This is a genomic window from Roseovarius sp. MBR-154, assembly GCF_053628595.1.
The window spans coordinates 223,874-279,543 of the sequence record NZ_JBRJGR010000004.1; the positions used below are offsets into that span (position 1 = coordinate 223,874).

At 65.3% G+C, this 55,670-nt stretch carries 54 protein-coding genes (1 of these 54 cut by a window edge); 35 read left to right on the forward strand and 19 right to left on the reverse strand.

Annotated elements, in window-relative coordinates; all coding sequences use genetic code 11:
- Nucleotides 1–54: 54 nt before the first annotated feature.
- A complete protein-coding gene (locus ACSSV4_RS07615; protein WP_454274440.1) occupies nt 55–1,170 on the forward strand; it encodes a Do family serine endopeptidase in 1,116 nt (371 codons plus the stop codon).
- Between the two features lie 248 nt (nt 1,171–1,418).
- On the opposite strand, the gene ACSSV4_RS07620 is transcribed toward ACSSV4_RS07615, so the two are convergent.
- Nucleotides 1,419–1,847: a hypothetical protein gene (locus ACSSV4_RS07620; protein WP_454274441.1), complete on the reverse strand. Its 429-nt coding sequence runs from the start codon at nt 1,845–1,847 to the stop codon at nt 1,419–1,421.
- Between the two features lie 282 nt (nt 1,848–2,129).
- Complete coding sequence (locus ACSSV4_RS07625) at nt 2,130–2,504, reverse strand: hypothetical protein (protein WP_454274442.1); 375 nt, start codon at nt 2,502–2,504, stop codon at nt 2,130–2,132.
- A gap of 309 nt (nt 2,505–2,813) precedes the next feature.
- Between ACSSV4_RS07625 and ACSSV4_RS07630 the strand changes: the two genes are divergently transcribed.
- The 4 genes from ACSSV4_RS07630 (at nt 2,814) to ACSSV4_RS07645 (ending at nt 8,615) form a co-directional block, all read left to right on the forward strand.
- On the forward strand, nt 2,814–3,923 hold the full coding sequence (locus tag ACSSV4_RS07630; RefSeq protein WP_454274443.1) for an efflux RND transporter periplasmic adaptor subunit: 1,110 nt from the start codon (nt 2,814–2,816) through the stop codon (nt 3,921–3,923).
- Nucleotides 3,920–6,997 (forward strand): efflux RND transporter permease subunit, encoded by a 3,078-nt coding sequence (locus ACSSV4_RS07635; protein WP_454274444.1) that lies wholly within the window; start codon nt 3,920–3,922, stop codon nt 6,995–6,997. The genes ACSSV4_RS07630 and ACSSV4_RS07635 overlap by 4 nt, the downstream gene beginning before the upstream one ends.
- Nucleotides 6,998–7,419: 422 nt before the next feature.
- The gene (gene aroQ, locus ACSSV4_RS07640; protein WP_454274445.1) at nt 7,420–7,863 is read left to right on the forward strand and encodes a type II 3-dehydroquinate dehydratase; all 444 of its coding nucleotides are present in this window, start codon (nt 7,420–7,422) and stop codon (nt 7,861–7,863) included.
- Nucleotides 7,860–8,615, forward strand: coding sequence for a LuxR family transcriptional regulator (locus ACSSV4_RS07645; protein ID WP_454274446.1), 756 nt, complete (start codon nt 7,860–7,862; stop codon nt 8,613–8,615). The genes aroQ and ACSSV4_RS07645 overlap by 4 nt, the downstream gene beginning before the upstream one ends.
- A gap of 382 nt (nt 8,616–8,997) precedes the next feature.
- On the opposite strand, the gene tsf is transcribed toward ACSSV4_RS07645, so the two are convergent.
- Together tsf and rpsB are read right to left on the reverse strand one after the other, a co-directional pair.
- The gene (gene tsf / locus ACSSV4_RS07650; protein ID WP_454274447.1) at nt 8,998–9,870 is read right to left on the reverse strand and encodes a translation elongation factor Ts; all 873 of its coding nucleotides are present in this window, start codon (nt 9,868–9,870) and stop codon (nt 8,998–9,000) included.
- A gap of 73 nt (nt 9,871–9,943) precedes the next feature.
- Nucleotides 9,944–10,720, reverse strand: a complete 777-nt coding sequence (rpsB, locus tag ACSSV4_RS07655) for a 30S ribosomal protein S2 (protein WP_454274448.1) — start codon at nt 10,718–10,720, stop codon at nt 9,944–9,946.
- A gap of 248 nt (nt 10,721–10,968) precedes the next feature.
- Between rpsB and ACSSV4_RS07660 the strand changes: the two genes are divergently transcribed.
- The gene (locus ACSSV4_RS07660; protein WP_454274449.1) at nt 10,969–11,661 is read left to right on the forward strand and encodes a DUF502 domain-containing protein; all 693 of its coding nucleotides are present in this window, start codon (nt 10,969–10,971) and stop codon (nt 11,659–11,661) included.
- A gap of 17 nt (nt 11,662–11,678) precedes the next feature.
- Here ACSSV4_RS07660 and ACSSV4_RS07665 read toward each other — a convergent pair whose 3' ends face one another.
- The 5 genes from ACSSV4_RS07665 to ACSSV4_RS07685 form a co-directional block, all read right to left on the reverse strand.
- Nucleotides 11,679–12,227, reverse strand: a complete 549-nt coding sequence (locus ACSSV4_RS07665) for an RSP_2648 family PIN domain-containing protein (RefSeq protein WP_454274450.1) — start codon at nt 12,225–12,227, stop codon at nt 11,679–11,681.
- A complete protein-coding gene (locus ACSSV4_RS07670; protein WP_454274451.1) occupies nt 12,224–13,420 on the reverse strand; it encodes an RSP_2647 family RNA methyltransferase in 1,197 nt (398 codons plus the stop codon). Before ACSSV4_RS07670 ends, ACSSV4_RS07665 begins: the two co-directional genes overlap by 4 nt.
- Nucleotides 13,421–13,458: 38 nt before the next feature.
- Nucleotides 13,459–14,094 (reverse strand): DUF6778 family protein, encoded by a 636-nt coding sequence (locus ACSSV4_RS07675; protein ID WP_454274452.1) that lies wholly within the window; start codon nt 14,092–14,094, stop codon nt 13,459–13,461.
- Nucleotides 14,095–14,224: 130 nt separating this feature from the next.
- Entirely contained in the window at nt 14,225–14,497 is a 273-nt protein-coding gene (locus ACSSV4_RS07680; protein ID WP_454274525.1) for a hypothetical protein, read from the reverse strand.
- A gap of 9 nt (nt 14,498–14,506) precedes the next feature.
- A complete protein-coding gene (locus ACSSV4_RS07685; protein ID WP_454274453.1) occupies nt 14,507–17,293 on the reverse strand; it encodes a [protein-PII] uridylyltransferase family protein in 2,787 nt (928 codons plus the stop codon).
- 79 nt (nt 17,294–17,372) lie between these two features.
- On the opposite strand from ACSSV4_RS07685, the gene ACSSV4_RS07690 reads away from it, so the two are divergent.
- The 3 genes from ACSSV4_RS07690 to ACSSV4_RS07700 all read left to right on the forward strand — a co-directional run bounded on the left by ACSSV4_RS07690 (nt 17,373) and on the right by ACSSV4_RS07700 (nt 19,264).
- The gene (locus ACSSV4_RS07690; protein WP_454274454.1) at nt 17,373–17,840 is read left to right on the forward strand and encodes a YbaK/EbsC family protein; all 468 of its coding nucleotides are present in this window, start codon (nt 17,373–17,375) and stop codon (nt 17,838–17,840) included.
- A gap of 66 nt (nt 17,841–17,906) precedes the next feature.
- Entirely contained in the window at nt 17,907–18,356 is a 450-nt protein-coding gene (locus tag ACSSV4_RS07695) for an RDD family protein (protein ID WP_454274455.1), read from the forward strand.
- Nucleotides 18,357–18,433: 77 nt separating this feature from the next.
- Nucleotides 18,434–19,264 carry an arginyltransferase gene (locus tag ACSSV4_RS07700; RefSeq protein ID WP_454274456.1) on the forward strand — a complete coding sequence of 277 codons (831 nt, stop codon included), beginning with the start codon at nt 18,434–18,436 and terminating at the stop codon, nt 19,262–19,264.
- Nucleotides 19,265–19,299: 35 nt separating this feature from the next.
- Here the strand turns inward: ACSSV4_RS07700 and ACSSV4_RS07705 are convergent, their stop codons facing one another.
- Nucleotides 19,300–20,112: a protein-disulfide reductase DsbD domain-containing protein gene (locus tag ACSSV4_RS07705; RefSeq protein WP_454274457.1), complete on the reverse strand. Its 813-nt coding sequence runs from the start codon at nt 20,110–20,112 to the stop codon at nt 19,300–19,302.
- 143 nt (nt 20,113–20,255) lie between these two features.
- Here ACSSV4_RS07705 and ACSSV4_RS07710 point away from each other — a divergent pair, with 143 nt between their 5' ends.
- The 9 genes from ACSSV4_RS07710 (at nt 20,256) to ACSSV4_RS07750 (ending at nt 29,480) form a co-directional block, all read left to right on the forward strand.
- Nucleotides 20,256–20,822 (forward strand): YqgE/AlgH family protein, encoded by a 567-nt coding sequence (locus ACSSV4_RS07710; RefSeq protein ID WP_454274458.1) that lies wholly within the window; start codon nt 20,256–20,258, stop codon nt 20,820–20,822.
- Nucleotides 20,823–20,871: 49 nt separating this feature from the next.
- The gene (locus ACSSV4_RS07715) at nt 20,872–22,632 is read left to right on the forward strand and encodes a sensor histidine kinase (protein WP_454274526.1); all 1,761 of its coding nucleotides are present in this window, start codon (nt 20,872–20,874) and stop codon (nt 22,630–22,632) included.
- Nucleotides 22,629–23,858 (forward strand): sigma-54-dependent transcriptional regulator, encoded by a 1,230-nt coding sequence (locus tag ACSSV4_RS07720; protein WP_454274459.1) that lies wholly within the window; start codon nt 22,629–22,631, stop codon nt 23,856–23,858. Before ACSSV4_RS07715 ends, ACSSV4_RS07720 begins: the two co-directional genes overlap by 4 nt.
- Nucleotides 23,859–24,113: 255 nt before the next feature.
- Complete coding sequence (locus ACSSV4_RS07725; RefSeq protein WP_454274460.1) at nt 24,114–25,115, forward strand: DctP family TRAP transporter solute-binding subunit; 1,002 nt, start codon at nt 24,114–24,116, stop codon at nt 25,113–25,115.
- Nucleotides 25,116–25,229: 114 nt separating this feature from the next.
- Nucleotides 25,230–25,910, forward strand: a complete 681-nt coding sequence (locus ACSSV4_RS07730; RefSeq protein ID WP_454274461.1) for a TRAP transporter small permease — start codon at nt 25,230–25,232, stop codon at nt 25,908–25,910.
- A complete protein-coding gene (locus ACSSV4_RS07735) occupies nt 25,910–27,286 on the forward strand; it encodes a TRAP transporter large permease (RefSeq protein WP_454274462.1) in 1,377 nt (458 codons plus the stop codon). Before ACSSV4_RS07730 ends, ACSSV4_RS07735 begins: the two co-directional genes overlap by 1 nt.
- Nucleotides 27,287–27,455: 169 nt before the next feature.
- On the forward strand, nt 27,456–27,959 hold the full coding sequence (locus ACSSV4_RS07740) for a flavin reductase family protein (protein WP_454274463.1): 504 nt from the start codon (nt 27,456–27,458) through the stop codon (nt 27,957–27,959).
- Between the two features lie 103 nt (nt 27,960–28,062).
- Entirely contained in the window at nt 28,063–28,935 is an 873-nt protein-coding gene (locus ACSSV4_RS07745) for a TIGR01459 family HAD-type hydrolase (RefSeq protein WP_454274464.1), read from the forward strand.
- Between the two features lie 101 nt (nt 28,936–29,036).
- Nucleotides 29,037–29,480, forward strand: a complete 444-nt coding sequence (locus ACSSV4_RS07750) for a MaoC family dehydratase (protein ID WP_454274465.1) — start codon at nt 29,037–29,039, stop codon at nt 29,478–29,480.
- 114 nt (nt 29,481–29,594) lie between these two features.
- On the opposite strand, the gene ACSSV4_RS07755 is transcribed toward ACSSV4_RS07750, so the two are convergent.
- The 3 genes from ACSSV4_RS07755 to ACSSV4_RS07765 all read right to left on the reverse strand — a co-directional run bounded on the left by ACSSV4_RS07755 (nt 29,595) and on the right by ACSSV4_RS07765 (nt 33,983).
- Nucleotides 29,595–30,830: an acyl-CoA dehydrogenase family protein gene (locus ACSSV4_RS07755; RefSeq protein WP_454274466.1), complete on the reverse strand. Its 1,236-nt coding sequence runs from the start codon at nt 30,828–30,830 to the stop codon at nt 29,595–29,597.
- A 416-nt stretch (nt 30,831–31,246) separates the two neighbouring features.
- A complete protein-coding gene (locus tag ACSSV4_RS07760; protein WP_454274467.1) occupies nt 31,247–33,073 on the reverse strand; it encodes a PHA/PHB synthase family protein in 1,827 nt (608 codons plus the stop codon).
- A gap of 136 nt (nt 33,074–33,209) precedes the next feature.
- On the reverse strand, nt 33,210–33,983 hold the full coding sequence (locus tag ACSSV4_RS07765) for a 3-hydroxybutyrate dehydrogenase (RefSeq protein ID WP_454274468.1): 774 nt from the start codon (nt 33,981–33,983) through the stop codon (nt 33,210–33,212).
- A 328-nt stretch (nt 33,984–34,311) separates the two neighbouring features.
- Between ACSSV4_RS07765 and ACSSV4_RS07770 the strand changes: the two genes are divergently transcribed.
- From ACSSV4_RS07770 to ACSSV4_RS07820, 11 genes are all read left to right on the forward strand, one after another.
- Nucleotides 34,312–36,096, forward strand: a complete 1,785-nt coding sequence (locus ACSSV4_RS07770) for an extracellular solute-binding protein (protein ID WP_454274469.1) — start codon at nt 34,312–34,314, stop codon at nt 36,094–36,096.
- 27 nt (nt 36,097–36,123) lie between these two features.
- Complete coding sequence (locus ACSSV4_RS07775) at nt 36,124–36,237, forward strand: entericidin EcnA/B family protein (protein WP_454274470.1); 114 nt, start codon at nt 36,124–36,126, stop codon at nt 36,235–36,237.
- A 146-nt stretch (nt 36,238–36,383) separates the two neighbouring features.
- Nucleotides 36,384–37,421 (forward strand): alanine racemase, encoded by a 1,038-nt coding sequence (gene alr, locus ACSSV4_RS07780; RefSeq protein ID WP_454274471.1) that lies wholly within the window; start codon nt 36,384–36,386, stop codon nt 37,419–37,421.
- Nucleotides 37,418–38,203: an MlaE family ABC transporter permease gene (locus ACSSV4_RS07785; protein ID WP_454274472.1), complete on the forward strand. Its 786-nt coding sequence runs from the start codon at nt 37,418–37,420 to the stop codon at nt 38,201–38,203. Before alr ends, ACSSV4_RS07785 begins: the two co-directional genes overlap by 4 nt.
- Nucleotides 38,200–38,946, forward strand: coding sequence for an ABC transporter ATP-binding protein (locus tag ACSSV4_RS07790; protein WP_454274473.1), 747 nt, complete (start codon nt 38,200–38,202; stop codon nt 38,944–38,946). The genes ACSSV4_RS07785 and ACSSV4_RS07790 overlap by 4 nt, the downstream gene beginning before the upstream one ends.
- An 82-nt stretch (nt 38,947–39,028) precedes the next feature.
- A complete protein-coding gene (locus ACSSV4_RS07795) occupies nt 39,029–39,469 on the forward strand; it encodes a paraquat-inducible protein A (protein WP_454274474.1) in 441 nt (146 codons plus the stop codon).
- Between the two features lie 144 nt (nt 39,470–39,613).
- Nucleotides 39,614–40,378: a DNA repair protein gene (locus tag ACSSV4_RS07800; protein WP_454274475.1), complete on the forward strand. Its 765-nt coding sequence runs from the start codon at nt 39,614–39,616 to the stop codon at nt 40,376–40,378.
- 55 nt (nt 40,379–40,433) lie between these two features.
- Nucleotides 40,434–41,798, forward strand: a complete 1,365-nt coding sequence (gene radA, locus ACSSV4_RS07805) for a DNA repair protein RadA (protein ID WP_454274476.1) — start codon at nt 40,434–40,436, stop codon at nt 41,796–41,798.
- A 27-nt stretch (nt 41,799–41,825) separates the two neighbouring features.
- Nucleotides 41,826–42,389, forward strand: a complete 564-nt coding sequence (locus tag ACSSV4_RS07810) for a CvpA family protein (protein WP_454274477.1) — start codon at nt 41,826–41,828, stop codon at nt 42,387–42,389.
- A gap of 134 nt (nt 42,390–42,523) precedes the next feature.
- Nucleotides 42,524–43,978, forward strand: coding sequence for an amidophosphoribosyltransferase (gene purF / locus ACSSV4_RS07815; RefSeq protein WP_454274478.1), 1,455 nt, complete (start codon nt 42,524–42,526; stop codon nt 43,976–43,978).
- Nucleotides 43,979–44,126: 148 nt separating this feature from the next.
- Nucleotides 44,127–44,390, forward strand: a complete 264-nt coding sequence (locus ACSSV4_RS07820) for a type II secretion system protein N (RefSeq protein ID WP_454274479.1) — start codon at nt 44,127–44,129, stop codon at nt 44,388–44,390.
- 71 nt (nt 44,391–44,461) lie between these two features.
- Here the strand turns inward: ACSSV4_RS07820 and ACSSV4_RS07825 are convergent, their stop codons facing one another.
- Nucleotides 44,462–45,049, reverse strand: coding sequence for a biotin transporter BioY (locus ACSSV4_RS07825; protein ID WP_454274480.1), 588 nt, complete (start codon nt 45,047–45,049; stop codon nt 44,462–44,464).
- Nucleotides 45,050–45,141: 92 nt separating this feature from the next.
- On the opposite strand from ACSSV4_RS07825, the gene ACSSV4_RS07830 reads away from it, so the two are divergent.
- The 4 genes from ACSSV4_RS07830 (at nt 45,142) to ACSSV4_RS07845 (ending at nt 48,535) form a co-directional block, all read left to right on the forward strand.
- Nucleotides 45,142–45,792, forward strand: coding sequence for an SDR family NAD(P)-dependent oxidoreductase (locus tag ACSSV4_RS07830; protein WP_454274481.1), 651 nt, complete (start codon nt 45,142–45,144; stop codon nt 45,790–45,792).
- A gap of 73 nt (nt 45,793–45,865) precedes the next feature.
- Nucleotides 45,866–46,648, forward strand: a complete 783-nt coding sequence (gene surE / locus ACSSV4_RS07835) for a 5'/3'-nucleotidase SurE (protein WP_454274482.1) — start codon at nt 45,866–45,868, stop codon at nt 46,646–46,648.
- On the forward strand, nt 46,645–47,301 hold the full coding sequence (locus ACSSV4_RS07840) for a protein-L-isoaspartate(D-aspartate) O-methyltransferase (protein WP_454274483.1): 657 nt from the start codon (nt 46,645–46,647) through the stop codon (nt 47,299–47,301). The genes surE and ACSSV4_RS07840 overlap by 4 nt, the downstream gene beginning before the upstream one ends.
- Nucleotides 47,302–47,332: 31 nt before the next feature.
- On the forward strand, nt 47,333–48,535 hold the full coding sequence (locus ACSSV4_RS07845; RefSeq protein ID WP_454274484.1) for a peptidoglycan DD-metalloendopeptidase family protein: 1,203 nt from the start codon (nt 47,333–47,335) through the stop codon (nt 48,533–48,535).
- Nucleotides 48,536–48,547: 12 nt separating this feature from the next.
- On the opposite strand, the gene ACSSV4_RS07850 is transcribed toward ACSSV4_RS07845, so the two are convergent.
- From ACSSV4_RS07850 to ACSSV4_RS07865, 4 genes are read right to left on the reverse strand one after another with little or no spacing between them, the layout of a single operon-like run.
- Nucleotides 48,548–49,639 carry a PQQ-dependent sugar dehydrogenase gene (locus ACSSV4_RS07850; RefSeq protein WP_454274485.1) on the reverse strand — a complete coding sequence of 364 codons (1,092 nt, stop codon included), beginning with the start codon at nt 49,637–49,639 and terminating at the stop codon, nt 48,548–48,550.
- 33 nt (nt 49,640–49,672) lie between these two features.
- Nucleotides 49,673–51,601 (reverse strand): 1-deoxy-D-xylulose-5-phosphate synthase, encoded by a 1,929-nt coding sequence (gene dxs, locus ACSSV4_RS07855; RefSeq protein WP_454274486.1) that lies wholly within the window; start codon nt 51,599–51,601, stop codon nt 49,673–49,675.
- A 24-nt stretch (nt 51,602–51,625) separates the two neighbouring features.
- Nucleotides 51,626–52,492, reverse strand: coding sequence for a polyprenyl synthetase family protein (locus tag ACSSV4_RS07860; RefSeq protein ID WP_454274487.1), 867 nt, complete (start codon nt 52,490–52,492; stop codon nt 51,626–51,628).
- Nucleotides 52,493–52,497: 5 nt separating this feature from the next.
- On the reverse strand, nt 52,498–52,740 hold the full coding sequence (locus tag ACSSV4_RS07865) for an exodeoxyribonuclease VII small subunit (protein WP_454274488.1): 243 nt from the start codon (nt 52,738–52,740) through the stop codon (nt 52,498–52,500).
- Between ACSSV4_RS07865 and ACSSV4_RS07870 the strand changes: the two genes are divergently transcribed.
- Together ACSSV4_RS07870 and ACSSV4_RS07875 are read left to right on the forward strand one after the other, a co-directional pair.
- The gene (locus tag ACSSV4_RS07870; protein ID WP_454274489.1) at nt 52,739–53,815 is read left to right on the forward strand and encodes a phosphotransferase; all 1,077 of its coding nucleotides are present in this window, start codon (nt 52,739–52,741) and stop codon (nt 53,813–53,815) included. The genes ACSSV4_RS07865 and ACSSV4_RS07870 overlap by 2 nt on opposite strands.
- Nucleotides 53,816–53,924: 109 nt before the next feature.
- Nucleotides 53,925–55,403 carry an ABC transporter substrate-binding protein gene (locus tag ACSSV4_RS07875; RefSeq protein ID WP_454274490.1) on the forward strand — a complete coding sequence of 493 codons (1,479 nt, stop codon included), beginning with the start codon at nt 53,925–53,927 and terminating at the stop codon, nt 55,401–55,403.
- 6 nt (nt 55,404–55,409) lie between these two features.
- Here ACSSV4_RS07875 and ACSSV4_RS07880 read toward each other — a convergent pair whose 3' ends face one another.
- A protein-coding gene (locus ACSSV4_RS07880; RefSeq protein ID WP_454274491.1) for a squalene/phytoene synthase family protein crosses the window boundary here: on the reverse strand, nt 55,410–55,670 show its final stretch. 522 nt of this gene lie beyond the right edge of the window; the window shows 261 of its 783 coding nt (coding positions 523–783); its start codon lies off the right edge, out of view; it ends in the stop codon at nt 55,410–55,412.

Sequence of the window (55,670 nt, forward strand, 5' to 3'; positions counted from 1 at the left end):
GAGATGCGCCCATCATATGGGCAGCATCGGACGCAACACAACGGAGCTTTCACGATGACATCCACTCCTCTTTACCGTCGCCTTGCAGGGTCCGCAGCCCTGGTGGCCGTTATGGGCGCGACCGGCGCCGCGCTGGTCCCCGCAACCCCGGCCCTGGCGGTGCCCGCAGGCGGTTACGGCGATCTCGTCGAGGCGGTCTCGCCCGCCGTGGTCTTTATCGAAGTCACCGGCAAGGCGCAGCCCGCCAACATGTCCGGGCAATTGCCCGAGGGCCTGCCCGAAGAACTGCGCCGTCAGTTCGAGAACATGATGCCGCCGAAGGGCGAGATGCCGACCCGGCAGGGCCTTGGCTCGGGCTTCCTCATTTCCGAGGACGGCAAGATCGTCACCAACAACCACGTCGTCGAAGGGGCCGAGACGGTGAACGTCAAGCTGGCCGATGGCCGTGAATTCGACGCCAAGGTGATTGGCAGCGACCCGCTGACCGATGTCGCCGTGCTGCAACTCGACACGGATGAAAACATGCCTTTCGTCAGCTTTGGCAATTCCGACAAGATGCGCGCCGGGGACGAGGTGATCGCCGTCGGCAACCCGTTCGGTCTGGGCGGCACGGTGACGTCCGGCATCGTCTCGGCGTTGTCGCGCGACATCAATTCGGGCCCCTATGACGACTACATCCAGACCGATGCGGCGATCAACCGGGGCAATTCCGGGGGGCCGCTGTTCAACAATGACGGCGAGGTGATCGGCATGAACACCGCGATCTTCTCGCCGGACGGTGGCTCGGTCGGCATCGGCTTCGCGGTGCCCTCGGATCTGGTGCAGCGCATCGTGGCGGATCTGTCGGATGACGGCACCATCACCCGTGGCTGGCTTGGTGTGCAGCTCAAGCCGATGCCCGAGGACATCGCCAACGTCCTGGGCTATGACACGCCCAAGGGTGCGGTCGTCGAGAAGGTGATGGACGACAGCCCCGCCGCCAAGGCCGGTCTGAGCAATGGCGACATCATCCTGTCCTTCAACGAGACCGAGATCGCGGACTTGCGCGACCTGACCCGCGCCGTGGCCGCAAGCGACCCCGAGTCCGTGGTGCCGGTCACCGTTTTGCACAGGGGTGAGAAAAAGACCCTTGAGGTGACGGTTGGAAGCCGGGGCGAGCCGAACGCCTGATAACGCGCGCTGCCTCGGCGCGTGCGTACGCCGCCGAGGCAACCGTGATCTTGGGGGATGGGCCGCAAAAGCCTGTCCCCCCAGTCGACACCACCAAACCCCATGACTTTCGTTGCGCGCTGCGAGAAAGCGTCGGCGTGCACCGGGACTGCACCTTGCAGCGATGTTTGGGGATACTTTTATCTGAGTTTGCCGACAGCAGATGAAGGCGGCGCGTCACCAGCCAAGCTTGCCTCAGAACTTTATGATCACGTCGTTTCAGTCATTGCCAAAAGCCGCTCGGAGCATTTCTCCGCAAGGTTCTCATTTGGCTCGTCAGAACCGGGCAACGTGGCCCATCCCTGCTTTGCGACAATTTCACCCTGTTCCCACGAACTCAGCTTTTCCATGGCCGCAATCTGCGTGTCCTGAATCTGTGCTGGCTCTGCTTGGAACTGCGCAACGCAGATCGGAGTAAGGGCGGACAGGACCGCGACCTCCGACTCTGCCTCCGCCATTTTGTGAGCCGAACCCGTCGTCATGACCCAATCGGCGCTGAACCCAATGATCGTAATGGCCAGCGCGCCGCCAATGGCACTCCAGACTGCTGGTTTGATCCATTCTGGCGCGTGCATTGTTTCACCTCCGTGTTGTTCATATTGAACCCAAGACGTGGGGGCGATCGGCAGCAGGTTCAAGCGGGAATCCGCCTAGGTGCGTGAGAATTACTTTGAAAACAAAGTGTTTTCCTGAGCTTAAGATCCAGAATCACGCGCTCTGGGCGTGCGTTGCTGTCATGGGCAATGGTAAAAGGACACTGAAGAGAGCAGATAAAAAAATTTAGGGCAGGGCCAAAACATCATCAAAATCTCTCCAGAAGAAGCCTCCCCGAGAGCAGACGAGCGATGGCGAGACGGTCAATATGGTTGTCCTGCAACTTTGTAGAGGCGGCGGCGAGACGCCGCCGCCCTTGGACCCTCTCAAAGGTCGAAGAGGCCTTCTTCGCCAGCATCGTCCCATTCGCCGTTGTCCCAATGTCCACTCTCGTCGACATCATAAGACGAGTAATATCCGTCATAGAACTCGCCAGCATCAACATAGCTGTTTGCGTCAGCATCCCATGTGTCGTAATCCCAGTCCGTGTCGAGTGCGCCGAATTCCTCTTCATCCAGCAGACCATCGTCATTGGTGTCCCAATCTGCATAAATGCCGGCATCAGCGACCGAACCGTAGAATTCGTCCTTCGTGATTTTGCCGTCGCTGTTCTCGTCATAGCTCACGAAAGACTGTGCGAGCGCGGGGCCAGTCACAGTCGCGAGCGCGAAAGCGGCGGTGAGCAGTTTGAGGCGTTTCATCGGAGTTCCTCCTTTGGTTTCGTTTCAACGCGTGCAAGTTGCACTGGTTGGAAAACGATTTGCCTGTGCAACTGTTCCAAGTTTTTTATGATATTTCAGAGCGCGATAGGGGGGGAGGGTGTTCTTCAACGTGCTAGCTCCGGGCAATGGGATAGCCCTGACAATGGCTGTCCCGGCAGTCGGTGCCATACGCAACATTCTTCGGGACCGCGCAGTGTATTCGGGTTGCGAGAAACGCCCCTTCTTCGTGACAGCGGCCCGGTTCGCCCTAGGTAGACCCAGACACGGAATCAGCGACAGAGAAGACAGGTGCACAGAGCGGGCGTTGCGAAACAGATTGTCATTTCCGCGCTGTTGATCGCGGGGGCAGGGCTGGTGTGGCACTATCGCGCCGAGCTGAGCGCCGCGATGAACATGCGTCCGGCAGAGCCCGCGCAGCAGGCCGGGCAGGGGGCACAGGCGCCCGGCGTTCCGGTGATTGCCGCCGAGGTGCGAACCATGCGCGATGATCTGAGCTTTTCGGCCATCGGCACCGGCCTTGCCCTGCGGTCGGTCACGCTGCGGGCGCCTGCGAGTGGCGAGATTACCGAGCTTGCCATCGCCCCCGGCGCGCGGTTCGAGACGGGCGATGTCCTGTTGCACCTGCGCGATACCGACGAGCGGCTGGCGCTGGCGCTGGCCGAGGCACGGCTGGAGCGCGCCACATCCGAGCGCAATCGCTACCGCGCGTTGCAGGATACCGGTGCCGCCGCCACCGCGCGTTTCGAGGAGGCCGAGACCGATTTCAAGGTGGCGCGGATTGCGGTCGAGCAGGCCCGCGCCGATCTGGAGGATCGCACATTGCGCGCGCCCTTTGACGGGGTGTCGGGGCTGGCAAGCGTCGAGGTCGGCGACCGGATCGTCGTCGATGACGCGATTGCCAGCTATGATGACCGCAGCCGAATTCTGGTGGAGTTCGATCTGCCCGAGGCCCTGCTGGGCCGGATGCGGATCGGCCTGAAGGTCAGCGCGCAGACCCCGGCGGTCGAGGGGCGCCGCTTTGATGGCGAGGTGGTGGCCATCGACAGCCGCGTCGAGGCCGCAACCCGCACCGCGCGGGTGCGCGCCGCCATCGACAACGCGGGCGATCTGCTGCGGCCCGGCGCGTCGTTCTCGATCCGGCTGGACCTGCCCGGCAAAAGCTATCCGGCGGTGCCGGAACTGGCGCTGCAATTCTCGGGCGGGGCGTTGCAGATCTGGCGCATCGCTGATGGCGCGGCAGAGCCCGTTCGGGTGGAACTGGTGCGCCGCCGCGACGGGCAGGTGATCGTCGACGGGCCACTGACCGAGGGGGAGCGGATCATCGTCGAGGGCACGCAGCGGCTGCGTCCCGGTATCGAGGTCAATGTGCTCAACGATCCGGACGCGGTGCGCTCATGAGCAGGGGCGGGCGCGGCATTTCCGATCTGAGCGTGCGGCGGCCCTGGCTTGCGGCGGTGATGAGCCTCTTGATCGTGATCGCGGGCATTGGCGCGCTCTTTGGCATCGAGGTGCGCGAATTGCCCGATGTGGACCGGCCCATCGTTTCGGTGCGTGCCAATTATCCCGGTGCGTCGCCGACCACGGTCGATGCCGAGGTGGCCTCACTGGTCGAGGGCGCTGTGGCGCGGGTCGCCGGGGTCGAGGCGGTGCGCACCTCTTCGGAAGAGGGCAATTTCCGGATGCGGGTGGAGTTCAGCGCGGATCGCGATCTGGCCAATGCCGCCAATGACGTGCGCGAGGCGGTGAGCCGGGTCGAGACGCGGCTGCCGGACGGGGTCGAGGATCTGTTCGTGGTGAAATCCGAGGAGGATGCCGATCCGGTCGTAGATGTCGCGGTCTGGAGTGATGAGCGATCCATCGGGGAATTGACGCGGCTGGTCGAGGATGCCATCGCCACCGAGTTCACCGCCGTGGATGGCGTGGCCGAGGTTGTCTTGTTCGGGGATCGGCAGCGGGTCTTGCGGGTCGAGGTCAGGCCGGACCGGCTGGCGGCCTTCGGCCTTTCGATTGGCGAGGTTGCGGAGGTTTTGCGCGCGGCGCAGTTCGACGTGCCGGTGGGCAGTTTTTCCTCGGGGCCGCTGGAGGTGCTGGTGCGCGCCGACGCCACCGTGGCCGAGCCTGCGCGCATCGAGGAGTTGCTGCTCAATGACCGGGTGCGGCTGGGGGATGTGGCCGAGGTCTATTTCGGGCTGGCCGCGCCCGACAGCGTTGCGCGGCTTGATGGGCGGCAGGTGGTCAGCCTCGGGATCGTGCGGCAGGCGCAGTCCAATACGGTGCGGATCTCCGACGAGGTGAGCGGCGCGATCGAGCGGCTGAAACAGCGGTTTCCCGATCTCGGCTTTGCCGTCACCAGCGATGATGCGGTGTTCATCAAGGGCGCGATTTCCGAGGTGCTCAAGACGCTTGGCGTGGCGCTGGTGATCGTGATTGCGGTGATCTGGGTGTTTTTCGGCCGTCTCGGGGCCACGCTGATCCCGGCCGTGACCATCCCGATTGCCTTGGTGGGATCGGTCGCGGGGATTTACCTGATGGGGTTCTCGATCAACCTGATCACGCTGCTGGCGCTGGTGCTGGCGACCGGGCTGGTGGTGGATGATGCCATCGTCGTGACCGAGAATATCCAGCGCCGCAGGCAGGAGGGGATGGGCCGCCGCGCCGCCGCCGTTCTTGGGTCGGGGCAGGTGTTTTTCGCGGTGATCGCCACCACGGTGACGCTGATCGCGGTCTTTGTGCCGATTTCCTTTTTGCCGGGCGATGCCGGGCGGTTGTTTACCGAATTCGGTTTCGTGCTGGCGGTGACGGTGGCGATCTCGTCCTTTGTCGCGCTGACCATGTGCCCGATGCTGGCCTCGCTGTCGGAGGGGTTGGGGCGCGGCGGCGGGGTCTTTGGCGGGTTGGGAACTCGGCTGGCGGCGCTTTACGGCGCGCTCATCCGCCCGATGATCCGCGCGCCGCTGGTGACGCTGGTCGGGGCGACGCTTGTCGCGGGTGGCGCTGTGCTGGTCTATGAGCGCCTGGGCGAGGAACTGGTGCCGCCCGAGGATCGCGGCATGGTTTCGGTCTGGGTGCAGGGACCGGACGGCACCGGGCTGGATTATACCGACCGGCAGGTGGTGCAGGTCGAGGACATGCTGCGCCCCTATGTCGAGCAGGGCGTGGCGCAGAGCCTCTATTCGATCACCGGGCGCTATGATCTCAACCGTGGCAGCATCGGCGTGCGGCTGGTCCCGTGGCAGGAGCGGGATGTCTCGCAGGCGGAGATCGAGGCGGAGATCCGCGATGCGCTTGAAACCCTGCCGGGCGCGCGCGCCCGCTTTCGCAGCGGCAACAGCCTCGGGCTGCGCGGCGGATCGGGCGGGGGCTTGAGCATCGCGCTGACCGGACCGAACTATCCGCAGATCGCCGAGGCCGCCGACGCCTTCGCGCGGGATATGGCAGAGGTGACGGGTGTCTCGGGCATCCGGGTGCAATATCAGGCGACGCAGCCGCAGCTGAGCATCGGGGTGGATCGGCAGCGCGCCTCGGATCTGCGGGTGCCGATGGAGACGCTGTCGGGCACGCTGCGCGCGCTGGTCGACGAGGACGAGGTGGCGGAACTGACCATCGACGACGAGGCGCTGCCGATCTTTCTGCAATCCGCCAAAGGCGTCGTGCGCGACCCGGTGGATCTGATGAACCTCAATATCCGCTCGGATGCGGGCGATCTGGTGCCTCTGAGCCAGATCGTGACCCTGAACGAGCGCGGCGTCGCGGCGGAGTTGGACCGGCATGAGCAGCGCCGCGCCATCGAGATCGACGCCTCGGTGTCGCCAGAGGTGACGCTGCGCGAGGTGATCGACGAGGTGCGCGCGATGGGGCAGGAGCGGCTGCCTGCCGGCATCGGCCTCATCTTTCTTGGCGAGGCCGCGTCGCTGGACGAAACCTCCTCGGCGCTGACCGCGACCTATGTGATAGCACTTCTGGTGGTGTTCCTCGTGCTGCTGGCGCAGTTCGAGAGCCTGACGAGCGCGCTGGTGGTGATGACGACGGTGCCGTTCGGCGTCTGTGCCGCGATTTACGCGCTGCTGCTGACGGGCACGACGATCAATATCTACAGCCAGATTGGCGTGCTGATGCTGATCGGGGTGATGGCCAAGAACGGCATCCTGCTGGTCGAGTTCGCCAATCAGCTGCGCGATGAGGGGCGCGAGGTGATGGATGCGGCCCAGGAGGCGGCGCTGGCGCGGCTGCGCCCGATCGCGATGACGCTCATCTGCACGGTGATGGCCGGTTTGCCGCTCATTCTCGGGACCGGGCCGGGGGCCGAGGCGCGGGCGGCGATCGGTTGGGTGATCGTGGGCGGGCTGGGCATGGCCGCGATATTCACCTTGTTCCTGACGCCTGCCGCCTATGCTCTGCTGAGCGGTCTGACGCGCGCGCGGGCCTCGGCGTCAGAGGCGCTGGACCGGGAGTTGCGGGACAGCGGCGCCTGACGGGCCGCATGTGGCAGAGCCGAAGGGTCAGACAGCGGGCGTTCCGCGTGAGATGATGAGGCCGAGACTTCGTGCATGCGTCGCGGCAGGGACGTGTGATGGGGCGGCATCTGGTGACCCGTGCGGGAGCGGGGCGTTGCGGATGACGGGTTCGGCCGGATGGTTTTTTGGCGCATAATCAGTATTATGTTAAATTTGCATTATCCATCGGCAACTGCGCTTCCGAAGTAACTGCTTATCTCGCAATGCTTTAGCGGACGTAATTCATCTGATGAGCCATGTCCCGATGTATGTTCATCGCCCTGTGCTTTCTTGCCTGTGGCTTCTGCGCCGCCCGTCGTCGCGGATATGCCGCGCCCGGCATGCCACTCTCGACAGAGCAAGCCAAAGCGGTTTAAATCTCGCGTGGAGGGATTCCCATCATGACGTCCATTCTCGTTCTAAATGGCCCTAATCTCAACCTCTTGGGAACACGGCAGCCCGAGGTTTACGGGCACACGACGCTGGCCGATATCGAGGCCATGTGCCGGGAGCATGCCGCCGCGCACGGGGTTGATATCGGTTTCGATCAAAGCAATCACGAGGGCGTTCTGATCGACGCGATCCATGCGGCGCGCGGGCACCATGACGGGATCATCCTGAACGCCGGTGCCTATACCCACACCTCGGTCGCGCTGATGGATGCGTTGAGTTCGGCACAGGTGCCGGCGATCGAGTTGCATCTGTCGAATGTGCATGCGCGCGAGGCGTTCCGGCACCAGTCCTTTATCGCCAAGGTTGCCGTCGGCGTGATCTGCGGCTTTGGCGCACAGGGCTATATTCTCGCGCTCGACGCGATGCGCGGTCATCTGGAGCGCGCCGGATGATCGACGCCGCCACGATCAACCGCGTTCTCAACGCGACCACGATCGAGGAACTGTGGGATCTGCACACGCGCAAGATGGCGGAATATGGGTTTGACCGGCTGATCTATGGCTGCACGCGGTTTCGCACCCGCACCTCGCTTGGCGATCCCGATGATTTTGTCGTCCTGTCCAACCATCCGCCGGGATATATCGAAAGCTTTGTCGGCGATGGGCTTTATTTCCATGCGCCGATGGTGCGCTGGTCCATGGAAAACGACGGTGCCTGTTCCTGGGCGCTGGTGGAAGAACGGGTCATGGCGGGCGACATTACCGAGGACGAGCGCGCGGTGCTTGACTTCAACCACGCGCATGGGGTGACGGCGGGCTACTCGATCAGTTTCAAGTCGCTGCGCCCGCGGATGAAGGCGGCCATGGCCCTGACGGCGCGGCACGGCGTGAGCCAGAGCGAGGTTGATGCGCTGTGGCAGACGTGCGGCGAGGTCATTCTGGCCTATAACAATCTGGCGCATCTGTGCATTCAGGCCCTGCCCTATGAGCCGCCCAAGCGCGCGCTGACCGGTCGCCAGCGCGAGGTGCTGGGCTGGGTCGGTGACGGCAAGACGGTTCAGGACATCGCGATGCTGATGGGCCTCACACCAGCAACGGTAGAGAAACATCTGCGACTCGCGCGAAAGGCTTTGAGCGTTGAGACCACCGCGCAAGCGGTGCTGAAAGCTGCATTCCAGAATCAGATGTTCTTTCTCGAAACCTGAAAATCGTGTGAAATCAAGTATTTGGCGTACTGGTATGGAATTCCTTACTTTCCTTACGTAGCGTAAGACGTCATGGTATCACGGTTCCGTGAGTGGTGGCTATATGCCTGGAACGTATAGACGGCGATCAGCCTTTGGCGTTTTGAAGGGGTCACCGTTTTTTCCGGACTTTCCGGATGTCGGCTGCGCCCTTCTATTCCATCGGAGGGCGCAGTCGATGCAGTAAAGGCCGTCGTTTCATCCCCAATAGACGACCGGTCATGAGCGGTGCCGCCCCTTCGGGCGGCACCGTTTCTTGTTTCGGCTGCCCCGGATTTGGGTATCCTTGACATGAAAAAAGGGGCCCGGCCGGGCCCCTTATCTACCGGATCTCGCGACTGGCTCAGCCCTGAGCGACCTTGGCCACTTCGGCGGCGAAATCCTCTTCCTTCTTCTCGATGCCTTCGCCCACTTCGAGACGCACGAAGGCGGAAATCGTCGTGCCCGCCTCCTTGGCTGCGGCCTCGACGGTGAGATCGGGGTTCATCACGAAGGCCTGTCCGAGCAGGGTGACCTCGGACATGAATTTCTTCATCCGGCCGATGATCATCTTCTCGATCACCGCATCCGGCTTACCGGATTCACGGGCGATGTCGATCTGAACCTGCTTTTCCTTTTCGACAAGCGCCGGATCGAGCGAGGCCTCGTCGAGCGAGGCGGGGTTGGTGGCGGCGATATGCATCGCGACCTGCCGGGCGAATGCCTCGTCGCCCGAGAAGGCCACCAGAACGCCGATCTTGCCCATGCCCTCGGCGGCGGCATTGTGGACATAAGAGACGACGCCGTCACCCTCGACACGGGCCATGCGGCGCAGCGACATGTTCTCGCCGATGGTGGAAATCTTGTCGGTGATCGTGTCGCCCACGGTCTTGCCGCCCAGATCGGTGGCGGTCAGTGCGTCGATATCGGCAGCGCCAAGCGCGGCTTCGGCGATCTGTGCGACCATGGCCTGGAAATCGGCGTTCTTGGCGACAAAATCGGTCTCGGAGTTGATCTCGACCGCGACACCCACGCCGTTTGCGACCTTGACCGCGACCAGACCCTCGGCGGCGGTGCGGCCGGATTTCTTGGCCGCCTTGGCCAGACCCTTGGTGCGCAGCCAGTCCACGGCCGCTTCCATGTCGCCATCGGTCTCGGTCAGGGCCTTCTTTGCGTCCATCATGCCTGCGCCCGTGCTGTCGCGCAGTTCTTTTACCATTGCAGCAGTGATCGCCATCTTGGCTCTCCTCAAATTCGATATATCGCGGGGGCGGGATAACCCTGCCCCCGTGTCAGTTTCGTGACAGGTCTCAGCCTTCCGCGGCGGCGGTTTCCGGCGCGACTGCGTCTTCCATCGGGGCCTCTTCCATCGCGCCGAGATCGACACCGGCCGCACCCATCTGGGCGGTCATGCCGTCAAGCGCCGCGCGGCTGACCAGATCGCAATAGAGCGAAATGGCGCGGGCTGCGTCGTCATTGCCGGGGATGATGTAATCGATGCCATCGGGCGAGCAGTTGGTATCGACCACGGCCACGACCGGAATGCCCAGTTTGTTGGCCTCGGCGACGGCAAGCGCCTCTTTCTTGACGTCGATGACGAAGAGCATGTCCGGCACGCCGCCCATTTCGCGAATACCGCCGAGCGAAGCCTGAAGCTTGGTCTGGTCGCGCTCGATGCCGAGACGCTCTTTCTTGGTCAGGCCTTCGCCGCCCGCCTCGAGGATCTCGTCGATCTGCTTGAGTCGCTGGATGGATTTCGACACGGTCTGCCAGTTGGTCAGCGTGCCGCCGAGCCAGCGGTGGTTCATGTAATACTGGGCGCATTTCTCGGCGGCCTCGGCCACCGGCTGCGCGGCCTGACGCTTGGTGCCGACAAAGAGCACGCGGCCGTTTTTGGCAACGCATTCACGGATCGCGTTGAGTGCCGCGTCGAGCATCGGCACGGTCTGCGTCAGATCCATGATGTGGATGCCATTGCGCGCGCCGTAGATGAACTCGCCCATGCGGGGGTTCCAACGCTGCGTCTGGTGGCCGAAGTGAACGCCAGCTTCCAAGAGCTGACGCATGGTGAACTCGGGAAGAGCCATGGTCGTATTCCTTTTCCGGTTTGCGCCTTGGCACGGGGTGAGAAGCGGGATGCTTCAACCGGTGGACTGCAACGGGGATGTCTCCCCCGTCAGCCCGCCCATGCCTGCGGATTTCAGTGCCGCGCGTATAGCGGTCCCTGTCCGCCTGCGCAAGCCCCGCCGGGGTTTTTTGCCGAGACCCCTGTGCGGACCATTGTGGGGGGGACGCAATACGCATAGATAACCCACGTTCTGTGCCGAGAGTTGCCATGACCACGCCCTTCGAAGAGTATCCGATCGCGCCGAAGAAACCTGCCCGGTTCGGCGGGTTGCGCACCAGTTTTCTGACCGGTCTGGTGGTGATCGCCCCGGTCGGCCTGACGATCTGGCTGATGTGGACGCTGATCGGCTGGGTCGATGGGTTCGTGCTGCCGCTCATTCCCGACCGCTACCAGCCCGAGCAGTATATCGGCATCAACCTGCGCGGCGTGGGCGTGGTGATCTTCCTGATCTTCACCGTGCTTGTGGGGTGGGTCGCCAAGGGGCTGATCGGGCGCTCGCTCATCCGGTTTGCGGAATCGCTGGTTGACCGCATGCCGGTGGTGCGGTCGATCTATTCGGGGGTCAAGCAGATCGCGGAGACGGTCTTTGCCCAGACGGAAAGCAATTTCGAAAAGGCCTGTCTGGTGCAATATCCGCGTAAGGATATCTGGGCCATCGGTTTCATCTCGACCGAAGCCAAGGGCGAGATCAACCAGAAGGCGCAAACCGGCAGCGACCTGCTGAGCGTCTTCGTGCCGACCACGCCGAACCCGACCAGCGGCTTTCTTTTGTTCTTTCCGCGCGAGGACGTGATCGAACTCGACATGAGCATCGAGGACGCCGCCAAGCTGGTGATCTCGGCGGGGCTGGTCTATCCGGGGCAGAAGACGCCCGAGGAGTTGCGTAAGAAAGACGCCTGAGGTGACGAGGCGCGGTATTACGGTGCCGCGCCAAGCGCCTTGGCCAGACGCGGCAAGCGGGCCTTTTTCAACAGCGGGTGCATCTCCCAATCGTCTTTCGACAGGCGGCGCGCCTTGGCCAGAACGCCCTCGGCCACCGCCGCGACCTGACCCGGCTGCGCCTGCCAGATACCATGCAGGAACCCGTCGGGATCGGCCCGCCAGAGCCCCTCCTCGGCTAGGACGTTGCGCGGGAAATCACGCGCGTTCAACGTGAGGATGCCATCGGCGGACCCGGCGATGGCGGCTGCCAGAACATGGGTATCCGCCGGGTCGGGGAGCCAGAGCCGCGCCTCCAGAGATGGTGTGTAGCCAACACGGGCCTCGGGCCAGCGTGCCGCCATCAGCGCCGCCTCGCCCGCCGCCTGTGCCTGTGCCTCGGGGCCCAGTTTCGCCGCCGCATGCAGCCATTCGGCGATGATCCGCTCGGACCAGAGCGGGGTAAAGGCCCCTGCGCCGGCCACGCCCAGGATCATCTCGCGCATCACCGTGGGGTAGATCACGCAGGTATCCAGCAGGACCTTCATAGCCGGTAAAAGAGCGCCTTGAGATAGCCCGATTCCGCCAGTTGCGGATGCAGCGGATGATCCGGCCCCGCAAAGCCGGTGTGAATGAGCGCGCCCGCGCGCCCCGCGCGCCCGATGCCACGATTGCAGGCGGTGCGAAAGCGCGTGAGGTCGGCGGCATGCGAGCAGGAGCATAGCCCCAGATAGCCGCCCGGGGCCACCAGACCCGCCGCCAGCCGCGCCACCCGCTCATAGGCGCGCAACCCCTTCTCGAGCGCCGGTTTCGAGGGGGCAAAAGCAGGCGGGTCGCAGATCACCACGTCGAATTGCGCCCCCTCCTGCGTCAGTGCCTCCATCACCTCGAACGCATCGCCCTTGCGGGTGTCGAGACGGGCATCCTGTCCCATCCGCGCCGCGCCCTCGCGCGCCAGATCGAGCGCTGGGGCGGAGCCATCGACCGCAAGCGCATGCGTGGCCCCACCGGCAAGCGCGGCCAAGGCAAAGCCGCCGACATGGGCAAACATGTCGAGCACCCGCGCGCCGTCAGCCAGACGCGCGGCAAAGGCGTGATTGGGGCGTTGGTCGTAGAAAATGCCGGTCTTCTGCCCGCCCAGAAGATCAGCCATATAAGTGGCCCCGTTCATCGGCACCGGCACCGGTCCATCGGGGGCCGTGCCCGCCAGAACAGTGCTCTGATCGTCCAGCCCTTCGAGCCCGCGCGCGCGGCCCGAGGCGTTCTTGAGCACGGTCGAGACGCCTGTCACCTCTTGCAGCGCCGCCGTGATCTCGGGCAGCAGCGCCTCGGCCCAGGCCGCATTGGGCTGGATCACGGCGATGTCGTCGAAGCGGTCGATCACAACGCCGGGCAGGCCATCCGCCTCGGCATGGACGAGCCGATAGAACGGCAGCTCGAACAGCCGGGTCCGCAATTCCTGCGCCCGCGAGAGCCGCGCCGTGAACCACGCCGCATCAACCCGTGCGCCCGCGTCGCGGTCAAGCATCCGCGCCGTTATACGAGAGGCGGGGTTGACCGCCACGAGGCCAAGCGGCGCGCGCTCGGCATCCTCCAGCACGGCGACCGTGCCAGGGGCAAGGGCGCGGGTGCGCCGGTCGGTGACAAGTTCGTTGTCGAATACCCAAGGTGCGCCGTGCCGGATGGCGCGGGCGTCGGTCTTGGGTTTCAGGCGGATCACGGGATAAGGGGGCGCTGTCATGCCGCCCCCCTTACGCCGTTTCCCACTGCCGGGAAAGATCAGATTTGATTGAGCGCGCCCATGAGACCGAGGGCCTGCACGTGGTAGCCTTCGGGGTCCAGCAATTCGGCGCGGATCACGTTCGAGAGTTGCTCGGAGATGCGCCGCTTCTGGGTGATGCCCTCACGCTCGGCATTGATCGCCTTCTGGCCGCCGAACGCCTTGAAATCGGCCTTGACGAATTTCGGCGTGCCATAGGCCGCGCCGGTGTCGGGGTTGCGCAGAACGAATTCGAATTGCACCGCGTGCACCCCGCCGATGGTGTAGCGGGCCTTTTCGCTGAGCGCATGAAAGCGGGTGACGGTGACGTCGAGCACGGCGGGCACGGCCCCCCTCGGCATCTGCGCCACGCCATCCTGCAATGCGGCCTCGAAGATCGCCCTGACCTGCGCGTGGCGGTCGCCGGGGGGGTCTTCACGCCAGACGATGTCGCCGCCGGGATAGTAGCTGTTGGCCCCGGACACGCGCAGCGTGTCGGGCACCGAGACGCGGATGTCCTGAATGTCGAGCGAGACCGGCACCGGCTGCATCATCGGGCTGTCGAGCGGGGCGTTTCGGCTGGCGGTATCGACGTTGGCGCAGGCCGACAGGCCAAACCCCAGAGCCAGTGCGGCGGCGAGACGGAATGCGATCATGGTGTCCTCCAAGGCGTTGCCTGTTGTTCGTGCAACCGGAAGATGACGCTCCAATAGGGCGCATTTGAGACCAATTCAGCGCATTTTGCGTGCATTCGCGGGGCACGGGGGCAAGATCCGCGGCCTTGTTTCAGCTCTCTCGCGGGCGCGACCGCCAGCCACCGCGCCGCCGCGCGGGGGCGGATTTCTCCATCCCCTCGTGCAGGACCCGGGTCATCGGGTGATCGGGATTGTCGGGCGCATATTGCTCGATCAGCGCGGCGATCGCCACCTGCGGGGCGTCCTCCTGCGGCTGTGACAGCGCCCAGTCAAGAAAGATCGACCGGCATTCGCCCGGCCCGATCCCGTCGATGCGATAGGCTTCGCGGATGAGCCCCTTGGGGTCGAGCGGATCGCGCTGCATGGCCATGGCTCAGCCCTCTCCGGGGGTGCGGTCGAGGCAGGCGTCGATCACCTCCGCCGCCGCCGCGCAGGTGGTGGTCAACCGGTCTTCCAGCATGCTCAGCGTCTCCTCTGCGGTCGCGCGCAGCAGGAATGCCGCGCCGCCCTCGCCGATGCGGTCGGGCGCGAGCGTCTTGTCGCTGATCAGCCTTGCCACCATCTGCACGCGCCAACAAAGCGCATAGGCACGTGTGAGCGCTGCGCTGTCGGCGTCACTCAACCAGCCGATTGCGACACCGCCCGCAAAGCCCGACGCCACATCACGCGCCGCCTGCCCCGCCATCAGGTTCCCGGCCTGCGCCACAAGCTCCAGATCGAGCAGGCGGCCCGGCCCCAGCTTGGCATCCCAGGGTCCGTCGGAGGGCTTGGCCTCGGCCACGCGGGCGCGCATTTCCTTGACCGATGCAAGCGCGGGTTCGGGCGTGGATTTCTCGGCAATGAGGCTGGCACGGAACGCCTCGACATCCTTGGCGAGCCCTGCATCCCCGGTGATCACCCGCGCCCGGGTCAGCGCCAGATGCTCCCATGTCCAGGCCTCGTTCTGCTGGTAATTCCGGAACGACGGCCAACTGGTCGCGACCGGCCCCTGATTGCCCGAGGGGCGCAACCGCATGTCGACCTCGTATAGCCGCCCCTCGGCCATCGGTGCGGTCAGCGCGGTGATCATCGCCTGGGTGAGCCGCGCGTAATAGGGGCGCGGCGTCAGCGGGCGGCGGCCGTCGGAGCCCTCCGCATCGCCCGCGTCATAGATCACGATCAGGTCGAGATCGGACCCCGCGTTGAGCCGTTCGGCCCCGAGCGAGCCCATGCCGACCACGACCGCGCCCCGGCCCGGTGGGTGGCCATGTTTCTCGCTGAATTGCGCGATCACCCGGGGCCAGACCGCCGCGATCACCGCGCCCGCCAGATCGGCATAGTGCTGCCCCGCCTGATCCGCGTCGATGAGACCGCGCAGGTGATGCACGCCGACGCGGAAATGCCACTCCTTGTGCCAGCGCCGGGCGGCATCGAGGGCACGCTCGTAATCCGCTTCGCGCGCCAGCCGCGCCGCCAGTTCCTCCTCCAGCGTCGTGCGCCCCGGCCAGTCGGCAAAAAAATCCCCGGCGATCACCGCGTCGAACACGCCTGCATTGCGCGAAAGATACTGCGCCAGCACCGGGGCGGTGCCGACGATATCGACAAGCAGGTCGATCAGATGCGGATTGGCCTCGAAGAGCGAAAACACCTGCACCCCCGCAGGCAGGCCCGAGAGGAAGCCGTCAAAGGCCAGCAGGGCCTCATTCGGCTCGGTGGTGCGGGCGAGACGCGCGAGGATATCGGGCTTCAGCCGTTTGAAAATCTCCACCGCCCGCGCGGAGCGCAGCGCCGGATAGCTGGGCCAGCGGGCGATCACATCGCCGTCGAGCGCGTCGGGCACGGCGCAGTCCTCGGCCCCGGAATCCTGCGCGAAGAACCCTTCGATCAGGTCATGCACCTCGGTCAGCCGCGCCTCCAGATCGGTGCGCAGATCCTCCGTGTCGCGGCCCATGAAGGCGGCGAGCCGGTCGAATTCCTCGGCCGAATTCGGCAGAAGATGCGTCTGCGCGTCGCGCAGCATCTGCACCCGGTGCTCGACCTCGCGGTGAAAGCGGTAGTGACGGGTCAGCGTCTCGGCGGCGCTCTCGGGAATCCAGCCCTTTTCGGCCAGCCGCGCCAGCCCCGGCACCGTGCCGCGCACCCGCAGATCGGTGTCGCGCCCGCCCGCGATCAACTGCCGTGTCTGGGTGAAAAACTCGATCTCGCGGATGCCACCGCGCCCCAGCTTCATGTTGTGCCCCTCAAGGCAGAGGCGCCCGCCCAAGCCCTTATGCTCGCGGATCGCAAGGCGCATGTTATGGGCGTCCTCGATGGCTGCGAAGTCGAGATGCTTGCGCCAGACGAAGGGCGTGAGCGTGGACAGAAAGCGGTCGCCCGCCGCGATATCGCCCGCGCAGGCCCGCGCCTTGATATAGGCCGCGCGCTCCCATGTGCGCCCCAGGCTCTCGTAATAGGTCTCGGCGGCGGCCATTGCCATGCAGACCGGGGTGACGCCCGAATCCGGACGCAGCCGCAGATCGGTGCGAAACACATAGCCCTCGGCGGTGCGGTCGCTGAGCAGGGCGGACATCTTGCGCGTGGCGCGCACAAAACTGGCGCGCGCCTCGTGGAAATCATCGCGGTCAAACCGGGTCTCGTCAAACAGGCAAATGAGGTCGATATCGGAGCTGTAATTGAGCTCATGCGCGCCCATCTTGCCCATGGCGATCACCACCATTCCGGCACCCGTGGCGATGTCGGCCTCGGTCATGCCGGGCAGCTTGCCGCGTCGGATTTCCGCACCAAGGGCTGACTTCAGCGCCAGATCGCAGGCCAGATCGGCAAAATCGGTCAGACGGCCCGTCACCTCCTCCAGCGGCCAGACGCCCGCCAGATCTGCAAGCCCGGTGAGCAGCGCCACGCGCCGCTTGGCCTCGCGCAGGGCCGGGCCGAGACGGTCCGGCGGCACCTCTTTCAATTCATCGAACAGCCCCTTCAGCGCCGTCTCGGGCGCGTTGAATGCGGCCCCGAGCCACGTCGCCTCCTGCAGGATCAGCGTCTTCAGGAACGGGCTGCACCCCCCTGCCCCGTCCAGCAGATCCGAGACCGGATCGTGTAGATCGGGCAGCGCGGCGCGCGCCTCCTCTCCCTCGGCGGGATCAAAGGGGCGCGGCAGGCGGGTCAGGCGGTCGGTGAATGTCATGGCACGAGTGATACAAGGCGGGCGGGTCTGGTCAATGGCTGACGGAGTTGAAATAAGGGGAAAAAACCGGAGAACTACCATGAGCAAGAGCTTGGCCCGCGTGACCAGTGCGCTAGAGCACGCCGGGCTGGAGATCACGCCCGTCGAGATCGGCAATGCCACCACCGCGCAGATGGCCGCCGATCTGGTGGGCTGCGATATCGCGCAGATCGCCAAGTCGATCATGTTTCGCGGAGAACTGAGCGGCACGGCGATCCTCTTTGTCACCTCGGGCGCCAACCGTGTCGACGATGCGCGCGCGAGTGCCGTGGCCGGTGAGGCGCTTGGCAAGGCCGATGCCGCGCTGATCCGGGCGCAGACCGGCTTTGCCATCGGGGGCGTGTCGCCGGTGGGGCACCTGACGCGTCCGCGCGCGTTCTTCGATCCGCATCTCTTGACCTTCGCAGAGGTCTGGGCGGCGGCGGGCACGCCCCGGCATCTTTTCGGCATCGCACCGGAGCGCCTGATGGGGATTTCCGGCGCGCAGGGGGCCGCTTTCACCGGCTGACCCCTTGCAAATGCCCCGCCCATGCCCATCCTAATGCGACATGACCCAGACCCGATTGGCCCCCGCATGAGCGACATCACCTGGCACCTGCCCGACCCGGAGCGGCAACCGGAATTCTATGCCGATGTGGCCTCCAAGCGGCTGGTGGCGTTTATCGTCGATACCATCCTGATCATCGCGATCTGCCTGCTGATCGTGCCCTTCACCGCCTTCACGGGCCTGTTCTTCTTTCCGGTGCTGATGGCGGTGGTGGGCTTTGCCTACCGGGTGGTGACCATCGCGCGCGGCTCGGCCACATGGGGGATGCGGCTGATGGCGATCGAGTTTCGCGGGTCCGATGGCCAGCGCTTCGACCTGGGGCTCGCCTTTGCGCATACGCTGGGGCTGACGATTTCCTTTGCCCTGCCGATCCTGCAGGTGATTTCCATCGTCCTGATGCTGACCGGAGCGCGCGGTCAGGGGCTGAGCGATCTGGTTCTGGGCAGCGTCGCCGTCAACCGCCGCGCCGCGATGTGACAGAGGCGTGACAAGGCTCTTGGCGGGAACGATGATGGTTGTTATCGTCGCGGCCAAGGACAACGCGGAACACCCCAATGCGACACACGCTTCCCATAGCGCCCCAGTTCTATGTGACGGCACCGCAGCCCTGCCCCTACCTGCCGGGGCGGATGGAACGCAAGCTGTTCACCGCGCTGCAGGGCGAGGGCGCGCAGCGCCTGAATGACGGGCTGTCGAAACAGGGCTTTCGCCGGTCGCAGAACGTGCTTTACCGGCCGTCCTGCGCCGATTGCGCGGCCTGTCTTTCGGCGCGGATCAACGTGGCGGAGTTCACCGCCTCCAAGAGCCAGAAGCGCACCGCGCGCCGCAACGCGCATCTCAAGCGCCGGGCGACCTCGCCCTGGGCGACCGAGGATCAATACGACCTCTTCCGCCGCTATCTGGAGAGTCGTCACGCCACCGGCGGCATGGCCGACATGGACACGTTCGAATTTGCCGCGATGATCGAGGAAACGCCGATCCGCACGCGGGTGGTGGAATATAGCGACCCCGAGGAGGATGCGCTGATCGCCGTCTGCCTCACCGACATCCTCGATGACGGGGTGAGCATGGTCTATTCCTTCTATGAGCCCGACATGCCCCGGGCATCGCTCGGTACCCATGTGATCATGGATCATATCGAGATCGCACGCGAGAATGACCTGCCCTACGTCTATCTGGGCTACTGGGTGCCCGGCAGCCCCAAGATGGGCTACAAGGCGGCGTTTTCCGGGCTTGAGGTCTATATTGGCAACAACTGGCAGAAGATGCGCGACCCGGATGCGTTCCGCTCGCAGGCGCATCCGCTGGTCAACGATCCGATTTCCGAGCAGGTCGCCAATATCGCCCTGCCCGATGGTGGCCCGGCCCGGCGCACCGGGCGCTGAGGTGGGGCGCTGGGGTGCGGCGCTGAGGCGGAACGCTACGCCGGATCAGGGGCGGCACAGCCCCGGATATCCACCGCATCCCCGGTGCTGAGCACCGTGAACCGCAGGCCCGACCGGTCGAGCATGAAGCCCAGCCCCTCAACGTGGTGCAATTCGGTCTCGGCCTGCAGGGTCTGGCCGGTGCGCTGCGTGTCGGTGTGCGCGATCCAGAGCTGCGGATTGCCCGTCTCCACCACGACCATTTCCTGCGCGCCCATCTGTTTCATCTCGATCTCGGCCACCAGGCGCATGCCGCCCCCGGCCAGCGGTGCGACCGTGCAGGCGACCCGCCCCACCCCAGCCTCCTCGGCGGTGTAGGGCCGCGCGGCGAGCGCTGCGGCAATCCTCGGATCGCGCTCTCCCGGGCCAAGCGGCAGCTCGAGTCCGGTCTCCATCTGCACGGGCACGCAGATATCGCTGCACAGGCCGATCTCGATCTCTGCGGCGAGCGAGATCGGCTGATCCGCGCGATCCGGGGTGAGCCGCACCGGCAGCACCAGATCGTGCTCATAGCCGATGGTGCGCAACCCGCTGGTCATGGTTTGCTGCGGCGTCGGCCAGATGATCTCGATCGTCTTGAGGTTGCTTGAGCCGCGCCAGTCGAAGCGCGGCGGAATCCCGGCGTCACCCGGCGCGCGCCAATAGGTTTTCCAGCCCGGCTCCATCTCGAACCGCAGCGCCGCCATATGGCTGCCATCCTGCATCCGCCAGCCCGGAAGCACGGAGACCGTAACCATGTCATCGACCGATTGCGCCGATGCCGGGGCCGCGAACGCCAGTGCAACCGGCACGATTAGGGGGATCAGCATTTTGAACATGAGTATCAAATGGGGGATTCCGCCGGAAATGCCAACTCACATTCCAGCGAGAAATCTTGCCACAAGGTGAACGCCCACCTTGCACCGGGCGGCGCGCGCCCCCATTCTGGAGTCACCACGACGAGAGGCAAACGGTGACGGATAATACCGATCTGACAGGAAAAATACTGATTGCGATGCCCGAGATGGGCGATCCGCGTTTCGCAAATGCGGTGGTGTTCCTGTGTGCCCATTCCGCCGAAGGGACGATGGGACTGATCATCAACAAGCCCACGCAGGAGCTGCGCATGCGCGACCTTCTGGAACAGTTGGAGATCACGCCAGGCATCGAAATGCGCAACCTTCCGGTGCATTTCGGCGGCCCGGTGGAGCATGGGCGCGGCTTTGTGCTGCATGATCGTGGCTATCACTCGGCGATCTCGTCGCTTGAGGTGAACGACGCCTTCGCGATGACCGCGACGCTCGACATCCTCGAGGATCTTGCAGAGGGGCGTGGTCCGACCCATGCGCTTCTGGCGCTTGGCTATGCCGGCTGGGGGCCGGGGCAGCTTGAGGCGGAGATTGCACAGAATGGCTGGCTCACCTGCGAGGCCGACATGGATCTGGTCTTTGCCACCCGCGATGCCGACAAGTGGGAAACCGCGCTCGGTCGGCTTGGTGTCTCGGCGCTGATGCTCTCGTCGGACGCGGGCCGCGCCTGAGCGGATTGCCGCTGGTCAAGCGCTGGCGCGCGCTGATAGATTGGCCCCCATGTTTCTCCGCGCCTCACGGACCCTGCTTGTCGCCCCGTTCCTGCTGGTCACTGCCCTGGTGACCGGAGCGGTCTGGCAGTATGGCTACGGCCAGGCGCTCGACGCGCTGGCGCGCCGGGGCACGGCGGATATGTCGCTGGTGCTGGGCGGGCTGGTCTCGGATCTGCAACGCTACCGCGATCAGGCGGTGGCGCTGGCCGGGCATCCGACGCTGACCGTGCTGACCGGCGCGCGCGCCCCGCATCAGGAGGCGGCAGCGAACCGGCTGTTGACCGCTTCGGCAGACCGTACCGGGGCGACCGGGCTCTATTTTGTGAACGCTCGGGGCGATCTGCTGGCGGGCACCCGAGGCACCCCGCCGCCGAACCTCACCGGCTCCGAGGCATTTGCCCGGGCGATGGACGGCGCGCTTGGCACGACCCACTCGATGCAGGCCTCGGGCACGTCACGGCTGTTTCAATTCGCCGCCCCGTCCTTTGGCGCGGATGGCAGGGTCAACGGCGCGCTGATCGCCGTGGCCAATGCCGAGAATGTCGAATTCGGCTGGCGCGGCTTGCAGACGGCGGTGTTTCTGGTCGACGAGGCGGGCCGCGTCTTCATGTCCAACCGCTCCGAGTTGCTGGGCTGGGGCAAGGTGCCGGGTGAGGCGCAGCTGGTGCCGCCTGGAGGCGCGCCGGTCCGGTTCACGCAGACCCGCAGCGGCCCGCATGAGATCTGGCAGATCGATCTTGGCCCCTACCTGCCGCGCCGCGCGCTTCAGGTCAGCGAGGCGCTGCCGCGCATCGGCATGACCGGCGCGGCGCTGGTCGATGTGGCCCCCGCGCGGCGCATCGCGATGTTGCAGGCGGGGGCCGTGGGCGGGCTGCTCCTGTTCTTTGGCGCGCTGCTGCTTTTCGCGCAGGAGCGCCGCCGCACGCTGGCGCGCGCCAATGCCGAACTGGAACGCCGCGTCGCCGACCGCACGGCGAGTCTCACAGAGACCAACCTTGCCCTGCGCCGCGAGATCCGCGAGCGGCAGGAGGCAGAGGCTGCACTGCGCCGCGCACAGGCCGAACTGGTGCAGGCCGACAAGCTCAGCGCGCTTGGCAAGATGAGCGCCGGGATCAGCCACGAGCTCAACCAGCCGCTGATGGCGATCCGGCAATTCGCCGCGAATGGTGGCGCGTTCCTGCAACGTGGCACGCCTGACAAGGCCGCCGAGAACCTCGCCCGCATCGACGAGATGGCCCACCGGATGAGCCGCATCATCCGCAACCTGCGCGCTTTCGTGCGCAACGAGAACGAGCCTGTGACCCGCGTCGACATGGTGCAGGTTGTGCAGTCCGCGCTCGAGATGACCGCCGAACGGCTGGCCAAGGATGGCATCAAGGTCGATTGGCAGCCCCCTGCCCGGCCCGTTCCGGTGCGCGGCGGCGAGGTGCGGCTCGGGCAGGTCGTGCTCAACCTGATTGCCAATGCCGCCGACGCCATGTCCGATAGCGCCGAGCGCCGCCTTTCGATCACCCTTACCGATGGCGCGCCGGTCACGCTGCGCCTGTCGGATACCGGGCCGGGTATCGAGGAGCCGGAGAAAATCTTCGATCCGTTCTATTCCACCAAGCTGATTGGTGCGGGCGACGGGATGGGGCTCGGCCTGTCGATCTCCTATGGCCTCGTCCAGAGCTTCGGCGGAAAGATCAGCGGGGCCAATACCGGCCACGGCGCGGAATTCACCGTCGAGCTGGAGCCATGGGCAGAGCAACAGGAGGGGGCGGCATGATCGGCGAGGTGCTGATCGTCGATGACGACCGCCCCGTGCGCGAGGCGCTGACGCAGACGCTGGAACTGGCGGATTACAAGGTACGCGCCGCCGGATCCTTCATCGAGGCCAAGGACCACATCGCGCCCGGTTTTCCCGGCGTGATCCTGTCGGACATCCGCATGCCGGGGCGCGACGGGTTTCACCTGCTCAGCTATACCCGCACGCTGGACGATGAATTGCCGGTGATCCTGCTGACCGGCGAGGGCGATATCCCGATGGCGGTCAAGGCGATGGGCGACGGCGCGTTCGATTTTCTCGAGAAGCCCTGTGCGCCGGATCAGCTTATCCCGGTGCTGGAACGCGCGCTCAAGAACCGCCGTCTGGTGCTGGAGAACCGCCGGTTGAAGGCGCAGCTTGAAACCGGCGACCCGGCGGCGCGGATGCTCTTTGGCACCTCGCACCTGGCCGAAGACATGCGCCAGACCGTGCGACAGGCAGCACGTGCCGGTACCGAGGTGCTGGTCACCGGCCCGCCCGGCGCGGGTGTCTCCAAGGTGGCCGAGGTCATCCATCTGATGTCGCGGGGCGCGAGTGGCCCTTTCGTCAAGCGCGCGGCGGCGGGGCTCGATCCCGACGCGCTCGATGCCGCCTATGCGCAGGCGGCGGGCGGCAATCTCTTTCTCGACGAAATCATGGCTCTGCCCAAGGTGAGCCAATATTCGCTGCTCGAACGGCTCGATCCCGGGGGTGAGGCGCGGCTGATTGCGGGCAGCACGGCCGAACTGGCGCAGGCCGCTGCCGAGGGCCGCTTCAACGCCGATCTCTTCTATCGGCTGGAGGTGCTGCGCGTGCGCATCCCGGCGCTGTCGGAACGGCCCGAGGATATCCCGGTGCTGTTTCGGCATTACGTGGCGCAGGCCGCCGAACAGGCCGGGCTCTCGGCCCCCGAAATCAGCCCCGATCACCTTGCCGCGCTGATGGCGCAGGACTGGCCCGGCAATGCCCGCTCGCTGATGTCGGCGGCGATGCGCTTTGTGCTCGGCATGCCCGACAGCGCGGCGGAGGCGGCGGAGCTGGGGCTTGCGGAACAGATGGCGCGGGTCGAACGCTCGCTTTTGGTTGCGGCGCTGGGGCGGCAGAACGGGCGCGCGGCGCAGGCCGCACAGGCGCTCAAGCTGCCGCGCAAGACGTTTTACGACAAGCTGGCGCGCTACGGGATTCGGCCCGAGGATTATCGCCGTTGAGTCTTGCCCCGGACGTGCGGAAATCCGCACACTTGCGGCGGCGCACGTGCGGATTACCGCACAAGCCATGATGCAGGCGCAAACCTGCCATGTGAGACTCACCCTTCAACAGACTGATAAAAGGTCAAAAAGCAGGCAAATCGCCCGAGAATCACGCAACAACTTGAGCGGCGCGCATGATTCTCTCACCATAGCGATACCGCGCCCCGAACCGGGCGTTTCGGAAATGACAGAAATCCATGGGAGGAGACCCACATGAAATTCCTGACCGCTGCCGTATCGGCACTGGCGCTGACCGCCTTCGCAGGCACCGCGATGGCCGCCTGTGACGATGGTGAGATCGTCGTCAAGTTCAGCCACGTCACCAACACCGACAAGCACCCCAAAGGCATCGCCGCCTCGCTGCTGGAAAGCCGCGTCAACGAGGAAATGAACGGCACCATGTGCATGGAGGTCTATCCGAACTCCACGCTCTACAACGATGACAAGGTGCTCGAATCGATGCTGCAGGGCGATGTGCAGCTGGCTGCGCCCAGCCTGTCGAAATTCGAGAAATTCACCAAGCAGTTCCGCCTCTTCGACCTGCCCTTCCTGTTCTCGGACGTGCATGCCGTCGACCGTTTCCAGGCCTCCGAGACCGGTCAGGCGATGCTCGACAGCATGCAGCGCCGCGGCCTTCAGGGTCTCGCCTACTGGCATAACGGCATGAAGCAGATGTCGGCCAATGTGCCGCTGCTGGAGCCGTCGGACGCCAATGGCCTCAAGTTCCGCGTGCAATCCTCGGACGTGCTCGTGGCACAGATGGAGGCAATCGGCGGCAGCCCGCAGAAGATGGCCTTTTCCGAGGTCTACGGCGCGCTGCAGCAGGGTGTCGTTGACGGGCAGGAAAACACCTGGTCGAACATCTACGGCAAGAAGTTCTTCGAAGTGCAGGACGGCATCACCGAGACCAATCACGGCATCATCGACTACCTGCTGGTGACCAGCGTCGACTGGCTCGACAGCCTTGAGCCGGACGTGCGCGACCAGTTCCTGACCATCGTCGCCGAGGTGACCGAGACGCGCAATGCCGACTCCTCCAAGGTCAACCAGGAGGCCAAGCAGGCGATCATCGACGCGGGTGGCGAGGTGCGTCAGCTGACGCCCGAGCAGCGCGAAAAGTGGGTTGAGGCGATGAAGCCCGTCTGGGAGCAGTTCAAGGGCGATGTCGGAGCCGAGAACATCGACGCCGCAGTGGCCTCCAACAGCAGTTCGTAAAGCTGAATTGACGGTGCCGCCCCGCATCATCGGGGCATCGGTATCAGTATCGGGCGGGCCCCCGTGGCCCGCCCGACGTGCAAGAACCTTTTGAAAAATCAGGGAACCGGGACGATGCAGCACAGGACAGGGCTAATCGACCAGATCGAGGAGACGGTGATCGCCGTGCTGCTCGGACTGATGACTCTCATCACCTTCGCCAATGTGGTGGCACGCTACATGTTCAACTCGAACATCCTCTGGGCGCTCGAACTGACGGTGTTCATGTTCGGCTGGCTGGTGCTTCTGGGGGCCTCCTACGCGGTCAAGAAACACGCGCATCTGGGGGTGGACGCGATCCTCAACATGGTCTCGCAACCGGCGCGCCGCGTGCTCGCCCTCATCTCCGTGACGGCCTGCCTCGTCTTCTCCTTGCTCCTGCTCAAGGGCTGCTACGATTACTGGGCGGTCTTTGCCGACCTGCCCCCCACATCGGGGCGCTGGTTCCCGACCGGCTTCGACATGGAGGCCCGCAGCCAGAGCTTTTACGAGGTGCAGGATGTGCCGATGGTCGGTGCCTTCCGCTTTCTGGAGGACATGATCAATTACGGCGAAACCTACGAGAAACTGCCCAAGGTCGTGCCCTATATCGTGCTGCCGGTCTCGGCGCTTCTGCTGGTGCTGCGCTTTTCGCAAGTGGCTGTCGCCATCTGGCGCGGCGATGTCGACCGGCTGGTGGCCAGCCACGAGGTCGAGGAAGAGCTTGACGAGTTCCGCGCAAGCCATGCGCAGGACAGCCGCGGAGGATCCAACTGATGGATGTCGTCCTTCTCTTTTCCATGGTGATCGGGCTGCTGCTGATCGGCGTGCCGATTGCCGTCTCGCTCGGTCTCAGCTCGACCATCTTCCTGCTGATCTATTCCGAAAGCTCGCTCGCCTCGGTTGCAGGCACCCTGCTTGAGGCGTTCGTGGGCCATTACACCCTGCTCGCGATCCCGTTCTTCGTCCTCGCCTCGGCCTTCATGACCACGGGCGGCGTGGCGCAGCGGATCATTCGCTTCTCCATCGCCTGCGTCGGGCACCTGCCGGGCGGGCTTGCCATCGCGGGGGTATTTGCCTGCATGCTCTTCGCGGCGCTCTCGGGCTCCTCGCCCGCCACGGTGGTGGCCATCGGTACGATCGTCATCGCGGGCATGCGGCAGGTCGGCTATACCAAGGAATTCGCCGCCGGCGTGATCTGTAACGCCGGCACGCTCGGCATCCTCATCCCGCCCTCCATCGTGATGGTGGTCTATGCGGCCTCGGTCGATGTGTCGGTCGGACGGATGTTTCTTGCCGGGGTCATCCCGGGCCTGCTGGCCGGGTTCATGCTGATGACGACGATCTATGTCATCGCCAAGGTCCGCAACCTGCCGAAAGGCGACTGGCAGGGCTGGGGCGAGATCTGGGCCTCGGGGCGTGAGGCGGGCTGGGGCCTGTTTCTGATCGTCATCATCCTCGGCGGCATCTATGGCGGCATCTTCACGCCCACAGAGGCGGCGGCGGTGGCGGCGGTCTATTCCTTCTTCATCGCCTGCTTCATCTACCGTGACATGGGGCCCCTCGCCACCACCGGCGAGGGCAAGAACACAAGCCTCCTGCGCAAGCCGCACGCGCTGATCACCGCGTTTGTGCACCCCGACACCAAGAAAACGCTTTTCGAGGCGGGCAGGCTCACGGTGACGCTCCTCTTCGTGATCGCCAACGCGCTCATCCTCAAGCATGTGCTGACCGACGAGCAGATCCCGCAAAGCATCGCCAATGCCATGCTCGGGGCGGGCTTTGGACCGGTGATGTTCCTGATCGTGGTCAACGTGATCCTGCTGATCGGCGGGCAATTCATGGAGCCCTCGGGCCTTCTGGTGATCGTCGCGCCATTGGTCTTTCCGATCGCCATCGAGCTTGGGATCGACCCCATTCACCTTGGCATCATCATGGTGGTCAACATGGAGATCGGCATGATCACGCCACCGGTGGGGCTCAACCTCTTCGTCACCTCCGGCGTGGCGGGCATGCCGATGATGGCGGTGGTGCGCGCTGCCCTGCCCTTCCTCGCGGTGCTGTTCGTGTTCCTGATCATCATCACCTATGTGCCATGGATATCGACCGTCCTGCCCAATACCTTCATGGGACCGGAAATCATCACCAACTGACGCGGGCAGACCGCGCCTGAGACGCCACGCGAGGAGTGCCCCTCTCCGCGTGGCGTTTACATTTGCGATTTGAAACACCGCGCAGCGCGCGCTACCTGCGGTGTCGCAATGGCGTCTTTACCACGCCATGTTTCATCGCTACCCATAAGGCCCAATCGAGGAGAGACGCGTGACCCAAGAGACCCTGAGCGTGCACCGTGACGCCTTTCTTGCGGCCATGCGGCAGGTTGCGAGCACCGTCACCGTGGTCACGACCGATGGGCCTGCGGGGCGCGCAGGGGCCACGGTCAGCGCCTTCACCTCGCTCTCGGCCGATCCGCCGTCAGTGCTCGTGTGCCTGCGCGTCGACAGCAGGATCGCGCGCACCGTGGCCGAGAACCGCGGCTTCTGCGTCAATATCCTGGCCGAACATGCGGTCGAGGTGGCGCGTGCCTTTGCCGGGCCCTCGCCGGACGATCCCGAGGACCGCTTTGTCGGCCTGTCCTTCGAGCCCGATGCCCACGGCCCCATCCTGCCACGCGCGACGGCCTTTTCCTGTGTGCTCACCGACCGGATGATCCACGGCAGCCACGCGATCTGCATCGGGCGGGTCGCCCGGATCAGCAACGCAGGCGAACGGCCGCTGACCTATCTGAGCGGCGACTACCATATCGTGCGCCCGCATCGCGACTGACAGCTTCCCGTTTCTTTATGGCGAAAATACTCAGATCGCCCGGCTGGCCAAACCGCACCACGCCTGCCATATCTGCGCGCGAGCCAGCCAAGGAGACGTGCCCATGACCCGTATCATCACCGCCCTGAGCGAGGTATCCGACCGCTACGACGCGCTCTTCGTCGATCTCTGGGGCTGCGTGCATGACGGCGTGCGCGCTCTGCCCGAGGCGGTTGCGGCCTTGCAGACCTACCGCAAGGCCGGTGGCGCCGTGATCCTGGTGACCAACGCACCGCGCGCCCGCGACTCGGTGGCGCGGCAACTCGACGGGTTCGGCGTGCCGACCGATGCCTGGGACAGCATCGCCACCTCCGGTGACAGCGCCCGCGCGGCGATGTTCCGCGGCGTCGTGGGGCAAAAGCTGTGGTTCATCGGCCAGGCCCATGACGAGAGTTTCTTCGAGCCGCTCCAGATCATCGACGACCCGGTCGAGGTGACCCGCGTGCCGCTGGAAGAGGCCGAGGGCATCGTCTGCGCCGGTCCCTTCGATCCCAATGCCGACCCCGCCGAGATGCGCCCGCAGTTCCTTTATGCCAAGCAGAAGGGGCTCAAACTGCTCTGCGCGAACCCCGATATCGTGGTGGATCGCGGCGAGCGGCGGGAATGGTGCGCCGGCGCGCTCGCCCGACTCTATACCGAGATGGGGGGTGAGAGCCTCTATTTCGGCAAGCCGCATCCGCCGATCTACGATCTTGCGCGGCGGCGGCTGGCGTCCTTGGGACGCGACGTCGAAAACCACCGTATCCTCGCCATCGGTGACGGGGTGCAGACCGATATCAAGGGCGCGATGGGCGAGGATATCGATTCCCTTTTCATCACCGGCGGGCTGGCCGCGAAGGAGACCAAAACGTCGCAGCAGCCCGAAGAACAGGCGCTAAGCGATTATCTTGAAAAGGAAATGTCGGCGCCGACCTATGCGATCGGTTTCCTGCGCTGACAGAATCCGCTTGCTTTTTCTGCGTCCGCGAAGTAATAAAATTCCAACTTGGGCCATGAAGCCGCCCGAATATTACACGCCAAACCAAGCGGAGGGCGGAAATGTTGGATAATATGCCGCGCGGCACGATCTGTATCGAAGACATCGAGATGGGCATGACGCGCCACCTGCGCAAAGTCGTGACCGACCGCGATATCGAGATGTTCGCGGAGGTCTCGACCGACCGCAACCCGGTGCATCTCGATGATGCCTACGCGCAGGATACGATCTTCGAGGGGCGCATCGCGCATGGCATGCTCACTGCGGGTCTCATCTCGGCGGTGATCGGCGAGCAGCTACCGGGGCACGGTACGGTCTATATGGGCCAGACGCTGAAATTCCTTGCCCCCGTGCGCCCCGGCGACATGGTGCATGCCGAGGTCGAGGTGGTGGGCATCGACCACGGCAAGCGGCGGGTGCAGCTTGACTGCCGCTGTCTGGTGAACGGCAAGAAGGTTCTGATCGGCGAGGCCACAGTGCTGGCACCGTCGCGCAAGTTCGACTGAGCCCCGTCGGTTCGCCGCCCGACGGAGCGTTCCGGCACCGGCTGCGCGCACGCATGTCGGTGCGGATGGGCCAGCCGGGGTGGGGGGGCCGACGGGCAACCGCCACTCCGCGCCTCAGACCAGGTCCTGCGTGTGTTTGCGCAATTCCGCGCGCGCCACCTGTCGGCGGTGCACTGCGTCGGGCCCGTCGGCCAGGCGCAGCGTGCGCACATGGGTCCACATCGCGGCCAGCGGCACATCCTGTGAAATGCCCTGTGCGCCGAACATCTGCACCGCCTCGTCGATCACCCTGAGCGCCACGCGCGGCGCCACCACCTTGATCTGGCTGATCCAGGGGTCTGCGGCGCGGGCATCGCCCTGATCCATCATCCACGCCGCCTTGAGGCACAGGAGCCGCGCCTGCTCGATCTCCATCCGGCATTCGGCGATGATATCGTAGTTTGCCCCCAACTGCGCCAGCGGTTTGCCAAATGCTTCGCGCGCGAGGCTGCGTTTGCACATCATCTCCAGCGCGGATTCGGCCTGACCAATGGCGCGCATGCAATGATGGATACGCCCCGGCCCGAGCCGTCCCTGCGCGATCTCGAAGCCGCGCCCCTCGCCCAACAGCATGTTCTCTGCGGGCACGCGCACATTCTCGAACCGGAAATGCATATGCCCGTGCGGTGCGTCGTCATGGCCGTAGACCTGCATCGGGCGCAGCTTTTCGATGCCGGGGGTGTCGGCGGGCACCACGATCATCGAATGGCGCTGATGCTTGGGCAGATCGTCGCCACCGGTCCGGACCATCACGATATAGACCCGGCACCGCGGATCGCCCGCCCCCGTGGCCCACCATTTCTGACCGTTCAGCACGTAGTGATCGCCGTCGCGCACGCAGGACATGGCGATATTGGTGGCATCCGAACTGGCAACCTCGGGCTCGGTCATCAGGTAGGCGCTGCGAATCTCGCCCTCCAGCAGCGGGGCGAGCCACTCGGCCTTCATCGCCTCGGTGCCATAGCGCTCGAACACCTCCATGTTGCCGGTATCGGGCGCGTTGCAGTTGAACACCTCCGCGCCCATCGGCGTGCGCCCCATCGCTTCGGCGAAGCAGGCATATTCGACCGTGGTCAGGCCAAAGCCCCGCGCGCTGTCGGTGAGCCAGAAATTCCACAGCCCCTCGGCCTTGGCGCGCGCTTTCAGCCCTTCGAGGATCTCGGCCTGCCGGGGGGTGTAGGTCCAGCGGTCACCCTTGCCCACCTCGGCGTGATATTCAGCCTCAAGCGGCATGATCGTATCGTGGACCATGGCCGCCACGCGATCCAGGAGCGCGCGAATCTCGGCTCGCATTCCAAGGTTCATTTCCATGCCTCTTCTCCTTCCGTGTCCAGCTCTTCGCGGGCCTCGGCTGGGTGATTGCAACCCTTGCGCGACCTGTTGGCGGGTACGTGCAATCGCAGACGGGCAGGCCCCGCCGAATGACAAAACCTTACCAGGACCTGCGCCAATTTACGCCACATTGCAGGTGCCAACTACCCTTGCGCAGGCCGCGTTTGGCCGATCCGCCAGCGACCTGCGCGTTAAGTGACGTGAGTGATTGAAGAGTGATCTGTTTTCAGTACGGTACGCAATAGCAAATCAGGTGGCCGCCGCATGGCGGTCGCCTGATCCCGGCCTGATCCCGGGGCACGTCGCCGGGCGGGATTGACGCGCGCCCCGTCTCTGAGCCTGATACCGCAGGCTCGAGAATCTCGATGCCGGGCCCGGCATTTACGCAACATGCCCTACCCTTGATGAATGTAGCTACCCGGCGCGTCTGCGAGCGCGGGACAGGACGCGGTGGCGCCCGGAATGCGGGCGGCGACCGGGCCGCTGCTGTGCCGGGCCAGCCAGTGCGCCCATTCCGGCCACCACGAGCCCGGCACCGGCTCATGCGCCGCATGCCAGGTGTCGGGGTCGCGGTAGAGTGCCCCGGCCGGGCGGTGGCCGGTCCGGTAGTGGCGCCCGGTATGGCCCGGTTCAGACAGGATGCCGCCATTGTGGCCGCCCTTGGTAAGCAGGAACTGCATGTCGCAATCGGTGAACAGCGCGGTCTTGTAGACCGACCGCCACGGCGCGATGTGATCGGTCTCGGTCGCCACCACGAAGAGTGGCCCGACAATATCCTTGAGTGCGATCACCCGCCCGTCGACGGCGAAGCGCCCCGCCGAGAGACGGTTTTCGAGAAAGATGCCGCGCAGGTATTGCGAATGCATGCGCGCGGGCATGCGCGTGGTGTCGTTGACCCATACGGTGATATCGGTGGGCAGGTCCGGCTCGCCCAGGAAATAGCGCCGCACCGCCCGCGACCAGATCAGATCCTCGGCGCGGATGGCGGCGAACGCGCCGGACATCTGCGGCCGGTCCAGATAGCCCTGCGACCACATCAGATCCTCAAGGAAGGCGACCTGACTTTCATCGAGAAAGAGCAGCAACTCGCCCGCTTCGGCGAAATCCACCTGCGCCGCCATCAGCGTCACCGAGGCCAGCCGGTCGTCGCCGTCGCGCGCCATCGCCGCGGCTGCAATCGCCAGCAGCGTGCCGCCCAGGCAATAGCCGTTGGCGTGCACCTTTTGCCCCGGCACGATCGCGTTGATGACATCGAGCGCCTGCAGGATGCCCTGCTTGCGGTAATCCTCGAGCGACAGTTCGGCATGCTCCGCCCCCGGATTGCGCCAGGAGATGCAGAACACCGTGTAGCCCTGCCCGACCAGCCAGCGGATCATGGAATTCTCGGGCGAGAGATCGAGGATATAGTATTTCATGATCCAGGCCGGCACGATCAGCACCGGCTCGGCCTGCACCTCGTCGGTGGTAGGCGCATACTGGATCAGTTCCATCAGGTCGTTGCGCCAGACCACCTTGCCCGGCGTCGCGGCCAGCACCTTGCCAAGCGCGAACGCCTCGGGCACGGGGCGGTGTTCCTGCGCAAGGATGTGGCGCGCGTCATCGGCGTAATGCTGTGCCCCCTCGATCAGGTTGCGCCCGCCCGTGGCTGCGGTCCGTTCAAGGATTTCCGGATTGCCGAGCGGGAAGTTCGACGGCGACACCGTGTCGAGCATCTGCCGGGCGATGAAGCCGGTGCGCTGCGCGTTGAGGTTGCGCAGTCCGCGCAGGTTCGAGGTCGCGGTTTCCCACCAGTCCTGGCTGGCCAGAAAGCCCTGCTGCCAGAGCGCGAAGGGCGCCTTCTGCCATCCCGGATGGGTCCAGCGCGTGTCGTAGCGCCCGGGGCTGAAGGGTTTGTCCGGCCTGGTCCCCGCCATGCAACCGAGGGCGTATTGCCCCAGCTTCGTGCCATTGGCCTGCGCGCGTTCGACCAGTTCCAACTGCCGCCCCGGCGCGCGGGCCAGATGCATGGCCCAATCGCTCCAGGCGTCGATCATCGCATGAGGAGACAGACCGCCGGTGAAGCGCGCGAGGCTGGCCATGGCGCTGCGGTCGAGGGCGGCGTGGGGGTGCGGGTCGACCGCTTTCGCAGGTGGCGGCGGCGCGGGAGAGCGCCCGGGCGGATGCGGCCCGGGGGTGTCCTCGGGGGCGGGCCGGATTCGGATGCGGGTCGGCTTGCGGGTCATGCCGAAACGGTTTCCTTCGTTGCATGTCGCGGGCAAGTCGTTGGGTCTGCCATGCCGGATCATCGCATGGTGCCGCCCGTTCGTCACTGATCTGAATCAATGAGGGTGACGGGCGGAGTGCCGAGCGTGCATCGGCTCAGAGCGCGGTCCAGCCGCCATCGACGCTGATCGTGGTTCCGGTGATCTGCGCCGCCGCGTCGGAACACAGGAAGAGCGCGGTCCCGCCAAGTTGCTCGGTGGTGGCAAATTCCTTCGACGGCTGCCGCTCCAGCATCACCTTCTCGATCACCTCGTCGCGGTCCATGCCGTATTTCTCCATCGTGTCGGGGATTTGCGCCTCCACCAGCGGGGTCAGCACGTAGCCCGGGCATATGGCATTCGCGGTGATCGGTTCCTTCGCGGTTTCCAGCGCCACCACCTTGGTCATGCCGACAATGCCGTGCTTGGCCGCCACATAGGCCGATTTGAAGGGGCTCGCGGTCAGGCCATGCGCCGAGGAGATGTTGATCACCCGGCCCCAACCCGCCTTGCGCATCATGGGCAGCGCGGCGGCAGTGGTGTGGTAGGCGGAATTGAGGTTGATCGCGATGATCGCGTTCCACTTGTCTGCTGGAAATTCGTCGATCGGGGCGACATGCTGAATGCCGGCGTTGTTGATCAGGATATCGCAGGCCCCGGCCTTTTCGATCAGCGCGCGGCACTGGTCGCCATCGGACATGTCGGCCTGGATGTAACGCGCCTTGGTGCCGGTCTCGTCGGCGATCTTTTTGGCCAGCGCGTGATCCTCGTCCGAATCGGTAAAGGAGTTCAGCACCACATCGACCCCGGCGCGTGCCAGTTCCCACGCGATGCCCAGACCGATGCCGGAATTCGAGCCGGTGATGACGGCGGTTTTGCCCTTGACGCTCATGCCTGTTCTCCCTTGTTCAGAATGCACGCGCAGCATATGTGCCGCATCTGCGAATTGCACGGGGAATGAGGATCACGAGGCTGAGAGCGGGCCAAAAAAAACGCCCGCACGAGGCGGGCGTCAAGTTATTGAGGCAGGTTTCATACAGGCAAGAAACCTATCGAGCAGTAACCTCTTTATAAGCAATCCTGCGCCGCAGTCCAAGCTAAAAGTTTGAAAAGACGTTAATCCGCCTCTACGCTCGGCCCCTGACAAACAAGGATGATTGAGGATTGTCGCCAAAATGGGATCAGAATTATTCCGCCTGATACGGGCCGGACTTTGCGCGATGGTCCTTGCAGGAGGGTCCTCTCAGGCGCTCGGGCAGCCCGCGCATGGCATAGCTATGTATGACGAGCCCGCCCTGCCACCTGATTTTGTGTCCCTGCCCTATGCCAACCCGGACGCGCCCAAGGGTGGGCGGGTTGTAACCGGCAATGTCGGCGGCTTTGATTCGCTCAATCCGTTCATCCTGCGCGGCAGCCCGCCCTGGCAATTGGCGCATCTCACGCATGAGACCCTCATGGGGCGTTCCTGGGACGAGCCATTCACGCTTTACGGGCTTCTGGCCGAATCGGTCGAGACGGACGAGGCCCGCACATGGGTCGAGTTCACCCTGCGCGATGAGGCCCGATTCTCCGATGGGTCTTCTGTCACGGTCGAGGATGTGATCTGGTCGTTCGAGACATTGGGCACCAAGGGCCACCCCCGATACCGGGCGTTCTGGTCCAAGGTCGCGCGCATCGCGCAGACCGGGCCGCGAAGCGTCCGGCTGGAGTTCACCGAGGGCGACCGCGAACTGGCGCTGCTGGCCGGGCTGCGCCCGATCCTGCAAAAGGCGCAATGGCAGGGGCGCGACATCGCCGAGGCGGGGATCGACGATATCCCGATCGGCACCGCCCCCTACGTGGTCGAGGATTACGAGGTCAACCGGCACGTCACCCTGCGCCGCAACCCCGACTACTGGGGCCGCGACCTGCCGTTCCGGCGTGGCACCAACAATTTCGACGAGATCCGGATCGAGTTCTTCGGCGACGACACCGTTCTCAAGGAGGCGTTCAAGGCCGGGATCATCAGCTATGTGCGCGAATTCAACGCCGAGGCCTGGGCTGAGGAATACGATTTTCCCGCCGTCGAGCGCGGTGAAATCGTGAAATCCGAAATCCCGCATCAGAAACCCTCGGGGATGACCGGCTTCGTGATGAACACCCGCCGTGCGCCGCTCGATGACTGGCGGGTTCGCGAGGCGCTGATCACCGCGTTCAATTTCGACTATATCAACGACACGCTGACCGGCGGGCGGCAGCCGCGCATCACGTCCTATTTCTCCAACTCCGAACTGGGCATGGATCACGGCCCCGCCACGGGCCGCGTGCGCGCATTGCTGGAGCCTTATGCCGAGACCCTCCTGCCCGGAACGCTGGAGGGATACAGCCTGCCCCAAGGCGACGGCACCGCGCGCAACCGCACGGGCCTGCGCCGGGCAATGCAGCTTCTGAGCGAGGCGGGCTGGCGGGTCGAGGACGGGCGGCTGGTCAATGCGCAAGGCGCGCCGCTGCGGCTGACGGTGCTCTTGCAGCAGGACGGGCTGATCGCGCAGGCCAGTGCAATGATGGATATCTATGCCCGCGCGCTTGCCCGGCTGGGCATCACCCTCAACGTCGAGACGGTGGACAAGGCGCAATATGCCGAGCGCGAGGCGCAGTATGATTTTGACCTCACGATGATACGCCGGTCGCTGTCGCTCAGCCCCGGCAACGAGCAGATGTATTACTGGGGTTCCGAAGGGGTGGACGATCCCGGCAGCCGCAACCTGATGGGCATGCGATCACAGGCGGCAGAGGCGATGATCCGCACCATGCTGGGCGCGCGCGACCGCGACGCATTCGTCGCCGCCACCCGCGCGCTCGACCGTATCCTGACGGCAGGGCGCTACGTGATCCCGATCCATCAATACAGCGTCGGCCGTATTGCCCATAAGGCGCAGTTGAAGTATCCTGAGAACAAGCTGCCGATTTACGGGGACGGTATCGGTTTCCTCCCCGAGGTCTGGTGGTTCGAGGCAGAAGAATAAGAACAGGCAACAACCATAGGCAGGAGCATGCGAAAACTGATTGCGCTTGTCCTCATCGCCACGCTGGCAGGCTGTGCCACCGTCGACGGTGTGGGACGTGACATATCGGGTGCTGCGCGCGGCGTTCAGAGCTGGTTCTGAGCGCGGCTTCCAGCAGCAGGACCGAGGGTGTTTTGGCCCCTGCCCGCCTGCGGCGGCGCAGGAAAGGAGCGCGCTGTGCGGAAATCGGCGATAGTCCGCACGCCTTTCCCCTTGACGCCCCCGCGCATCCTGTCAAAACCGCCCGCATGAGCAGCGCCACCCTGACCATCGACCTTGATGCCATCGCCGCCAACTGGCGCGCCCTCGATGCCATGACCGGCGGCGAGACCGCCGCCGTGGTCAAGGCCGATGCCTACGGGCTCGGCGTCGACCGCGTGGCGCGGGTTTTGGCGCGCACGGGCGCGCGGCATTTCTTCGTTGCCGTCGCCGAAGAGGGCGTGGCCCTGCGGCAGGCACTTGGCCCCGATGTGGCGATTCACGTCTTTTCCGGCCACATGCCGGGAGATGCGGACATGATCGGCGACATGGATCTCGTGCCGATGATCAATTCGCTCGACCAGATGATCCGCCATGCCGAGGCGTTGCCGGGCCATCCCTTCGGCGTGCAGCTTGACAGCGGCATGAACCGGCTGGGGATGGAGCCCACGGAATGGCAGGCAGTCCGCCAGATCGCGCTTGCGCAGAACCCGGTCATGCTGATGAGCCATCTGGCCTGCGCCGACGAGCCCGATCAGGCGATGAACGCGCAGCAACTGGACACGTTCCGTGCGATGACCGATGACACCGAGGTGCCGCGCTGTTTCGCCAATACCGGCGGTATCCTGCTGGGCCCGGACTATCATTTCGACCTTGCCCGACCCGGCATCGGCATCTATGGCGGGCGGCCCTATACCGACGCGCGCCCGGTGGTGACGCTCGACATACCTGTCATCCAGTGTCGCGACATCGCGCCGGGCGAGACGGTGGGCTATGGCTGCGACTTCACCGCCCCGCGCGCCATGCGTATCGCCACGGTCGCGGCGGGATATGCCGACGGCATCCTGCGCGCCATGGGGCCGAAAACAAGCCTCTGGGACGGCGACACACCCTGTTCCATCACGGGCCGCATCTCGATGGATCTGATCGGCATCGACATTACCCATCTCGGATATGACCCGTCGCATCTGCAACTGCTGGGGCCGCATCAGGCCATCGACGTGCTGGCGGATAATGCGGGAACCATCGGTTATGAAATCCTGACCTCACTGGGGGCGCGCTACATGCGGCGTTATATCGGCGGATGAGTCTGATCCTGAGCTTTCTGGCGTCGATCGGGCGCACGGTGCTGGCGGGGCTGGCGAGCATGGGGCGGATCACGCTTTATGCCACAGACGCGGTCAGCCATCTGGCGCGCCCGCCATTTTACTGGCGCGAGTTTGGTCACGCGCTGGTGCAGATCGGCTGGCTGTCGCTGCCCGTCGTGGGTATGACGGCGCTCTTCACCGGCGGGGCGCTGGCCTTGCAGATCTACGCGGGCGGCGCGCGCTTCAACGCCGAAACCGTGGTGCCCTCGATTGTCGCCATCGGCCTGACGCGCGAACTCGGCCCGGTTCTCGGCGGCCTCATGGTCGCCGCGCGCGTGGCCTCAAGCATTGCCGCCGAGATCGGCACGATGAAGGTGACCGAGCAGATCGACGCGCTCACCACTCTCTCGACCAACCCGATGAAATACCTCACCCTGCCGCGTGTGCTGGCTGCCACCCTCGCGGTGCCGCTGCTCGTGGGCGTGGGCGACGTGATCGGCATCATGGGCGGGTTCCTTGTTGGCGTCGGACGGCTCGATTTCGGCGCGGCCACCTACCTGCACAACACGATTGATTTCCTCGAGACATGGGATGTCGTCTCCGGCATGATCAAGGGCGCGGTCTTCGGCTTCATCGTGGCGCTGATGGGCTGCTATTACGGGATGAACTCGGGGCGCGGCGCGCAAGGTGTCGGACGCGCCACCAAGACGGCGGTGGTCGCGGCAAGCGTGCTGATCCTCGCGTCCAACTACATCCTGACAGAGGTATTCTTTTCGGCATGATCGAGATGCGCGACGTTCATAAGGCCTTTGGCGAGAACCGCGTCCTGCAGGGCGTGAACCTGACCATCGAGTCCGGCTCTTCCATGGTGATCATCGGCGGATCGGGCACCGGCAAATCGGTGGCGCTCAAGTGCATTCTGGGGCTGATCCGGCCCGATAGCGGGTCGATCACGCTGGACGGCAAGGATGTCACCACCGGCGACCGCGATGCCTTCCTCGCCCGCTTTGGCATGCTCTTTCAGGGTGGCGCGCTGTTTGATTCGCTGCCCGTCTGGCACAATGTCGCCTTCCGCCTGATGCGCGGCTCGCTCAAACGGCCCAAGGGTGAGGCGCGCGAGATCGCCATCGAGAAACTGCGCCGCGTCGGCCTCAAACCGGACGTGGCCGACAAGTTTCCGGCCGAACTGTCGGGTGGCATGCAAAAGCGCGTGGGCCTTGCCCGCGCCATCGCCGCCGAGCCCGAGATCATCTTTTTCGACGAGCCGACAACGGGCCTTGATCCGATCATGGCTGGCGTGATCAACGAGCTTATTCGCGAGATCGTGGTGGAGATGGGGGCCACGGCGATGACCATCACCCATGACATGACCAGCGTGCGCGCCATCGCCGACAACGTCGCGATGCTGCATGACGGGGTGATCCAATGGACCGGGCCGGTGGCCGACATGGACCAGTCCGGCGACCCCTACCTTGACCAGTTCATCCACGGCCGCGCCGAGGGCCCGATCGAGGCGGTCAGGTGACACCGGGCGCCAAGAATTTTCGAAAATTCTTGGCAAAATTTCGCGAATTTTTGCGCGCCACCCCTCGGGCGGAGCAAACATCTTGATCCGATTTGCCAATCTCACCCTGCTGATCCTCTTTCCGGTGGCCTGGTTCGCCCCGCTGTTGCGCGCGGGCATCGCGCTGCCATTGTTTGGCCTCAGCGAAATCAGCATCATCTCCGGCCTTCAGGCGCTATGGCAGAGCGACGTCGTCCTCGCCCTGCTGGTCACCTTCTTCGCGCTCTTCGCGCCCTATCTCAAGACCATTGGCCTCGCGCTGGTGCAGTTCGACCTGCTCGTGCCCCGCGCCCTGCCCGCGCTGCACCTGATGGGCAGGCTGGCGATGGCAGATATCTTCCTGATCGCGCTCTACATCATCGTGGTCAAGGGCGTGGGACTGGCGCGGGTCGAGGTGGCCTGGGGGCTCTATCTCTTTACCGCCTGCGTGCTGGCCTCGATCGCCTTTGGCCATCTGGCGAACAAAGCGCCGCGCGCCACCTGAACTGTCGCCATTTCGGCAACAACCCGGCGCAGTCACGCAACACTCCCCCTTTGTTGAGCCTGTGTTGAATGAATTAACCCTTTGCCTTTGGCGCAATCGGCGTAAACTTGCCTATATTGGATATGATCTTTCAGGGGGGAAGTCATGCCCGCACAGTTGAAAACCGTTACGCTGCTGACCCAGTTTTTGTTCCAACGGCTTGCCGTTGCTTTGTTTCTTCTGGCCGCCCTCGCGCTGAGCGCGGCCAGCATCGGCGCGGCGATCGGCCTACTGCCCTGGCTTGAATTCGAGGCCGGGTTCGGGGGCGTAACCTACCACAATGCCGGGCAGATCGCGCAGGTGGCGCTGACCGTTCTGGCGGTGCTCCTGTGCTTCTTCCTGCCCGCGAATGCCCGCATCATGGCGCTGGAAACCTCGCATCGGCGGTTCAATATCGGCATGCGGGACGTAGCCCGCGCCTATCACGCGGCGCATGCGGCGGATCGCGCGGGGCTGTTTCAGCTTTCATCCGAGTTTGACGCCGTGCGCGAGCGTCTGGCCTATCTGCGCGAGCATCCCGATCTGGGCGGGCTGGAGCCGGACCTGCTCGAAGTGGCCGCCCAGATGTCGCATATCAGCCGCGAGTTGGCCGAGGTCTATTCCGACGAGAAGGTCGCCCGCGCCCGGCAATTCCTGCACCAGAGGCAGCAGGAGGTCGAGGCGTTCAACGCGCGGCTGGATCAGGCCAAGCAGATCAGCCGCGAGCTCAAGCACTGGGCGCATGAGGTGGATCTGGAGGAAAGCGTCGCGGCGAGCCAGCTGACCCGTCTGCGCGACGATCTGCGCGAGGTGCTGCCGGAGCTCGGGCTGGAGGAGATGCTGCGCGCCGATGGCACGGTGATCGACATCAGCAAGAAGGCCGCCGAGTAACCGCGCTGCATTTTCGGGTTTGACCGTGGTCCGCCCTTGGGGCATGACCCGGGGCATGGCAAAATCCTCGACCTTCACCTGTTCGGCCTGCGGCGCGGTGCATAGCCGCTGGTCGGGCCGTTGCGATGCCTGTGGCGAGTGGAACACCATCGTTGAGGAGGCCCCACTCTCGACCGGACCCAAGGGCAAGACGCTTGGCGGCAAGCGCGGCACGCAGCTGACACTCACGGATCTCTCGACCGAAGAGGCCCCGCCGCCGCGCACCCTGTCGGGCATAGGCGAGCTTGACAGGGTTCTGGGCGGCGGTCTGGTGCCGTCGAGCGCGGTTCTGGTGGGCGGCGATCCCGGCATCGGCAAATCCACCCTGCTGTTGCAGGCCGCCGCAAGGTTTGCGGCTGCGGGCCTCAAGACCTTCTACGTCTCGGGCGAAGAAGCCAGCGCACAGGTGCGGATGCGCGCGCAGCGCCTGGGGCTGGAGAACGCCCCGGTGAAGCTTGCCGCCGCCACCTCGCTCCGCGACATCCTGACCACGCTCGAGGCGGAAAAGCCCGAACTGGTGATCATCGATTCCATTCAGACAATGTGGTCCGACACCGTCGAGGCCGCGCCGGGCAGCGTCTCTCAGGTGCGCGCCGCGGCACATGAGCTGACCAGTTTCGCCAAACGCTTCGGCACCTCCGTGATCCTCGTCGGCCATGTCACCAAGGACGGGCAGATCGCGGGCCCCCGCGTGGTCGAGCACATGGTCGACTGCGTGCTCTATTTCGAGGGCGAGCGCGGCCATCAGTTCCGAATCCTGCGCTCGGTCAAGAACCGCTTTGGCCCCGCCGACGAGATCGGGGTGTTCGAGATGACCGGCGGCGGGCTGGCCGAGGTCGCAAACCCTTCGGAGCTGTTCCTGTCGGGGCGCGGCGCGCCTTCGCCCGGCTCGGTGGTGTTTTCCGGCATCGAGGGCACCCGCCCCGTGCTGGTCGAGATGCAGGCGCTGGTGGCCCCCACCCCGCACGCGCAGCCGCGCCGTGCCGTGGTCGGCTGGGACGGCGCACGTCTGGCGATGATCCTCGCCGTGCTCGAGGCGCGCTGCGGCATCCCCTTTGCCGGGCTCGACGTCTATCTCAACGTGGCCGGCGGGCTGCGGATTTCCGAACCGGCGGCCGATCTCGCGGTCGCCGCGGCCCTGCTCAGCGCGCGTGAAGACACGGCCCTGCCCGCGGAAACGGTGATTTTCGGCGAAATCAGCCTGTCGGGGGCGCTGCGCCCGGTGGGGCAGTCCGAAAACAGGTTGAAAGAGGCGCAAAAACTTGGTTTCACATCGGCGATCATTCCGTCCGGTGGCAAGACCGGCGCCACCAGCGGCCTCAGCCTGACCCGGATGGGCGATCTGACCGCGTTCGTGGGTGATATTTTCGGCGCAGGCTAGGCGCGCTCAGAGGGACAGGACAAGGCTATGGACGGTTTCACCATCATCGACGGCGTCGTGGCGCTCTTCATCGTGCTCTCAGCGCTCCTGGCCTATTCGCGCGGCCTCGTGCGCGAGGCGCTGGCGATCGCGGGCTGGGTGGTGGCGGGTATCCTCGCCTTCATCTTCGCGCCGCAGGTCGAACCGTTGGTCAAGGAAATTCCGGTGGTAGGCGAGTTCATCGCCGACAGTTGCGAGCTGTCGATGATCGGGGCCTTCGCGGTGGTCTTTGCCCTGGGTCTGATCGTGGCCTCGCTGATCACGCCGCTGTTTTCCTCGCTGGTGCAACGCTCGGTTCTGGGCGGGCTGGATCAGGGGCTGGGCTTTGTCTTCGGCGTGGCGCGCGGCGTGCTGCTCATCGCCATCGCCTATTTTGTCTACGAGACGGTGATCAGCTCACAGAGCATTGCGATCATCGACGACAGCCGGTCGGCGCGGGTCTTTGCACAGCTCACCGGCAAGATCGAGGATGGCAATCCCGAACAGGCGCTCGGCTGGATCACGCAGCAATACGAGGACCTCATCGGATCGTGCGATGCGACTGTGCAGTGACGCAAGGTAAAGGGGCGCAGGTGCGACGCACGAACCGCTTTCTGTGATAGTTTCGTGACATGCCCGGTCTGAGCGCGTATGACGGGCGCAAGTGACAGACACGGGATTCGGAGCAACCAGCCTTGTCTACTCAAATGCCCCCCGCTCACCCCTTCGACGACGACAAACTGAAGGAAGAATGCGGTATATTCGGCGTCATCGGCCTATCCGATGCGGCGAATTTCGTAGCCCTCGGGCTGCACGCCCTGCAACATCGCGGACAGGAGGCTGGCGGCATCGTCAGCCACGATCCCGAACAGGGTTTCAACTCGGTTCGCCGGTTCGGCTACGTGCGCGACAACTTCACTCGCCAATCGCTGATGGAAACCCTGCCCGGGCCGCTGGCCATCGGGCATGTGCGCTATTCCACCGCCGGGGCCAAGGGCGCCGCGATCCGCGACGTGCAGCCCTTTTTCGGCGAGTTTTCGATGGGCGGTGCGGCGATCGCCCATAACGGCAACATCACCAATGCCGATGCCCTACGCAAGGAATTGATCGAGCGCGGCTCGATCTTCCAGTCCGGTTCCGACAGCGAATGCATCATCCACCTGATGGCGCGGTCCCTGCAACGCAACATCCCAGAGCGGATGGAGGATGCGCTGCGCCGGGTCGAGGGCGCGTTTTCCATCGTCGCCATGACCCGCAGCAAGCTCATTGGCGTGCGCGACCCGCTGGGCGTGCGCCCGCTGGTGCTGGGCCAGTTGGGCGAAGGCTGGGTGCTCAGTTCCGAGACCTGCGCGCTCGACATCATCGGCGCCACCTTCGTGCGCGAGATTGCCCCCGGCGAGATGGTGGTGATCTCCGAAAAGGACGGCGTCGAAAGCCATTACCCCTTCCGCCGCCAGTCCTCGCGCTTCTGCATCTTCGAGCATGTCTATTTCTCGCGTCCCGATTCGCTCATCGGCGGCCGGTCGGTCTATGAGACCCGCCACCAGATCGGCGTGGAACTGGCGCGCGAAGCCCCCGTCGAGGCCGATCTCGTCTGCCCGGTGCCTGATAGCGGCACGCCGGCGGCGATCGGCTACAGCCAGGAATCGGGCATTCCCTTCGCGATGGGGATCATCCGCAACCAGTACATGGGCCGCACCTTCATCGAGCCGACCGAGCAGATCCGCAACATGGGTGTGCGTCTGAAACTTAACGTCAACCGCGCCCTGATCGAGGGCAAGCGGGTGATCCTCGTGGATGACAGCGTGGTGCGCGGCACCACCAGCCGCAAGATCAAGGAAATGATCCTCGATGCCGGGGCGGCGGAGGTGCATTTTCGCATCGCGAGCCCGCCCACGGCCTGGCCCTGTTTCTACGGCGTCGATACGCCGCAGCGCGAGAAACTTCTGGCAGCGACCATGTCCGAGGACGAGATGCGCGAGCATCTCAACGTGGACAGCATCCGCTTCATCTCGCTCGACGGGCTCTACCGCGCCGTGGGCGAGGCGCAGGGCCGCGATGCCAAGTGCCCGCAATATTGCGATGCCTGTTTCTCGGGGGAATATCCGGTTGAGCCCTCGGACATGATCGCCAAGGGTTTCGAGTTGAAAGCCGCCGAATGACCGCGGTCACATCAACGGCATAAGCGGGGGGTTGCTATCCCGGGGCATGCGGTGGCAAGTTTCTGCCGCAGTGCAGAAATCGGGGCTTTTCTCTGCCGCGCGCGCCGCTTAGACGCGCGGGCAGAGACAAGAAACTCCCGAGGCATTCATGGCAAACGAAACATCAACCCCTGCGGCCACATTGGCCACGGCGACGCAGAAAGGTGCCCTGCCCTTGCGCCGCATTACCCTGCTCGGGACCATGCATGGCCCGACCAGTGCCGTGGCCTTGGTGCGCGTGGATGGTGGCAAGGTGGCCCGGGTCGAGACCGGCGACACGCTCGATCGCGCCACCGTCGCGGCCATTGGCGAGGGCGTCGTGATCCTGTCGCGCAATGGGCGGGCCGAGGAACTGCGCCTTCCCGGCACCTGATCCCACCATAAGAAAAGGCCGCCCCCGGTTGCCCGGGCGCGGCCTGACGTTCAATCAAACGCGGTGCGGGTTTAGCCGCGACGCGCCTCCAGCGCCTTCCAGCCGCCATAGACGACCATCGCCGCGATCACGGCCTTGACCGCATCACCGATCAGGAACGGTGCCATCCAGTGCGCCCAAAGCTCCGGCGCGGTCTTGCCCATCACGGCGGCGGGCCATGCAAGGCCGGGGATATAAAGCAGCGCCGAGACCGCGATCCCGCACAGCGCGGTCGAGACGACACCGCGAGCCAGACCCTTTTCCACCGCCAGACCGGCCAGCCACGCCATGCCGACATAACCGTAGAGGAACCCGGCGGTCGGGCCGACCAGAGACGCCCCGTTCATGCCATTGGCAAAGACCGGCAGGCCCATGGCCCCTTCGGCCAGATAGGCCAGCAGCGTCGCGGCACCCATGCGCGAGCCAAAGGTCAGCCCGACGATCAGCACCGCCAGCGTCGACAGCGTCATCGGCACCGGAAAGAACGGCACGCTGACCTGTGCGGCAAGTGCCACGAAGAGCGAGCCCGTCAGAACGAGGCCGATCTTGCGCAGCATTGTATCCTGGCCGATCACGGCCTTTGCTAGAACTGTGTCGCGCATCATGTCGCGTCCCTCCATTATCTCTGTCCGTCCCGACTTTTTCGCCGCGCTGCCGCAAAAGTCAAGCGATTGTCCTTGATTTGCCCCGCGACAGGTGGGATTTCCCGCATATGACACAGGATACCGATCTCCCCCTCGCTCTTGTCACCGGTGCCTCGCGCGGCCTTGGCGCCGCCATGGCCGAGGCCCTGAGCGACACGCATCACATCATCGCAGTGGCGCGCACCACCGGCGCGCTCGAGGAACTCGACGACCGCATTCAGGCGCGCGGCGGCCGCGCCACGCTCGCACCGATGGACATCACCAACACCCAGGCCATGGCGCAGCTTTGCCGCTCGGTCCATGACCGCTGGGGCACTTTGGCGCTTTGGGTGCATACGGCGGTGCATGCCGCGCCGCTCACCCCCGCCGCGCATCTCTCCGACAAGGACTGGTCCAAATCCGTGGCCTGCAACGTGAACGCGACCGGCATCCTCATCCCCTTCATCGCGCCGCTTCTGGGTGAGGCGGGACAGGCGATATTCCTTGACGACGCAAAGGCGGGCGAAAAGTTTTTCGGGGCCTACGGGGCGACCAAGGCCGCGCAGATCGCGCTCGCCCGAAGCTGGCAGGCCGAGAGCGAGAGGTTCGGGCCGCGCGTTCACATCCTCACGCCGCAGCCGATGGCCACCGCCACGCGCGCGCGCTTTCACCCTGGCGAGGATCGCGCGGGGCTCGCGCATCCGAGAGACGAAGCGGCACGCCTTCTGGCCCTGATCTGAGCGCCCGCGCGCCTTGCCCCTGTGGCGCCGCGCCGCTACACAGGGGCGAAACAGCGACAGGCGGGGCACGGGCATGCGAATTCTGATCACCAATGACGACGGCATCAACGCACCCGGCCTCGCGGTGCTGGAAGAGGTCGCCACCGCCCTCGCAGGCGAAGACGGCGAGGTCTGGACTGTGGCCCCCGCCTTCGAGCAGTCGGGTGTCGGGCATTGCATTTCCTACACCCGCCCGATGATGATCTCCAAGATGGCCGAGCGCCGCTATGCCGCCGAAGGCAGCCCCGCCGATTGCGTCCTCGCGGGCCTGCACGACGTGATGAAGGACGCGCCCCCCGATCTGGTGCTCTCGGGTGTGAACCGGGGCAACAACGCGGCGGAAAACGCGGTCTACTCGGGCACCGTCGGCGGCGCGATGGAGGCGGCGCTTCAGGGCGTGCCGGCGGTGGCGCTCAGCCAGTATTACGGCCCCGCCAATCGCGATCTCGACGACACGTTCGAATGCGCCCGGCTGCACGGCCTGCCCACCCTTCTACGCCTGCTCGACAAGGGGGTGTGGACCAAGGATGATTACGGCATCTTCTACAACATCAACTTTCCGCCCTGCCCGGCATCCGAGGTCAAGGGCATCCGCGCCGCCCGACAGGGATTTCGCCGGGATATGGGGTTCGGCGTTGAGCCGCATGTCGCGCCCTCGGGGCGGCGGTTTCTCTGGGTGACAGGCGCGCCGCAGCAGCAGCCGACCAGCCCCGGTTCGGATGCCGATGTGAACCTGCAAGGCTATATCTCGGTCACGCCGATGCGCGCGGACCTGACCGCACATGACGCTCTGGAAGCGCTCAAGGCCATCGAATGAGCGACGACGCCGATCATATCGCGGAACGCAAGATGCAGTTCCTGTTCGCGCTGCGCTCTCGCGGGGTGACCGACAAGGCGGTGCTGACGGCGATGGAAAAGATCGACCGTGGCCCCTTCATCCGCGGCTACTTCGCGGAACGCGCCTATGAGGACATGCCGCTTCCCATCGCCTGCGGGCAGACCATCAGCCAGCCCTCGGTGGTGGGGTTGATGACGCAGGCACTCAAGGTATCGAACCGCGACAAGGTGCTGGAGGTCGGCACCGGCTCGGGCTATCAGGCCGCGATCCTCAGTCTGCTTGCACGCCGCGTCTATACCGTCGACCGCCACAAGCGGCTGGTGAGCGAGGCAAGCGAGATTTTCCGCGACCTCGATCTGACCAATATCACCGCAATCACCGCCGATGGCAGTTTCGGGCTGCCCGATCAGGCGCCGTTCGACCGGATCATCGTGACGGCGGCGGCCGAAGACCCGCCAGGGCCTCTATTGGCGCAGTTGAAAATCGGGGGTATCATGGTGGTGCCCGTGGGCCAGTCGGACGCGGTGCAGCATTTGATCCGCGTGACCCGGAGTGAGACCGGGTTTGATTATGATGAGTTGCGTCCGGTGCGATTTGTGCCGCTGGTCGAAGGGCTGGGGCGCGACGGGTAACGAAAAGGCCCCGGCCAACAAGGGGCAGGACATGAGGATATTCGAGATGCGTCACTTTCCACGACACCTGACCCTTGGGGCGGGCATGGCCCTGGCCCTCGCCGCCTGCGACCGGCCGCTCGACATCGACATGCGCGGCGCGTTCGGCGATGCGCCCTCCACCGCCGAGGCGGCACGCAACGCCACTGCCCCCCGGCCAGAGCCGGACGCGCGTGGCATCATCTCCTATCCGGGCTATCAGGTGGCGGTTGCGCGACGCGGCGACACGCTGGCACAGCTTGCCACCCGGATCGGCGCAGATGCGCAGGAACTGGCGCGCTACAATGGCATCCAGACCGGTGACCCGCTGCGCGAGGGCGAAGTCATCGCCCTGCCCGGTCGCGTGTCCGAGCCGGAAGGCGGCCCGATCCGGTCGCCGGAAGATGTGGATATCGACGCCCTCGCCGGGGATGCGATCCGCCGGGCCGATGCGCAAAACGTCGAGGCCACGCCGCTGGAGCCGGCGGAGAAGGTCGGTGTCGAACCGGTCCGGCATCAGGTCGAGCGTGGCGAGACGGCGTTCAGCATCGCGCGGCTCTACGATGTCTCGATCCGCAGTCTCGCCGAATGGAACGGTCTCGGGTCCGATTTCTCGGTGCGCGAGGGGCAGTATCTGCTGATCCCGGTGGCCCTGCCCGGCGAGAAGACCGCAGCTTTCGACGCGGACGAGGCCGCCGCCGTACCGCCGCCTGGCGCGGGCTCGCCCACGCCGACGCCGCCAAGCGCCTCCAAACCGCTGCCGGATGAGGAAACCGTGCCCACATCCGAGCCCGTCGAGACGGTGGCCGCCCCCGATCTGGGCGCGAGGGAGGCCGAAAGTGCCGCTCCGTCATCCGGTGCGGCCCGCATGCTGGTGCCGGTGGATGGCGACATCATACGCGACTATGCCAAGGGCAGCAATGACGGGATCGACATCGCCGCCGCCCCCGGCGCCGCCGTCAAGGCCGCCGATAGCGGCACCGTCGCCGCGATCACCGAAGATACCAACGGCATCCCGATCATCGTCATCAAGCATGCGGGCAATCTGCTGACGGTCTATTCCAACGTGGGCGCGCTCAGCGTGGTTAAGGGCGACAGTGTGAGCCGTGGCCAGAAAATTGCAGAGATCCGCCGCGACGGTACGGCAGCGTTGCATTTCGAGGTGCGCGACGGGTTCGACAGTGTCGATCCGAACGACTATCTCACCCCGTCGTGAGGCGATGGGGCGTTACTCGGGCGTGATCCGATAGGCCGCCCCCTGCCCGACGCTGAGAAACCAGATCGACCCGTCGGGTGCCTCGACGAGATCGCGCACACGCGCGGTCTCGGCGCTCTCGATCCGCTCCACTTCGGTCAGTGGCGTGCCCTCCAGCCGCGAGATCATGTCGAACTTGAGCGAGCCCACGAAGATATCGCCGCGCCAGTCGGGGAACATGTCGCCCTGATAGATCATCATCCCCGAGGGCGCGATGGAGGGATCCCAGTAATGGGCGGGCTGTTCCATGCCCTCTTTCGTCGTGCCCGCGCCGATCTTGAGCCCCGAATAGTGCGGCCCGTAGGAAATCACCGGCCAGCCGTAATTCGCCCCCTTGGCGATGCGGTTCACCTCGTCGCCGCCGCGCGCGCCATGTTCGACAACCCAGAGCGTGCCTGACCCGTCCAGCGCCGCGCCTTGCGGATTGCGGTGCCCGTAGGACCAGATTTCCGGCTGCGCACCGGGCGTATCGACAAAGGGATTGTCCTGCGGCACCAACCCGTCGCGCGCGATACGGATCACCGAACCGTTCTCGCGCCCCAGATCCTGCGCCGAGGGCCGGTCACCGCGCTCGCCGATGGTGGCGTAGATGTATCCATCGCGCCCCTCGACCAGGCGCGAGCCGAAATGCCGCCCGCCGGAGGAGCCCGGTTCCATCTCGAAAATCACCGTGAGGTCGCTCAGGCGGTCCGCACCGGGAGCCAGCCGCGCCCGCCCGATGGCGGTGCCCGCCCCGCCGGATTGCGGCTTGGAATAGGTGAAATAGATCTCGCGGCTCTGCGCGAAATCGCGCGGGATCAGCAGGTCGAGCAAGCCCCCCTGACCGCGCGCGGCGATCTCCGGTAGGCCATTGATGGCGCGGCTTTGACCGTCCGCGATATGCAAAAGCCGCCCGTCGCGTTCGGTGATCAGCATCCCGCCACCCGGCAGGAACTCCAACGCCCAGGGCGCATCAAGGCCGTCCACCATCTTGGTCACACGCACGGTGCCCGCGCTCGTATCGAGCGCATGGGCGGAGGCTCCGGCGACACCAAGGGCGATTACAAGCGCGGCAATACGGGTCATGGAAATCTCCTTTCCCGTCCCAAGATAGGCGGTTCAGGCGCGTTTGCCACTCATCTGCGCGATATCGAGAAGGTCAAGCACCCGCGCCTCGATATCGGAGGCATTCAGCCGGGCCACGGCATACATGTCCTCGGGGCTCGCCTGATCTATGAAGATATCGGGCAGCACCATGGAGCGGAATTTGAAGCCCTTATCAAACACTTTAGCTTCGCTCAGGAAGTAACTGACATGGCTCGCAAATCCGCCAATTGCCCCTTCCTCGATGGTGATCAGCGCCTCGTGGTTTTCGACCAGATCGAGGATCAGCGCCTCGTCGAGCGGCTTGGCAAAGCGGGCATCGGCCACGGTCGGCGTGATCCCGCGCGCGCGCAGGGCCTCAGACGCCTCCATCACCTCCTTGAGGCGTGTGCCGAAGGACAGGATCGCGACGCGGGCCCCTTTCTGAATGATCCGCCCCTTGCCGATCTCCAGCGGCACGCCACGCTCGGGCATGGTGACACCCGACCCCTCGCCGCGCGGGTAACGAAAGGCAATCGGGCCCGCGTCATGGGCTGCCGCCGTGGCGACCATGTGGACAAGTTCGGCCTCGTCAGCGGCAGCCATCACGACAAATCCCGGCAGGTTGGCAAGGAAGGCCACATCGAAGGCGCCGGCATGGGTGGCCCCGTCCGCCCCCACCAGCCCGGCGCGGTCGATGGCAAAGCGCACCGGCAGCCGCTGAATGGCCACGTCATGCACCACCTGATCGTAACCGCGTTGCAGGAAGGTCGAATAGAGCGCGCAGAACGGCTTCATCCCCCCCGCTGCCAGCCCGGCGGAAAAGGTCACCGCGTGCTGTTCGGCGATGCCCACATCAAAACAGCGCGACGGGTAGCGTTCGGCAAAGAGATCAAGGCCGGTGCCATCCGGCATCGCCGCCGTGATCGCGCAGATCCTGTCATCGCGCGCCGCCTGATCGAGCAGCGCATTGGCGAACACCTTGGTGTAGCTTGGCGCGTTCGACGGGGCCTTTTTCTGCTCGCCGGTCACCAGATCGAACTTGGCCGTGGCATGGCCGCCATCGCGGGCGCGCTCGGCCGGCCCGTACCCCTTGCCCTTCTTGGTCAGCGCATGAATGAGGATCGGCCCCGTGGCCCGCGCCTTGACCGTGCGCAGCACCGGCAAAAGCTGATCCATGTCATGCCCGTCGATCGGGCCGACATAGGAAAACCCCAACTCCTCGAAGAGCGTGCCGCCCACGGTCATGCCCTTGAGCATGTCCTTGGCGCGCCGCGCGCCTTCCTGAAACGGCGGCGGCAGCAGCGAGATCGCCCCCTTGGCGGCAGCCTTGAATTCCTGAAACGGCTCGCCCGCGTAAAGCCGTGAGAGATAGGACGAGAGCGCGCCCACCGGCGGTGCGATGGACATTTCGTTGTCATTGAGGATAACGATCAGCCGCTTGCCGAGGTGGCCCGCGTTGTTCATCGCCTCAAACGCCATGCCCGCCGACATCGCCCCGTCACCGATAATTGCGATGGCGTCGCCATGCCCGGTGGGGCAGGCTCCGCCCAGATCGCGCGCCACGGCAAAGCCCAAGGCGGCACTGATCGAGGTGGAGCTATGCGCGGCGCCGAACGGGTCATAGGGCGACTCCGAGCGCTTGGTGAAGCCCGACAGCCCATCCTTTTGCCGGATGGTGCGCATACGGTCGCGCCGCCCGGTCAGGATCTTGTGCGGATAGCTTTGATGCGACACGTCCCAGATGATCTTGTCGCGCGGCGCGTCAAAGACATGATGCAGCGCCACGGTGAGTTCCACCACGCCCAGCCCGGCCCCCAGATGCCCGCCGGTTTCCGACACTGCCGCGATGGTCTCGGCGCGCAGCTCATGCGCCAGACGCTCCAACTGGCTGTCGCTCAGCCGCTTGAGATCGGCGGGGCTGTGCACCTGATCGAGGAGCGGTGTGGTCGGGCGGTCTGGCATAGGGCCCCTCCTTGGGGGAATTGGCTAGCTCTGGCGCGAGATAACGAAGCGGGCAAGATCCCGCAAGCTGTCAGCACGCGTCTCATACAAAGATAGAGCGTCACAGGCGATCTCAACAAGGGTGGCGGCACGGGTTTTCGCCGCCTCCAGCCCCATAAGCGAGACGAATGTGGCCTTGCCCGCCGCAGCATCCTTGCCCACGGCCTTGCCCACCTCAGCGGCATCACCGGTCACGTCGATCACGTCATCCTGGATCTGAAAGGCGAGGCCAAGCGCGCGGGCATAGGTCAGAAGCGGCGCGGGGTCAGCGCGGCCCATGCGGGCCCCCGCCGTGGCCGCCCATTCGATCAGCGCGCCGGTCTTGCCCTCCTGCAACGTGGTGATCTCGTCGAGCGTCAATGGTACATCGGTGCTCTCGGCGGCGATATCACGCGCCTGCCCCAACACCATGCCCTGCCCGCCCGCGGCCCGTGCGAGCGTATGGGTCAACTCGGCGCGCACCTCGGCGCTGAGGCCGGTCTGCGGATCGCTCACCATCTCGAACGCCAGCGAGTGCAGCGCGTCGCCCACCAGTATTGCCGTCGCCTCGTCCCACCGCACATGCACCGTCGGTTGCCCGCGCCGCAGATCGTCGTCATCCATCGCGGGCAGGTCGTCATGCACGAGGCTATAGGCGTGCAGCGCCTCGATCGCGCAGGCGGGCCAGAGCGCGGCCTCCGCGTCGACGCCATGCAAACGCGCGCTCTCCATCACCAGAAAGCCGCGAATGCGTTTGCCGCCGCGTGTGGCATAGCCCATGCCCTCGGTCACCGGACCGGGCGGAAAGGTGCCGAGCACCAGATCAAGCTGCGCCTGAATGGCACCAGCATCGGCGGCGAGCCTTTGCTGCATCGGCGTCAATCGCCCGAAACGGGATGCGTCCCGGTGGGTTGACCATCGCTGTCGAGGGTGATCGCGGCGACCTTTTCCTCGGCCTCCTTGAGCTTGGCCTCGCAGCGCTTCTTCAACTCTGCCCCGCGCTCGTAGAGCGTGATCGACTCGTCGAGCGCCACATCGCCACGCTCCAACCGCCCGACCACCTGTTCAAGCTCCTTCATTGCCTGTTCAAAGCTCATCTCGCTGACGGGGGTATCGGGCATGGAAGATCCTGTTGCTGAAGTTTTCCGCAGCACCATAGACCCGGCGCGCGAGGGGTGCAATTCGGTTGACGCCGTGCAGGGGCTGAGAAAGATTACCGACATGTCACCGCCCGCCTATCCGACCGCAAGCCGCGCGCCCGATCCCGAAGCATTGATGGCCGTGCAGGCGCGGCTGGATGAGGCGCGCGCTGTCGCACCTGCGCTGGAAGGGGCAGAGATCGACGAGGTGCTGCGCATCGTCCCCGGCAAGCGCGCGGTGCTGGCGGGGCACTGGCAGGGGCGGCCGGCGGTGTTTCGGATGGTGGAGCCGGCCGAGGCCGACTGGCAGGCCCGCGAATGGGCCGAGGCCATACGGATCTGGCCGCAGATGCAGGGCGCACGCTACCGCGTGGCCGAGCCGCTGGCGTATCTGCCCGAGGGGCGCATCATGGTGGTGGAACGCGTGGCGGGCGCCCCCCTGATGGAGCATCTGTGGTCACTTGAGCCGGAGGCGCGCGGGGTGCCGATGCAGCAGGCGGCCGCCTGGCTTCGGCGCTACACGGATGTCAGCGAAAGCTGGAGCGCCGCGCGGCCCGAGGGCTGGCTGGCGCGCGCCGAACGGGCGCGGGGCCAGCAGCCCTTCGCGCGGCTGCGCCAGATCGAGGCCGACATCGCCCGGCATCTGGCCCGTCTGGCAGCGCGGCAGCAGGGCGTTGAATGGCGGATGGCGATCTGCCACGGCGACTTTCACCCCAACAATCTCGTACTGCGGGGCGCGTGTCTCACCGGGATCGACCTGGGCGGATCGGCGCAGATGCCGGTCTGCAAGGATATCGCACGCTGTCTGGCGCATATGGGCCGGCGCGGCCTGTTATCCTCGGAGCGGCGGCATCTCGGGGTCGATGCGGCGGTGCTTGACCAATTTGCCGAAACCTTTGCCCTGACCGAGACCGAGCGCCGCTGCACCCTGCCCTTCTTCATCGGGATCGAGGCGCTGATCCGGGTCGAGAACCGAAACATGAAGCGCGGGCGCATCCGCCATGCGGAGGCGATGTACAGCGCCTTGAACGACGATCTGGCGGCGCTGCCGGGATGAGACGGGCGGGGGCGTTGCGCTCAATCGTGATCGGGTCGCGAAGAGGAAAGGTTTGCCTTCCCGCGCGCGGCTGGCCAAGACTGGTGTCACGCACCGGACAGGAGACCACATGCGGCCGATCCTGATCGCCTTTTGCCTCGCGCTGCTCTGCGCACCGGCGCTCGCCGCGCCGAGCGGCACCTTTCGCCACGCCCATAACGTGGGCTTCGGCGCGCAGTCGAGCCTCGATCCTGCCTCCAAGGGCCGGGTGCTCCAGATCATCGAGAAGATCCAGAGCCGGCTGGTGCGGCCCGGGCGCGGTGGCAAGCCCGCGCCCGATCTCGCCACAAGCTGGGCCCCCAACGAGGACGGCACGGTCTGGACCTTTCAGATTCGCGAGGGCGTGCGGTTTCATGATGGCAGCACGCTCGATGCCGATGACGTGGTCTATTCGATCTCCCGCGTGATCGATCCTGACTATGGCAGCCCGGCGCGCGCCGCGGTCAAGATGATCGAACATGTCGAGGCCACCGGCCCGCTGACCGTGCGGATGCGGCTTGAGTCGACCTTTGCAGATCTGCCGTTGCAATTGATGGACCCGCGCCTGCGCATCATCCCAGAAGGCTCGGGTGACATTGTGGACCGCACCGGCATCGGCACCGGCCCTTTCAAGGTCGAGAAATTCGACCCCGACGGGATCACCGTGCTGACCGCCTATGAGGACTACTGGGAAGGCCCACCCGCGCTTGCCCGGATCGAAGTGATCGGCGTGCCCGACGCGCAGGCGCGGCTTCAGGCGTTTCTCAGCGGTCAGTTGGACATGGAGCGCGGCATCGCTCCGGTGCTGCGCCGCGCGCTCGACAAATCCTTGCGTTATCAGTTGCTGGAAATCCCCACCGGCAACTGGATGGGGCTGGCCTTTCGCACCGATATCGAGCCGTTCGATGATCCGCGCGTGCGGCAGGCCCTGCGCCTCGTGGTGGATCGGGATGAAATGCTCGATCTCGCACTTGACGGCGGCGGCGTGATTTCCTGCGACACGCCGGTTGCGCCCAATGATCAGTACCGCGCCGAAATGCGCTGCCCGCCCGATCCCGACCGCGCGCGCGACCTGCTCGCGGAGGCCGGGCTGCACGACGGCATCGACGTGGATGTCTATGTCTCCTCGCTCGATCCAAGCTGGCCGGTGATCGGCGTCACCTATCAGGAGCAGGCCGCCGAGGCCGGGATCCGGGTCAATGTCGTCAATGCCGCCGCCGATGGCTACTGGTCAACGGTGTGGATGAAGAAACCGGCCTTCACCACCAGCTGGGGCGAGCGCCCCGCCGATCAGGCGCTGAACGAGGCGTTCCATTCTTCGGCCAAGTGGAATGAGACCCATTATTCCAACCCCGAATTCGACCGGTTGCTGGAATCAGCCCGCGCCGAGCTCAATTTCGCCAAGCGGCGCGCGCTCTACGTCAAGGCGCAGGACTATCTTGCCATGACCTCGGGCACGCTGATCCCGTTCCACGTCACGCAGCTGGTGGTGTTGTCGAACCGGGTCACGCATTTCGACCCGGTGCCCAATGACGCGCTGCGCTGGCATCTGGTCGCGGTGGTGGAGTGAACGCCGCTACCAGCGCCCCGTCATCGCCCGCAGCATGAGGCCGAGCCTGCTGCGCGCCGGGGCCGGCTCGAGCGTGCCTTCGGCGACCGATGCCGGGCGACGCATCGCCGCGCGCAGGACCGGCCCCGTCTCCCACAACGGAAAAAGGGCCGGGGCCGCCGCGGACGACACGCGCACGCGCCCCGCCCGCGCCCGCGCCAGCCGCCGCAAGCCTTCGGCAGCGAGGTCCCGCACCGCCTCGGGGCGTCCGTCGGGCAAGGGCTTGCG

Excerpts from the sequence above, each read along its gene's own strand:
- ACSSV4_RS07615 (WP_454274440.1), top strand. The coding sequence starts at position 55 with ATGACATCCACTCCTCTTTACCGTCGCCTTGCAGGGTCCGCAGCCCTG.
- ACSSV4_RS07625 (WP_454274442.1), bottom strand. The coding sequence starts at position 2,504 with ATGAAACGCCTCAAACTGCTCACCGCCGCTTTCGCGCTCGCGACTGTG.
- ACSSV4_RS07635 (WP_454274444.1), top strand. The coding sequence starts at position 3,920 with ATGAGCAGGGGCGGGCGCGGCATTTCCGATCTGAGCGTGCGGCGGCCC.
- aroQ (WP_454274445.1), top strand. The coding sequence starts at position 7,420 with ATGACGTCCATTCTCGTTCTAAATGGCCCTAATCTCAACCTCTTGGGA.
- ACSSV4_RS07645 (WP_454274446.1), top strand. The coding sequence starts at position 7,860 with ATGATCGACGCCGCCACGATCAACCGCGTTCTCAACGCGACCACGATC.
- tsf (WP_454274447.1), bottom strand. The coding sequence starts at position 9,870 with ATGGCGATCACTGCTGCAATGGTAAAAGAACTGCGCGACAGCACGGGC.
- rpsB (WP_454274448.1), bottom strand. The coding sequence starts at position 10,720 with ATGGCTCTTCCCGAGTTCACCATGCGTCAGCTCTTGGAAGCTGGCGTT.
- ACSSV4_RS07660 (WP_454274449.1), top strand. The coding sequence starts at position 10,969 with ATGACCACGCCCTTCGAAGAGTATCCGATCGCGCCGAAGAAACCTGCC.
- ACSSV4_RS07665 (WP_454274450.1), bottom strand. The coding sequence starts at position 12,227 with ATGAAGGTCCTGCTGGATACCTGCGTGATCTACCCCACGGTGATGCGC.
- ACSSV4_RS07670 (WP_454274451.1), bottom strand. The coding sequence starts at position 13,420 with ATGACAGCGCCCCCTTATCCCGTGATCCGCCTGAAACCCAAGACCGAC.
- ACSSV4_RS07675 (WP_454274452.1), bottom strand. The coding sequence starts at position 14,094 with ATGATCGCATTCCGTCTCGCCGCCGCACTGGCTCTGGGGTTTGGCCTG.
- ACSSV4_RS07680 (WP_454274525.1), bottom strand. The coding sequence starts at position 14,497 with ATGCAGCGCGATCCGCTCGACCCCAAGGGGCTCATCCGCGAAGCCTAT.
- ACSSV4_RS07685 (WP_454274453.1), bottom strand. The coding sequence starts at position 17,293 with ATGACATTCACCGACCGCCTGACCCGCCTGCCGCGCCCCTTTGATCCC.
- ACSSV4_RS07690 (WP_454274454.1), top strand. The coding sequence starts at position 17,373 with ATGAGCAAGAGCTTGGCCCGCGTGACCAGTGCGCTAGAGCACGCCGGG.
- ACSSV4_RS07695 (WP_454274455.1), top strand. The coding sequence starts at position 17,907 with ATGAGCGACATCACCTGGCACCTGCCCGACCCGGAGCGGCAACCGGAA.
- ACSSV4_RS07700 (WP_454274456.1), top strand. The coding sequence starts at position 18,434 with ATGCGACACACGCTTCCCATAGCGCCCCAGTTCTATGTGACGGCACCG.
- ACSSV4_RS07705 (WP_454274457.1), bottom strand. The coding sequence starts at position 20,112 with ATGCTGATCCCCCTAATCGTGCCGGTTGCACTGGCGTTCGCGGCCCCG.
- ACSSV4_RS07715 (WP_454274526.1), top strand. The coding sequence starts at position 20,872 with ATGTTTCTCCGCGCCTCACGGACCCTGCTTGTCGCCCCGTTCCTGCTG.
- ACSSV4_RS07720 (WP_454274459.1), top strand. The coding sequence starts at position 22,629 with ATGATCGGCGAGGTGCTGATCGTCGATGACGACCGCCCCGTGCGCGAG.
- ACSSV4_RS07725 (WP_454274460.1), top strand. The coding sequence starts at position 24,114 with ATGAAATTCCTGACCGCTGCCGTATCGGCACTGGCGCTGACCGCCTTC.
- ACSSV4_RS07730 (WP_454274461.1), top strand. The coding sequence starts at position 25,230 with ATGCAGCACAGGACAGGGCTAATCGACCAGATCGAGGAGACGGTGATC.
- ACSSV4_RS07735 (WP_454274462.1), top strand. The coding sequence starts at position 25,910 with ATGGATGTCGTCCTTCTCTTTTCCATGGTGATCGGGCTGCTGCTGATC.
- ACSSV4_RS07745 (WP_454274464.1), top strand. The coding sequence starts at position 28,063 with ATGACCCGTATCATCACCGCCCTGAGCGAGGTATCCGACCGCTACGAC.
- ACSSV4_RS07750 (WP_454274465.1), top strand. The coding sequence starts at position 29,037 with ATGTTGGATAATATGCCGCGCGGCACGATCTGTATCGAAGACATCGAG.
- ACSSV4_RS07755 (WP_454274466.1), bottom strand. The coding sequence starts at position 30,830 with ATGGAAATGAACCTTGGAATGCGAGCCGAGATTCGCGCGCTCCTGGAT.
- ACSSV4_RS07760 (WP_454274467.1), bottom strand. The coding sequence starts at position 33,073 with ATGACCCGCAAGCCGACCCGCATCCGAATCCGGCCCGCCCCCGAGGAC.
- ACSSV4_RS07765 (WP_454274468.1), bottom strand. The coding sequence starts at position 33,983 with ATGAGCGTCAAGGGCAAAACCGCCGTCATCACCGGCTCGAATTCCGGC.
- ACSSV4_RS07770 (WP_454274469.1), top strand. The coding sequence starts at position 34,312 with ATGGTCCTTGCAGGAGGGTCCTCTCAGGCGCTCGGGCAGCCCGCGCAT.
- ACSSV4_RS07775 (WP_454274470.1), top strand. The coding sequence starts at position 36,124 with ATGCGAAAACTGATTGCGCTTGTCCTCATCGCCACGCTGGCAGGCTGT.
- alr (WP_454274471.1), top strand. The coding sequence starts at position 36,384 with ATGAGCAGCGCCACCCTGACCATCGACCTTGATGCCATCGCCGCCAAC.
- ACSSV4_RS07785 (WP_454274472.1), top strand. The coding sequence starts at position 37,418 with ATGAGTCTGATCCTGAGCTTTCTGGCGTCGATCGGGCGCACGGTGCTG.
- ACSSV4_RS07790 (WP_454274473.1), top strand. The coding sequence starts at position 38,200 with ATGATCGAGATGCGCGACGTTCATAAGGCCTTTGGCGAGAACCGCGTC.
- ACSSV4_RS07800 (WP_454274475.1), top strand. The coding sequence starts at position 39,614 with ATGCCCGCACAGTTGAAAACCGTTACGCTGCTGACCCAGTTTTTGTTC.
- radA (WP_454274476.1), top strand. The coding sequence starts at position 40,434 with ATGGCAAAATCCTCGACCTTCACCTGTTCGGCCTGCGGCGCGGTGCAT.
- ACSSV4_RS07810 (WP_454274477.1), top strand. The coding sequence starts at position 41,826 with ATGGACGGTTTCACCATCATCGACGGCGTCGTGGCGCTCTTCATCGTG.
- purF (WP_454274478.1), top strand. The coding sequence starts at position 42,524 with ATGCCCCCCGCTCACCCCTTCGACGACGACAAACTGAAGGAAGAATGC.
- ACSSV4_RS07820 (WP_454274479.1), top strand. The coding sequence starts at position 44,127 with ATGGCAAACGAAACATCAACCCCTGCGGCCACATTGGCCACGGCGACG.
- ACSSV4_RS07825 (WP_454274480.1), bottom strand. The coding sequence starts at position 45,049 with ATGGAGGGACGCGACATGATGCGCGACACAGTTCTAGCAAAGGCCGTG.
- ACSSV4_RS07830 (WP_454274481.1), top strand. The coding sequence starts at position 45,142 with ATGACACAGGATACCGATCTCCCCCTCGCTCTTGTCACCGGTGCCTCG.
- surE (WP_454274482.1), top strand. The coding sequence starts at position 45,866 with ATGCGAATTCTGATCACCAATGACGACGGCATCAACGCACCCGGCCTC.
- ACSSV4_RS07840 (WP_454274483.1), top strand. The coding sequence starts at position 46,645 with ATGAGCGACGACGCCGATCATATCGCGGAACGCAAGATGCAGTTCCTG.
- ACSSV4_RS07845 (WP_454274484.1), top strand. The coding sequence starts at position 47,333 with ATGAGGATATTCGAGATGCGTCACTTTCCACGACACCTGACCCTTGGG.
- ACSSV4_RS07850 (WP_454274485.1), bottom strand. The coding sequence starts at position 49,639 with ATGACCCGTATTGCCGCGCTTGTAATCGCCCTTGGTGTCGCCGGAGCC.
- dxs (WP_454274486.1), bottom strand. The coding sequence starts at position 51,601 with ATGCCAGACCGCCCGACCACACCGCTCCTCGATCAGGTGCACAGCCCC.
- ACSSV4_RS07860 (WP_454274487.1), bottom strand. The coding sequence starts at position 52,492 with ATGCAGCAAAGGCTCGCCGCCGATGCTGGTGCCATTCAGGCGCAGCTT.
- ACSSV4_RS07870 (WP_454274489.1), top strand. The coding sequence starts at position 52,739 with ATGGAAGATCCTGTTGCTGAAGTTTTCCGCAGCACCATAGACCCGGCG.
- ACSSV4_RS07865 (WP_454274488.1), bottom strand. The coding sequence starts at position 52,740 with ATGCCCGATACCCCCGTCAGCGAGATGAGCTTTGAACAGGCAATGAAG.
- ACSSV4_RS07875 (WP_454274490.1), top strand. The coding sequence starts at position 53,925 with ATGCGGCCGATCCTGATCGCCTTTTGCCTCGCGCTGCTCTGCGCACCG.